The organism is Leisingera sp. ANG-Vp, from assembly GCF_000813725.1.
In the GTDB taxonomy this organism is placed as follows: domain Bacteria; phylum Pseudomonadota; class Alphaproteobacteria; order Rhodobacterales; family Rhodobacteraceae; genus Leisingera.
In genome coordinates this window covers 42,741-96,193 of sequence record NZ_JWLD01000068.1, presented here as the reverse complement: position 1 = coordinate 96,193, position 53,453 = coordinate 42,741, and the positions used below count along the sequence as shown (strand labels likewise).

The 53,453-nt window shown below is 64.1% G+C and carries 59 protein-coding genes and 1 pseudogene (1 of these 60 only partly in view); 34 read left to right on the top strand and 26 right to left on the bottom strand.

The features are described from left to right. From RA20_RS20195 to RA20_RS20185, 3 genes are all read left to right on the top strand, one after another. Nucleotides 1-498 carry the 3' portion of a YHS domain-containing (seleno)protein gene (locus tag RA20_RS20195; protein ID WP_039132858.1) on the top strand. Its footprint begins 21 nt before the window's first position, so 498 of the gene's 519 nt are visible here — the last part of the coding sequence; its start codon lies beyond the left edge, outside the window; it ends in the stop codon at nt 496-498. A gap of 227 nt (nt 499-725) precedes the next feature. Then, on the top strand, nt 726-1,067 hold the full coding sequence (locus tag RA20_RS20190) for a copper resistance CopC family protein (RefSeq protein ID WP_039132856.1): 342 nt from the start codon (nt 726-728) through the stop codon (nt 1,065-1,067). Continuing rightward, the gene (locus RA20_RS20185) at nt 1,064-1,936 is read left to right on the top strand and encodes a copper resistance D family protein (protein WP_039132852.1); all 873 of its coding nucleotides are present in this window, start codon (nt 1,064-1,066) and stop codon (nt 1,934-1,936) included. Before RA20_RS20190 ends, RA20_RS20185 begins: the two co-directional genes overlap by 4 nt. Nucleotides 1,937-2,037: 101 nt before the next feature. On the opposite strand, the gene RA20_RS20180 is transcribed toward RA20_RS20185, so the two are convergent. Further along, nucleotides 2,038-2,634: a GcrA family cell cycle regulator gene (locus RA20_RS20180; protein WP_039132850.1), complete on the bottom strand. Its 597-nt coding sequence runs from the start codon at nt 2,632-2,634 to the stop codon at nt 2,038-2,040. A gap of 169 nt (nt 2,635-2,803) precedes the next feature. Between RA20_RS20180 and RA20_RS20175 the strand changes: the two genes are divergently transcribed. After that, complete coding sequence (locus tag RA20_RS20175; RefSeq protein ID WP_039132924.1) at nt 2,804-3,616, top strand: ABC transporter permease; 813 nt, start codon at nt 2,804-2,806, stop codon at nt 3,614-3,616. 5 nt (nt 3,617-3,621) lie between these two features. Here RA20_RS20175 and RA20_RS20170 read toward each other — a convergent pair whose 3' ends face one another. Together RA20_RS20170 and RA20_RS20165 are read right to left on the bottom strand one after the other, a co-directional pair. Further along, complete coding sequence (locus RA20_RS20170; protein WP_039132847.1) at nt 3,622-4,854, bottom strand: MFS transporter; 1,233 nt, start codon at nt 4,852-4,854, stop codon at nt 3,622-3,624. Nucleotides 4,855-4,970: 116 nt separating this feature from the next. Beyond that, the gene (locus tag RA20_RS20165) at nt 4,971-5,882 is read right to left on the bottom strand and encodes a DMT family transporter (RefSeq protein WP_039132846.1); all 912 of its coding nucleotides are present in this window, start codon (nt 5,880-5,882) and stop codon (nt 4,971-4,973) included. A 423-nt stretch (nt 5,883-6,305) separates the two neighbouring features. On the opposite strand from RA20_RS20165, the gene RA20_RS20160 reads away from it, so the two are divergent. The 5 genes from RA20_RS20160 to RA20_RS20140 all read left to right on the top strand — a co-directional run bounded on the left by RA20_RS20160 (nt 6,306) and on the right by RA20_RS20140 (nt 10,462). Then, nucleotides 6,306-7,481: an aspartate aminotransferase family protein gene (locus RA20_RS20160; RefSeq protein ID WP_039132923.1), complete on the top strand. Its 1,176-nt coding sequence runs from the start codon at nt 6,306-6,308 to the stop codon at nt 7,479-7,481. 77 nt (nt 7,482-7,558) lie between these two features. Beyond that, a complete protein-coding gene (gene argF / locus RA20_RS20155; protein ID WP_039132844.1) occupies nt 7,559-8,485 on the top strand; it encodes an ornithine carbamoyltransferase in 927 nt (308 codons plus the stop codon). Then, the gene (locus RA20_RS20150; RefSeq protein ID WP_052249101.1) at nt 8,482-8,910 is read left to right on the top strand and encodes an ACT domain-containing protein; all 429 of its coding nucleotides are present in this window, start codon (nt 8,482-8,484) and stop codon (nt 8,908-8,910) included. The genes argF and RA20_RS20150 overlap by 4 nt, the downstream gene beginning before the upstream one ends. 157 nt (nt 8,911-9,067) lie before the next feature. Then, nucleotides 9,068-9,643, top strand: coding sequence for an isochorismatase family protein (locus RA20_RS20145; protein ID WP_039132919.1), 576 nt, complete (start codon nt 9,068-9,070; stop codon nt 9,641-9,643). A 96-nt stretch (nt 9,644-9,739) separates the two neighbouring features. Then, nucleotides 9,740-10,462: an SDR family NAD(P)-dependent oxidoreductase gene (locus RA20_RS20140; protein ID WP_039132842.1), complete on the top strand. Its 723-nt coding sequence runs from the start codon at nt 9,740-9,742 to the stop codon at nt 10,460-10,462. Nucleotides 10,463-10,536: 74 nt separating this feature from the next. Here the strand turns inward: RA20_RS20140 and RA20_RS20135 are convergent, their stop codons facing one another. The 3 genes from RA20_RS20135 to hrpB form a co-directional block, all read right to left on the bottom strand. After that, nucleotides 10,537-12,018, bottom strand: coding sequence for an inorganic phosphate transporter (locus RA20_RS20135; RefSeq protein WP_039132840.1), 1,482 nt, complete (start codon nt 12,016-12,018; stop codon nt 10,537-10,539). Between the two features lie 90 nt (nt 12,019-12,108). After that, nucleotides 12,109-12,567, bottom strand: coding sequence for an NUDIX hydrolase (locus tag RA20_RS20130; protein ID WP_039132838.1), 459 nt, complete (start codon nt 12,565-12,567; stop codon nt 12,109-12,111). A 288-nt stretch (nt 12,568-12,855) separates the two neighbouring features. Further along, nucleotides 12,856-15,303 carry an ATP-dependent helicase HrpB gene (gene hrpB / locus RA20_RS20125; protein ID WP_039132836.1) on the bottom strand — a complete coding sequence of 816 codons (2,448 nt, stop codon included), beginning with the start codon at nt 15,301-15,303 and terminating at the stop codon, nt 12,856-12,858. 394 nt (nt 15,304-15,697) lie between these two features. Between hrpB and meaB the strand changes: the two genes are divergently transcribed. The 5 genes from meaB to RA20_RS20100 all read left to right on the top strand — a co-directional run bounded on the left by meaB (nt 15,698) and on the right by RA20_RS20100 (nt 18,974). Then, nucleotides 15,698-16,675, top strand: coding sequence for a methylmalonyl Co-A mutase-associated GTPase MeaB (meaB, locus tag RA20_RS20120; protein ID WP_039132835.1), 978 nt, complete (start codon nt 15,698-15,700; stop codon nt 16,673-16,675). Nucleotides 16,676-16,681: 6 nt separating this feature from the next. Then, nucleotides 16,682-17,503 carry a hypothetical protein gene (locus tag RA20_RS20115; protein WP_039132833.1) on the top strand — a complete coding sequence of 274 codons (822 nt, stop codon included), beginning with the start codon at nt 16,682-16,684 and terminating at the stop codon, nt 17,501-17,503. A gap of 130 nt (nt 17,504-17,633) precedes the next feature. Continuing rightward, on the top strand, nt 17,634-17,924 hold the full coding sequence (gene rpmB / locus RA20_RS20110) for a 50S ribosomal protein L28 (RefSeq protein ID WP_039132830.1): 291 nt from the start codon (nt 17,634-17,636) through the stop codon (nt 17,922-17,924). 152 nt (nt 17,925-18,076) lie between these two features. Continuing rightward, nucleotides 18,077-18,427, top strand: coding sequence for a DUF2946 family protein (locus RA20_RS20105; protein ID WP_039132828.1), 351 nt, complete (start codon nt 18,077-18,079; stop codon nt 18,425-18,427). Between the two features lie 55 nt (nt 18,428-18,482). Continuing rightward, nucleotides 18,483-18,974 (top strand): copper chaperone PCu(A)C, encoded by a 492-nt coding sequence (locus RA20_RS20100; protein ID WP_039132826.1) that lies wholly within the window; start codon nt 18,483-18,485, stop codon nt 18,972-18,974. A gap of 69 nt (nt 18,975-19,043) precedes the next feature. On the opposite strand, the gene RA20_RS20095 is transcribed toward RA20_RS20100, so the two are convergent. Further along, nucleotides 19,044-19,772, bottom strand: coding sequence for an NAD-dependent deacylase (locus RA20_RS20095; RefSeq protein WP_039132824.1), 729 nt, complete (start codon nt 19,770-19,772; stop codon nt 19,044-19,046). Nucleotides 19,773-19,822: 50 nt separating this feature from the next. On the opposite strand from RA20_RS20095, the gene RA20_RS20090 reads away from it, so the two are divergent. Continuing rightward, entirely contained in the window at nt 19,823-20,260 is a 438-nt protein-coding gene (locus tag RA20_RS20090; RefSeq protein WP_039132822.1) for a low molecular weight protein-tyrosine-phosphatase, read from the top strand. On the opposite strand, the gene RA20_RS20085 is transcribed toward RA20_RS20090, so the two are convergent. From RA20_RS20085 to RA20_RS26215, 4 genes are all read right to left on the bottom strand, one after another. Then, nucleotides 20,261-21,226 (bottom strand): LysR family transcriptional regulator, encoded by a 966-nt coding sequence (locus tag RA20_RS20085; protein WP_039132820.1) that lies wholly within the window; start codon nt 21,224-21,226, stop codon nt 20,261-20,263. A 167-nt stretch (nt 21,227-21,393) separates the two neighbouring features. Then, the gene (locus tag RA20_RS20080; protein WP_039132818.1) at nt 21,394-21,705 is read right to left on the bottom strand and encodes a hypothetical protein; all 312 of its coding nucleotides are present in this window, start codon (nt 21,703-21,705) and stop codon (nt 21,394-21,396) included. A gap of 164 nt (nt 21,706-21,869) precedes the next feature. Then, nucleotides 21,870-22,052, bottom strand: coding sequence for a hypothetical protein (locus tag RA20_RS20075; RefSeq protein ID WP_039132816.1), 183 nt, complete (start codon nt 22,050-22,052; stop codon nt 21,870-21,872). A gap of 271 nt (nt 22,053-22,323) precedes the next feature. Further along, nucleotides 22,324-23,856 carry a hypothetical protein gene (locus RA20_RS26215; RefSeq protein ID WP_241482302.1) on the bottom strand — a complete coding sequence of 511 codons (1,533 nt, stop codon included), beginning with the start codon at nt 23,854-23,856 and terminating at the stop codon, nt 22,324-22,326. A 57-nt stretch (nt 23,857-23,913) separates the two neighbouring features. On the opposite strand from RA20_RS26215, the gene lepA reads away from it, so the two are divergent. Next, nucleotides 23,914-25,728: a translation elongation factor 4 gene (gene lepA / locus RA20_RS20065; protein WP_039132814.1), complete on the top strand. Its 1,815-nt coding sequence runs from the start codon at nt 23,914-23,916 to the stop codon at nt 25,726-25,728. Between the two features lie 337 nt (nt 25,729-26,065). On the opposite strand, the gene RA20_RS25545 is transcribed toward lepA, so the two are convergent. Next, complete coding sequence (locus RA20_RS25545) at nt 26,066-26,989, bottom strand: hypothetical protein (RefSeq protein ID WP_193748886.1); 924 nt, start codon at nt 26,987-26,989, stop codon at nt 26,066-26,068. Between the two features lie 95 nt (nt 26,990-27,084). Between RA20_RS25545 and RA20_RS25540 the strand changes: the two genes are divergently transcribed. Together RA20_RS25540 and RA20_RS20055 are read left to right on the top strand one after the other, a co-directional pair. Continuing rightward, a complete protein-coding gene (locus RA20_RS25540) occupies nt 27,085-27,288 on the top strand; it encodes a hypothetical protein (protein ID WP_152618570.1) in 204 nt (67 codons plus the stop codon). 194 nt (nt 27,289-27,482) lie between these two features. Next, complete coding sequence (locus RA20_RS20055; protein ID WP_241482301.1) at nt 27,483-27,740, top strand: hypothetical protein; 258 nt, start codon at nt 27,483-27,485, stop codon at nt 27,738-27,740. Nucleotides 27,741-27,800: 60 nt separating this feature from the next. On the opposite strand, the gene RA20_RS25145 is transcribed toward RA20_RS20055, so the two are convergent. After that, nucleotides 27,801-27,938, bottom strand: coding sequence for an entericidin A/B family lipoprotein (locus RA20_RS25145; protein ID WP_082018075.1), 138 nt, complete (start codon nt 27,936-27,938; stop codon nt 27,801-27,803). A 171-nt stretch (nt 27,939-28,109) separates the two neighbouring features. On the opposite strand from RA20_RS25145, the gene RA20_RS20050 reads away from it, so the two are divergent. From RA20_RS20050 to RA20_RS20030, 5 genes are all read left to right on the top strand, one after another. Then, nucleotides 28,110-28,436: a TraR/DksA family transcriptional regulator gene (locus RA20_RS20050; RefSeq protein WP_039132810.1), complete on the top strand. Its 327-nt coding sequence runs from the start codon at nt 28,110-28,112 to the stop codon at nt 28,434-28,436. Between the two features lie 147 nt (nt 28,437-28,583). Next, complete coding sequence (locus tag RA20_RS20045; RefSeq protein WP_039132808.1) at nt 28,584-28,898, top strand: TraR/DksA family transcriptional regulator; 315 nt, start codon at nt 28,584-28,586, stop codon at nt 28,896-28,898. Between the two features lie 201 nt (nt 28,899-29,099). After that, nucleotides 29,100-29,753 (top strand): protein-L-isoaspartate O-methyltransferase family protein, encoded by a 654-nt coding sequence (locus RA20_RS20040; RefSeq protein ID WP_039132806.1) that lies wholly within the window; start codon nt 29,100-29,102, stop codon nt 29,751-29,753. Between the two features lie 133 nt (nt 29,754-29,886). Then, entirely contained in the window at nt 29,887-31,293 is a 1,407-nt protein-coding gene (locus RA20_RS20035; protein WP_039132803.1) for a TolC family outer membrane protein, read from the top strand. Between the two features lie 75 nt (nt 31,294-31,368). After that, on the top strand, nt 31,369-32,433 hold the full coding sequence (locus RA20_RS20030; RefSeq protein WP_039132801.1) for a hypothetical protein: 1,065 nt from the start codon (nt 31,369-31,371) through the stop codon (nt 32,431-32,433). Between the two features lie 211 nt (nt 32,434-32,644). Here RA20_RS20030 and RA20_RS20025 read toward each other — a convergent pair whose 3' ends face one another. Then, complete coding sequence (locus RA20_RS20025; protein ID WP_039132799.1) at nt 32,645-34,105, bottom strand: cobyric acid synthase; 1,461 nt, start codon at nt 34,103-34,105, stop codon at nt 32,645-32,647. A gap of 209 nt (nt 34,106-34,314) precedes the next feature. Further along, nucleotides 34,315-34,632 (bottom strand): DUF6280 family protein, encoded by a 318-nt coding sequence (locus tag RA20_RS20020; protein WP_008556013.1) that lies wholly within the window; start codon nt 34,630-34,632, stop codon nt 34,315-34,317. Nucleotides 34,633-34,858: 226 nt separating this feature from the next. On the opposite strand from RA20_RS20020, the gene efp reads away from it, so the two are divergent. Next, nucleotides 34,859-35,422, top strand: coding sequence for an elongation factor P (gene efp, locus RA20_RS20015; protein ID WP_039132797.1), 564 nt, complete (start codon nt 34,859-34,861; stop codon nt 35,420-35,422). A 132-nt stretch (nt 35,423-35,554) separates the two neighbouring features. Here efp and RA20_RS20010 read toward each other — a convergent pair whose 3' ends face one another. The 3 genes from RA20_RS20010 to ygfZ all read right to left on the bottom strand — a co-directional run bounded on the left by RA20_RS20010 (nt 35,555) and on the right by ygfZ (nt 37,707). Beyond that, entirely contained in the window at nt 35,555-36,100 is a 546-nt protein-coding gene (locus RA20_RS20010) for a hypothetical protein (protein WP_039132796.1), read from the bottom strand. Between the two features lie 72 nt (nt 36,101-36,172). Then, nucleotides 36,173-36,976, bottom strand: coding sequence for a fructosamine kinase family protein (locus RA20_RS20005; protein WP_039132794.1), 804 nt, complete (start codon nt 36,974-36,976; stop codon nt 36,173-36,175). Next, nucleotides 36,973-37,707, bottom strand: a complete 735-nt coding sequence (ygfZ, locus tag RA20_RS20000) for a CAF17-like 4Fe-4S cluster assembly/insertion protein YgfZ (RefSeq protein WP_039132792.1) — start codon at nt 37,705-37,707, stop codon at nt 36,973-36,975. The genes RA20_RS20005 and ygfZ overlap by 4 nt, the downstream gene beginning before the upstream one ends. A 101-nt stretch (nt 37,708-37,808) precedes the next feature. Between ygfZ and RA20_RS19995 the strand changes: the two genes are divergently transcribed. Further along, a complete protein-coding gene (locus tag RA20_RS19995) occupies nt 37,809-38,489 on the top strand; it encodes a TIGR04283 family arsenosugar biosynthesis glycosyltransferase (RefSeq protein ID WP_039132790.1) in 681 nt (226 codons plus the stop codon). A gap of 98 nt (nt 38,490-38,587) precedes the next feature. Here the strand turns inward: RA20_RS19995 and RA20_RS19990 are convergent, their stop codons facing one another. Beyond that, nucleotides 38,588-40,447 carry an ABC transporter ATP-binding protein gene (locus RA20_RS19990; protein ID WP_039132788.1) on the bottom strand — a complete coding sequence of 620 codons (1,860 nt, stop codon included), beginning with the start codon at nt 40,445-40,447 and terminating at the stop codon, nt 38,588-38,590. A 181-nt stretch (nt 40,448-40,628) separates the two neighbouring features. On the opposite strand from RA20_RS19990, the gene RA20_RS19985 reads away from it, so the two are divergent. Further along, nucleotides 40,629-41,837 (top strand): pyridoxal-phosphate-dependent aminotransferase family protein, encoded by a 1,209-nt coding sequence (locus RA20_RS19985; protein ID WP_039132786.1) that lies wholly within the window; start codon nt 40,629-40,631, stop codon nt 41,835-41,837. Nucleotides 41,838-41,868: 31 nt separating this feature from the next. Here RA20_RS19985 and RA20_RS19980 read toward each other — a convergent pair whose 3' ends face one another. Together RA20_RS19980 and RA20_RS19975 are read right to left on the bottom strand one after the other, a co-directional pair. Beyond that, a complete protein-coding gene (locus RA20_RS19980; protein ID WP_039132784.1) occupies nt 41,869-42,063 on the bottom strand; it encodes a hypothetical protein in 195 nt (64 codons plus the stop codon). Between the two features lie 90 nt (nt 42,064-42,153). Next, nucleotides 42,154-43,275 (bottom strand): pyridoxal phosphate-dependent aminotransferase, encoded by a 1,122-nt coding sequence (locus tag RA20_RS19975; protein WP_039132782.1) that lies wholly within the window; start codon nt 43,273-43,275, stop codon nt 42,154-42,156. 94 nt (nt 43,276-43,369) lie between these two features. Here RA20_RS19975 and RA20_RS19970 point away from each other — a divergent pair, with 94 nt between their 5' ends. The 4 genes from RA20_RS19970 (at nt 43,370) to RA20_RS19955 (ending at nt 46,175) form a co-directional block, all read left to right on the top strand. Continuing rightward, a complete protein-coding gene (locus RA20_RS19970) occupies nt 43,370-44,434 on the top strand; it encodes an SMP-30/gluconolactonase/LRE family protein (protein WP_039132911.1) in 1,065 nt (354 codons plus the stop codon). Nucleotides 44,435-44,524: 90 nt separating this feature from the next. Next, the gene (locus RA20_RS19965) at nt 44,525-45,310 is read left to right on the top strand and encodes a crotonase/enoyl-CoA hydratase family protein (protein WP_039132780.1); all 786 of its coding nucleotides are present in this window, start codon (nt 44,525-44,527) and stop codon (nt 45,308-45,310) included. 404 nt (nt 45,311-45,714) lie between these two features. After that, complete coding sequence (locus RA20_RS19960) at nt 45,715-45,912, top strand: hypothetical protein (RefSeq protein ID WP_039132778.1); 198 nt, start codon at nt 45,715-45,717, stop codon at nt 45,910-45,912. Between the two features lie 47 nt (nt 45,913-45,959). Next, nucleotides 45,960-46,175: a hypothetical protein gene (locus tag RA20_RS19955; protein ID WP_039132776.1), complete on the top strand. Its 216-nt coding sequence runs from the start codon at nt 45,960-45,962 to the stop codon at nt 46,173-46,175. A gap of 62 nt (nt 46,176-46,237) precedes the next feature. Here RA20_RS19955 and RA20_RS19950 read toward each other — a convergent pair whose 3' ends face one another. From RA20_RS19950 to RA20_RS19940, 3 genes are all read right to left on the bottom strand, one after another. Continuing rightward, the gene (locus RA20_RS19950) at nt 46,238-47,140 is read right to left on the bottom strand and encodes a fructose bisphosphate aldolase (RefSeq protein ID WP_039132774.1); all 903 of its coding nucleotides are present in this window, start codon (nt 47,138-47,140) and stop codon (nt 46,238-46,240) included. Between the two features lie 79 nt (nt 47,141-47,219). Then, nucleotides 47,220-47,552, bottom strand: a complete 333-nt coding sequence (locus RA20_RS19945) for a DnaJ family domain-containing protein (protein ID WP_039132773.1) — start codon at nt 47,550-47,552, stop codon at nt 47,220-47,222. Nucleotides 47,553-47,595: 43 nt separating this feature from the next. Next, on the bottom strand, nt 47,596-48,966 hold the full coding sequence (locus tag RA20_RS19940; protein ID WP_039132771.1) for an aminotransferase-like domain-containing protein: 1,371 nt from the start codon (nt 48,964-48,966) through the stop codon (nt 47,596-47,598). Nucleotides 48,967-49,120: 154 nt separating this feature from the next. On the opposite strand from RA20_RS19940, the gene RA20_RS19935 reads away from it, so the two are divergent. After that, nucleotides 49,121-49,501, top strand: coding sequence for a DUF983 domain-containing protein (locus tag RA20_RS19935; protein WP_039132768.1), 381 nt, complete (start codon nt 49,121-49,123; stop codon nt 49,499-49,501). Nucleotides 49,502-49,654: 153 nt separating this feature from the next. On the opposite strand, the gene RA20_RS19930 is transcribed toward RA20_RS19935, so the two are convergent. Together RA20_RS19930 and secG are read right to left on the bottom strand one after the other, a co-directional pair. After that, on the bottom strand, nt 49,655-51,298 hold the full coding sequence (locus RA20_RS19930) for a CTP synthase (protein ID WP_039132766.1): 1,644 nt from the start codon (nt 51,296-51,298) through the stop codon (nt 49,655-49,657). A 173-nt stretch (nt 51,299-51,471) separates the two neighbouring features. Beyond that, complete coding sequence (secG, locus tag RA20_RS19925) at nt 51,472-51,834, bottom strand: preprotein translocase subunit SecG (RefSeq protein WP_039132765.1); 363 nt, start codon at nt 51,832-51,834, stop codon at nt 51,472-51,474. A gap of 203 nt (nt 51,835-52,037) precedes the next feature. Between secG and nthA the strand changes: the two genes are divergently transcribed. The 3 genes and pseudogenes from nthA to RA20_RS26210 form a co-directional block, all read left to right on the top strand. Further along, a complete protein-coding gene (gene nthA, locus RA20_RS19920) occupies nt 52,038-52,652 on the top strand; it encodes a nitrile hydratase subunit alpha (RefSeq protein ID WP_039132909.1) in 615 nt (204 codons plus the stop codon). Then, on the top strand, nt 52,649-53,326 hold the full coding sequence (gene nthB / locus RA20_RS19915) for a nitrile hydratase subunit beta (RefSeq protein ID WP_039132763.1): 678 nt from the start codon (nt 52,649-52,651) through the stop codon (nt 53,324-53,326). Before nthA ends, nthB begins: the two co-directional genes overlap by 4 nt. Next, nucleotides 53,323-53,453: pseudogene (locus RA20_RS26210) on the top strand (nitrile hydratase accessory protein); the annotation flags it as partial. The gene nthB and the pseudogene RA20_RS26210, both read left to right, overlap by 4 nt.

The following is a 53,453-nucleotide window of genomic DNA, read 5'->3' as shown; positions in this document are numbered from 1 at the left end:
GCTGCGGCAGCGCTGTCCTTTGCAATGCCGGCCTTTGCGGGCGAGCAGTATGTCGACGGCACCGGCTATGCCGTGTCGGGCTATGACGTTGTGGCCTACCGCAGCCTGGAGATGAACCCGGTCGGCACGCCGCAGACCGCGCCGGTGCGCGGCAGCACGGATTTCACCGCGGAATACAACGGCGCAACCTGGGCGTTTTCCTCGGCAGAGAACCGCGACAAGTTCGCGGCAAACCCGGCCTATTACGCACCGCAGTATGACGGCCACTGCGCCTATGGCGTCTCCAAGGGCGGCAAGGTTCCGGCAAACCCGAACCTGTGGCGCATCGTCGACGACAAGCTCTATCTGAACATCACCGACGTGGTGGTGGGCTTCTGGGAAGAGGATATCCCGGGCAACATCAACCTGGCTGAGGGCAACTGGCCGGGGATCGAGCCGAAAGCCGCGTCTGACAGCGTGATCCCCAAGTTCACTTCCGAAGGCCCGGTGGCGAACTGATCCGCCCCCTGGCCGCAGGGCGCCTGCAATAACAACAGGCAAGACAGAAAACCCGCGCTGGCGAGCGCGGGTTTTTTGCTGTGACCGGGTGCCGGACATGGGTGCAAATACACTTGGCAACCAGTGCTGCCGCTGGCAATTTGGCGGAACGCAGCCGGTTCTGCGCTGGATGTTCCTACTAGCTGCGAACCCCGGAGCCGCAAAGCAAACAACTGAGGGTTCTCCCAATGAAAAATCTCACCGTAGCTTTCTGGATCGCGGCAATTGCCAGCAGTGCAGCTGCACATTCTCCGCTGGAAAAAACAACGCCTGCAAATGATGCGGTGGTGAGCGAGTTCCCGGCGGAACTCAGCCTTGATTTTGCGGGCAGCATCCGGCTGACACGGGTGGATTTGGTGCATCAGGATCAAGCGCCGGTGCAGCTGGATCTTGGCGGTCAGACAGGTTTTGCTCAGTCGTACACCTTGCCGCTGCAGGGAATGGGGGCAGGGACCTACCGCGTTGAATGGCGCGGATTGGGGGCGGATGGCCACGCCATGAAAGGCCACTTCTCGTTCGAAGTCGAATGAGCCTGCCGGATATCTGGGAGTTCGCCTCAATTCTGGCAAAGCTCGCCATCTATGCCGGTTTTGCAGGTGCGGCGGGCCTGATGATCGCAAAGGCTGCCTTTCCTGCGCTGCTTTCCTCTCTCGAGAACCGGATCAGGCGGCAAGCTCTCATCCTGGCAATCCTTGCTCTGGCCGCCTCTGTCCTGAGCTTTCTGCTGCGCGGAGCGGCGCTGACCGGGGACTACACCGGGATGAGCGATCCGGAAATGCTGGGTTTGCTATGGCAGACACCGGTTGGCAGCGTTCTGCTGTGGCGGCTAGGAGCGGCTGGCTTGCTGGTTGCGGGGCTGGCCTGGCCTGGTTTCGGCGGCTGGATTGCACTGTGCGGCGGCGGGCTGGGGCTGTGGACGCTGACCCTGATTGGCCATGTTCCGGAACTGGACCTGACCGGCGCCCGCCTTTTGCTCATGCTTCACCTTGCGGGCATTGCTTTCTGGATCGGGATTCTCGCGCCGCTTCACACGCTGTCGCGGCAGCCCGGGCAGTTGCACAACGCGGCCCTGCTGGGGCACCGGTTCGGACAGGCTGCCATGGTTGCCGTTCCTTTGCTGATCCTGGCAGGGCTGCTGATGGCCTGGAAACTGGTGGGCGGGCTAAGCGCTTTGGTTTCGACCGGTTACGGCCAAACCCTGCTGGTCAAGCTGGGCCTAGTGGCGGCGCTGCTGGCGCTTGCCGCAGTAAACAAGCTGCGCCTTGTTCCTGCAATGCAGGCAGGAAAGGCCGAAGCCGGACGGCGCCTGGCCCGGTCCATTGAGGTGGAGGGCGTGCTGATGGCGGCCATTCTTGCAGCAACAGCGGTGATCACCAGCGTTGCAACACTTCCGGCATAACCGGCAGAGGCAGCGTTATCACCGCCTGAAGTTTGCGGCGGGCATCTGCAAAACAAAAACCCGCGCCGGGGCGCGGGTTTCGGATGCGGTGCTGCCAAGCCTTAGCGGCGGCGGTCGCGGCGCGAGGACATCGGCTGGAAGGCCACGCCCACATGCGCCTCGCAATAGGGTTTGCCCTGCTGGGCGGGCAGGCCGCAGAACCAGAAGTCCTCGGTTGCCGGGTCGCCCACGGGCCATTTGCAGGTGCGCTCGGTCAGCTCCATCAGAGTGAGCTTCTTGGCCTTCTTCTCGACTTCATTGACCTTGGCCAGCGCCTCGGGGCTGATTTCATTGGCCGAGGGCTGCGGCGGCAGCGGCTGGCCGGCCGGAATGATCTGGCGGCGGGCAGGCGTTGCCGGCTTGGCATCTGCCGCAGGCTGGGCGGCTGCCGGGCGGGCCGGTTCGGTCTTGGGCTGCGGCTTGGGCTTGGGCGCAGCCGCAGGTTTGGGCGCCGCGGCGGCCGGTGCGGCTGCGGGCTTCTCCTTGGGCTCGGCAGCCTTGGAGCCGCCGCTGTTGCGGTTGGACAGGCCGAGGCGGTGCACCTTGCCAATAACGGCGTTGCGGGTCACGCCGCCCAGTTCCTTGGCGATCTGGCTGGCCGACTGGCCCTCGCCCCACATTTTCTTGAGCAGTTCGACGCGCTCGTCTGTCCAGGACATATGTTGCCTTTCCAAGCTAATAGCGGCCCCAGTGGTTCTGCGGGCCGCCATTAAATTCCGTGTGATGTCCTATTTTAATCACTCCGGGCGGAGTTACAAGGCATCTTGCGCCCCAAGGCCCAGAGGTTATGCAGGCAATGCAATGGAAACCGGGGAATCTGGAGGCAGCATGGCGGATCAGGGCTATCAGGTCGAACTTGGCGCGCGCCGGTTCGGGCATGTGAACTGGATGGGGCTGAAGGCGCTGGCCTGGCGCGAGGTGAAACGGTTCCTGGCGGTGTGGACCCAGACTTTGCTGGCACCATTGATGACCGCGGCGCTGTTCCTGATGATCTTCAACATCGCCATCGGCCCCAAGCGGGGCGATGTGATGGGGGTTCCGTTCCTGACCTTTCTGGCGCCGGGCATCATGATGATGACGGTGATCCAGAACGCCTTTGCCAATACATCCTCTTCCATCGTGATTGCCAAGGTGCAGGGCAATATCGTCGACACCTTGATGCCGCCATTGTCGGGGCTGGAGATCCTGCTGGGCTATCTGGCGGGCGCGGTGGCGCGCGGCACTTTGGTGGCCTTGGCCATCGGGCTGGGGCTGATGGCAGTCCTGCAGATCGTGCCCGCGCATCCGCTGGTCGCGCTGGTGTTCATCGTGCTTGGGGCGGCCTTCCTGGGCGGCTTGGGGATTGTCGCCGGCGTCTTCGCCGACAAGTTCGACCAGATGGCGGCGATCACCAATTTCATCGTGACACCCCTGGCGTTCCTGTCCGGCACCTTCTACTCGGTCGAGGCGCTTCCGCCGGTGCTCAAGGCGATCAGCCATGTGAACCCGGTGTTCTACCTGATCGACGGGGTGCGATTCGGGGTGATCGGCACCTCCGACAGCTCCCCCTGGCTGGGGCTGGCGGTGTGCAGCGGCGCCACGCTTGCGGTCTGCACCCTGGCCTGGGTGATGCTGCGCAGCGGCTACCGGCTGAAACCCTGATCCCGCTATTCCGCCGGCACCGGCTCGGCCGCGGGTGCCAGCTTCCGGTTTCCGAGCCGGGGGTGCAGCTTGCCCGCCAGCCAGACGGCCGCTGCGGTGGCAGCAGCGCCTGCGGTGAAGATCCCGGCCACCGGCGCCACCAGCAGAACCAGCCAGGCCGCCCCCGGCGTCAGGATGCCGGAAATGTCGCGGTAGCTGGAATAGACCGCCGACATCTCGGTACGCTCCGAGGGTTTCACAGCCATCAGGAACGGCAGCCCGGCGCAGATATCCAGCAGGATCAGCGCGGCAGACCCCGCCACCAGCAGCGCAATCGACACCATCGGCCAGCCCTGCGCAATGCCCGCAGTGCCAAAGCAGAGGGTCACGCCCAGGAACCCGGTCCGCACTGCCATGCGGATCGAGTGGCGCTGCACCAGCCGCAGCAGCAGCGGCGCGCCGAACAGAGCGGCATTGGTGGCGGACAGGAGGATACCGCCAAGCTCCTCTCCCAGACCCTTTTCAATGGCGAAGATCGGCAGGTAGACCACATAGATCCACCAGCCCGCCGAGCGGATCACCGCAAACAGCCAGCCGGTGACCAGCCGGGGCTGGGCCAGGAAACGGGGCAGGTATGTCAAAGGGCTGGACGCAGGCCCGCGCGCCCGGGCGATCTGTTTGCCGTTGCCCATCCGCATCCACCAGAAGGCCGCCAGCAGGATCACCGCCGCGCCGCCCGAGATCAGGAAGGGGGCGGACGCCCACCACTCCAAGAGCAGCACGCCGGCCATCGGACCGGCGGTCCAGCCAACGGCAGAATAGAACATCCGCGAGGTCTCGCATCTGCCCAGCTCCACCCGGGCGATATAGTCCAGCACATAGGCGTTGAAGCAGATGAAGGTGACCACCGATGCCACGGTGTTGAGCGCCAGCGCGGCCAGCACCGAGGCCGGGCTGCCCTCGATGGCAAAACCGGCGGACAGGACAAACATCGCAGTCCCCAGGGAATAAGCCCAGCGGCGCGGCAGCAGCCGGACCAGCCCGGGCACCATCAGCCCGGCAATCAGCGATAAGACCCCAACGGCAAAATAGGACGCCGAAACCAGCCCTGCGTCTCCCAGCGCCCGGTACATGATCAATGGGAAAACCGAGATCAGTGTACCGCGCACCACCGCTTCCAGCCCTGCGAGGATGCCGAAATCGCGTACCGAAGGCACCGGGGCATGGCGCAGCCAATCAGGTATCCGCCGCTCGTGCATCTGTCCCTCCTGTTCTGCTGGAGATCAGGTTGGCGGCGGAACCTATGCGAAAAATGCCGGTTTTCGACGCGGCAGTCGTTGCGGGACCTGCCCGGCGGAAAAACTCTCCGTGAAAGCTATTTTGCGGCGGGCGCCGGGGCGCGGGCCTGGGGCCTCTGCCGGCCCTCACGCCAGGCGAGAATGGCGGCGCCCGCCAGGATGATCACCGCGCCCAGAACCGAGATGGCATCGGGCACCGCGCCAAACCCCAGGAAGTCGTAAAGCGCGGCAAAGACCAGCGTGGCATAGCTGAACGGCGCCACAAAAGACGCATCGGCCCGCGCCATGCCGTTGATGAAACAGGCCTGGGCGCAGGCCATAAGGAGGCCAAGGGCCGCCAGCGCGCCCCATTGTGCCGCTGTTGGCATTTGCCAGACCGGCAGCACCGCGCAGGTCGCGATGGCCAGGCCCAGCAGGTTGTTGAACCACAAGACCTGCAATGGCGCCTCGCGGCCTGCCAGTTTCTTGATGAAGATCAGTTCCATCCCCATCACCGCAGCCGCGGTCAGCGCCAGCAGCGCTGCGGGCTGGAAGCTGGCAGGGGTGGGGCGCAGCAGGATCATCGCCCCGATCATGGCAATCAGCGCCGCGCCCCAGCGCCAGGGGCCGACACGCTCGCCCAGAAGCGGGATCGCCAGCAGCATCCCGAAGACCGGGTTCAGGAAGGTGATCGCGGTGGCATCCGCCAGCGGGATATAGGCGACGGAGGCAAACATCAGCGTGACACCCGCCCAGCCAAAGGAAGTGCGGCCGATGTGATAGCCCCAATGCGGCCGGATGAATTTCGGCCGCAGGATCAGCACCGCAGTTGAAATCCCCATGAAGGCAAACAGAAACCGCCCGTGGCTGATCTGCATCGGGTGCAGCGGTGTGCCCAGAACGTCTGTCCCCAGCGCTTTGGCCATCAGCGTGGTGGCCGCAATGAAGGTGGTTGCTGCCAGGATCAGGGCGGCGGCAAGGGCTGGGTTCTGCGGTGTGGCGATGCTCATGGCCCAAGCGGTGCGGCAAGCCGCCGCGGGATGCAAGGGGAAAGGCTTCGGCCGCCGGCGTATTTTGCCGTCAGGGCGGGGGCTGCCCCGAAGGTTTGTCTGGAGGAGGGGCGCTGCCCCTCTTGGCCTCCGGCCAATTCACCCCGGGGTATTTGAGACCAGAAAGAAGCAGGGGCCGGGCGGGAATGGCGAAATGGCGGCAAACGGTGCCGGAAGGGGTTTTCTTTTGGAGAAACCTCCGTTATGGAGCCTGCCCATGATCAAAGGCGCAAATATCACCATCTCGCGACGCCGACGCCGCCTGGCGTAACCGGCCCTTTGATCTGTTGTGCCATCTGACGGCACATTCCCTCCCAATTCCGTTGACCTATGGCCTGGCTTGCGTCACAGCTTTGGCTTCACATCACCAAAAGGATGATCCTGATGATCCCGTCCGTTCTGCCGACCTACAACCGTGCACCGCTTGAGTTCGTCAAAGGCGAAGGCGCCTGGCTGACCACGGCGGACGGGCGCCGATTCCTGGATCTGGGCTCGGGCATCGCGGTGAACGCGCTGGGCCATGCGCATCCGGCGCTGGTGGAGGCGCTGACCTCCCAGGCGCAGAACCTGTGGCACGTCTCCAACCTCTACCATATCCCGCAGCAGCAGGCGCTGGCGGACAGGCTGGTGGAGCATACTTTTGCCGACACCGTCTTCTTCACCAACTCCGGCACCGAGGCCTGCGAGCTGGCGGTGAAGATGGCGCGCAAGTATTTCTACGACAAAGGCCAGCCGGAGCGGGTTGAAATCATCACCTTTGACGGCTCTTTCCATGGCCGCTCGTCAGCAGGGATCGCCGCCGCAGGCTCCGAGAAGATGACCAAGGGCTTTGGCCCGCTGCTGCCGGGGTTTGTACATCTGGCCTTCGGCGATCTGGATGGCGTGACCGATGCCATTACAGACAAGACAGCCGCGATCATGATCGAGCCAGTGCAGGGCGAGGGCGGCATCCGCCCGGTTCCCGATGCGGAGCTGAAGGCGCTGCGGGCGATTTGCGATGAACATGGCCTCTTGTTGATCCTCGACGAGGTGCAATGCGGCGTGGGGCGGACCGGCAAGCTGTTCGCCCATGAATGGGCAGGCATTGCCCCCGATATCATGATGGTGGCCAAGGGCATCGGCGGCGGCTTCCCGCTGGGCGCGGTGCTGGCCTCTGAGGAGGCCGCCAGCGGCATGACGGCAGGCACCCATGGCTCCACCTATGGCGGCAACCCGCTGGGCTGCGCTGTCGGCTGCGCGGTGATGGATCATGTGGCGGATGCAGCCTTTCTGGCGGAAGTGAACCGCAAGGCAGGCCTTTTGCGGCAGAAGCTGGAGGGGCTGATCGCGGATCACCCGGAGGTCTTTGAGGAAGTGCGCGGTGCCGGCCTGATGCTGGGCCTCAAGTGCAAAGCGGCAAACATCGATGTGGTGAACGCGGGCTATGAAAACGAACTGATCACCGTTCCGGCTGCGGACAATGTGATCCGCCTGCTGCCGCCGCTGACGCTCACCGATGAGGACATCGCCGAGGCGGTCAGCCGTCTTGAAAAGACCGCCACCCAAATTGAAGCTGCCTAAGCTTCTTTCTGGTTTGAAATACTCCGGGGGTCCGGGGGCAGCGCCCCCGGCCTTCGCTCAAAACAAGCGATACAGATATGAACCACTTTCTCGACATCCACAAAACCGATCCTGCTGATCTGCGCAGCATTATTGATCAGGCCGGCGCCACCAAACAGGCGCGCCTGGGCCGCCCCAAGGCCGCACTGGATGATGAGCTGCCGCTGAAAGACCGGATGGTGGCACTGATTTTTGAAAAGCCCTCGACCCGGACCCGCGTCTCCTTTGACGTCGGCGTGCGCCAGATGGGCGGCCAGACCATGGTGCTGAGCGGCAAGGACATGCAGCTGGGCCATGGCGAGACCATCGCCGACACCGCCCGCGTCCTCAGCCGCTATGTCGACATGATCATGATCCGCACCTTTGATGAGACGGTGCTGACCGAGATGGCGGAATATGCCGATGTGCCGGTGATCAACGGCCTTACCGACCGCACCCACCCCTGCCAGATCATGGCGGATGTGCTGACCTATGAAGAGCACCGCGGCCCGATCAAGGGCAAGAAGGTGGTTTGGGCAGGCGACGGCAACAACGTCTGTGCCTCGTTTATTCATGCGGCTGGCCAGTTTGGTTTTGACCTGACCTTCACGGGTCCGGCGCAGCTGGATCCGGAAGAGGAATTCATGGGGCTTGCCCGCAAGGCCGGCTCCAAGATCGTGATCGAGCGCGACGCGGTCAAAGCGGTTGAGGGCGCCGATCTGGTGGTGGCCGACACCTGGGTGTCGATGCATGACAGCCAATCCTCCAAAGAGCGCCGCCACAACATGCTGCGCCCCTATCAGGTCAATGATGAACTGCTGGCGCATGCGAAGCCCGATGCGCTGTTCATGCATTGCCTGCCGGCCCACCGCGAGGAAGAGGTGACAAGCGCCGTGATGGACGGGCCGCAGTCGGTGATTTTCGACGAGGCGGAAAACCGTCTGCACGCGCAGAAAGCCATCATGCGCTGGTGCCTCGAAGGGTGAACGCTGCCCTCAAGCTGCTGCTGCGCGGGCTGCAGGGCGAATACGCCGTGTCGCGGCTTGCGCCCGGCACCGCTGCGCCTGCCTGGATCAGCGGGCCGGGGTTGGTGAATGTGAGCTATGCCGAGGATGAAATCTCGGTGGTTTGCCTTGCGGAACGGGTGCCGGAGGGCGCTGAGAGTTCGGCGGGCTGGGCGGCATTTCAGGTCTGCGACCTGTATGATTTCGATGCGCCTGGCGTGGTTCTGTCTGCGGTGCGGCCGGTCTCGGAAGCCGGGTTGGGAGCTTTTGTCCTCTCGACTTTTTACCGGGACTACCTGCTTGTCCGGCAGGCCGAGCTGGATTCGGCAGAGGCCGCCTGGCGGGCAGCCGGCCATCAGGTGGAGCGGGAAGCGCTCCCGCCCGCCAAGGGTCATTCCATGGAATGACCCTTGCCAGTTGGGCGTGGCGCCGGGCCTTTGGCCCGGCGCTTTGCCTTTGACGCAGCGGAACCGCCTTGCGGCCCGGCGGTCGCGGAATTTGCACTGGCCTCTGCCGCGCGGCTTCGCAATTCTTGCAGCAGCATTCAAACGCGAGGGCATTTCCATGGATCAGAGCACAGCTTTGCTGATTGTCGACATGCAGCAGGAGATGGCCAATGTGACCGCCTCCGGCCGTCAGCGGGCCAATCCCCAGGCCGAGGAGAGAGTCGCGGAACTGGCCGCCGGTTTCCGCGCCTCAGGCCTTCCGGTTGTGCATGTCATGCATGACGATCCGCGGCCTGAGAGCAAGTTCCGCCGCGATCTGCCCAGCGGCCAGCCGATGGACTGTGCGCTTCCGGCAGAAGGAGAGCCCGTGTTCTGGAAGACCGGCTCCTCCGGCTTTACCGGCACCGGGCTGGAAGCGCATCTGCGTGAGGCCGGCATCGGGAAACTGGTGATTGCGGGCGGGGTTGCGGCTTTCTGCGTCAACTCAACCGCGCGCTCGGCGGCCAATCTGGGATTTGCGATACAGGTGGTTGAGGATGCGCTGATCGCCTTCGACATCCCGGCCCGCAAAGGCGGGATGCTGGATGCCGGGCAGGTGCTGGAGGTGACGCTCTCGGCGCTGCATGCGGGGTTCGGCACGGTCCTGCCCGCCTCCGAAGTGCTTGCTGAGCTGCAGGCAGCTGCGACGGCCTGAACCCTGCCTGTGACGCAGGGGACTGTCCCTGCTGCCCCTTGAACCGGGGTGCCTTTGCCGCCAGCTTTCTGAAGTCGGAACAGCGGAGGCCTTGGCATGGCACAGACATCAGAAAAACCGGTTGCACTGATTGTGGGTGCAGGAGCGGGGCTTTCGGCCTCATTTGCCCGGGCGCTGGCGGGGGCAGGCTATGCGCTGCATCTCACGGCGCGGGGCACGGCCAAGCTGGAAGCGCTGGCCGCCGAAACGGGCGCGGAGCTGCATCAGCTGGACGGCACAGATGCGGAGGGCATCAGCCGGCTTGCCGAGAGTTTGCCGGGGGATTTGCGGGTGGCCTGCTACAACCCCTCGGCCCGGGTGCGCGGGCCGCTGGCTGAGCTGGACCCGGAGGCGGTCCGCAAGGCGGTGGAGGTCACTGCCCATGGCGCGTTCCTGCTGGGGCAGGCGGCGGCAAAGCGGATGCTGGCGCAGCAGCCCGCTGCAGACGGGCGGCAGGGCACCATCCTGTTCACCGGTGCTTCGGCGGGCGTCAAGGGGTTTGCCCAATCGGCGCCCTTTGCCATGGGCAAGTTTGCGCAGCGCGGGCTGGCGCAGGCAATGGCGCGCGAGCTGCATCCCAAGGGCATCCATGTGGCCTGGGTCAACATCGATGGCGGCATCCGCAATGCGTCCCGCCCGGAGCGGGTGGAGGCAGCGGACAACCCCGACAGCATGCTGGACCCGGATGCGATTGCGCAGGAATACATGCATCTGATCAACCAGCACCGCTCCGCCTGGAGCGATGAGCTGGTGCTGCGGCCCTGGGTGGAGCGGTTCTAGAGCTGTGAGCGCCGGGCAAAGAAAAACCCCCGCAGCCTGACGGTGCGGGGGTTTCTACGTTTCTGCAAAGCGGCTCAGCTGACGAAGGTGCTGAGCAGCAGGTAGATCACGGCTGACAGCAGCGCCGCGGCGGGCACGGTGATCACCCAGGCGGCCACGATGGTCATGAAATGGCTGCGGCGCACCAGTTTGCGGCGGCGGCGCTCTTCAGGGGCAATGCGCTTGGCCTCGGGGCGGCCCGCGGCGGTTTTCTTCAGGCGGCGCTCCATGTGCCACTCGCGGAAGAAGCCGACACCGAACACCGCGCCCACCGCGATATGGGTGGAGGAGACCGGCAGGCCCAGCCAGCTGGCCACGATGACGGTGATGGCCGCGGACAGCGACACGCAGTAGGCGCGCATCGGGTTCAGCTTGGTGATCTGGCTGCCGACCATGCGGATCAGCTTGGGGCCGAACAGGAACAGGCCGAAAGAGATGCCGAAGGCGCCGATCACCATCACCCAGGTTGGAATGGCCACCTTGGAGGCGAAGTCGCCGAATTCGGTGGCATGCACGATGGCGGCCAGCGGGCCAACTGCGTTGGCCACGTCATTGGCGCCATGGGCAAAGGACAAGAGGCCCGCAGAGATCACCAGCGGCAGGCCGAACAGCGCTTTCAACGACTTGTTGCGGTTCTCCATGCCCTCGGACTGGCGCTTGATCAGCGGTGCGGTGATGACATAGGCCAGCGCACCGGCGGCTGCACCGATCAAGAGCGCGGTCTGCAGGTCGATCTTGATGATTTTCTTCAGGCCTTTCAGGGCGAGGTAGGCGCCAAAAGCCCCCGCCATGATGCCCACCAGAACCGGCACCCAGCGGCGTGCGGCAGCAATCTTGTCGTCCTGATAGATAATTTTGGCCTTGATGAAGGCCAGGAACAATGCGGCGATCACCCCGCCCAGCACTGGCGAGATCACCCAGCTGGCGGCGATTTTGCCCATGGTGGGCCAGTTCACCGCGGCGGTGCCTGCAGCAGCCACACCGGCGCCCAGCACGCCGCCGACCACCGAATGGGTGGTGGAGACCGGCGCGCCGACCCAGGTCGCCAGGTTCACCCACAGCGCCGAGGAGATCAGCGCCGCCATCATCGCCCAGATGAAGATGCTGCTGCTGGAAACTGCGGCCGGGTCGATAATGCCCTTGGAAATGGTCGAGACCACGTCGCCGCCTGCCAGCAGCGCACCTGCGCTTTCGCAGATGGCGGCAATCACGATGGCGCCGCCCATGGTCAGCGCATTGGCACCCACCGCCGGCCCCATGTTGTTGGCAACGTCATTGGCGCCGATGTTGATTGCCATATAGGCGCCAAAGGCTGCGGCGGCGATCACCACCATGCTCATCGCCGAGCCGCCGAAGAAGACGCCCGCGGCGAGGCCCGCCAGCACGATGAAGGCCAGCGCGATGCCGGGCGCCACCAGCGGGCGGGAGACATAGGCGGTGGCCAGTTCAAGCTGGGAGATCCGGTTCAGATCCTTGTCCAGCGTGTTCCATTGGGTGCGCTGCGGTGCATCGCTCATCGTCGCATTCCTGATTCCGAGGTCTGCGCACGCGCCTAACGCCGCTCCGGATGCGGTTCAAGCGTTTGACATAAAAATGTCACATAACTTTTACAATTGGCGAAGAACGTCCTGCAGCTGCGGTTCATGCACCAGGGTTGCAGCCTGCTCCGGGTCCATCCACTGCCGCGTGCGTTCAGTCGCCTCCGGATAGTCGTCCAAAAGCTGCTCCACCTCGGCGGCGAAAATGAGTGTGGTCACCGGCTCATCAGCGCCATTGTCGTGGCGCTTAACGTAGTTGTACTCGCCGATCGGCCTTTTCGAGATACTTGCCTTTTTGACACCGGCTTCTTCCCAGGCTTCCTGCAGAGCGGTGTCCGGGCCGTCCTTGCCTTCGATCGGCCAGCCCTTGGGGATGATCCAGCGGCCCGTGCCCCGGCTGGTGACCATCAAGACCTCCTTGCCGCTGGCGCCGGTGCGGTAGCACAGGGCGGCAACTTGCAAACGGTTCGGTCTCTTCAGCATTGGCCTGAGGATTTCCTCCCAGGCGCGGGTCAGGGTGCGGGTCATGACTGCTCAGCCTTATGTGTTGGCGTTTATCCGTATTGTGTTTGGATTTGTGGGAACCTAGGTGTTTTTGCCCGGATTTTCAAGCGAGGCTGCGGGGAAAGCACGCCCTGGTTGAGTTTTTGGCCTGTTGACGTTTTTCGGATACATGTTTTGGTCCAAGAATAAGGGCCTGGTTTGAATATCGCGTTAACCCTGGGTTGCGGCGGGCTCCCGCCGCCGGATCGGTGCATCATAGATGCACCGCCCGGCGTTGGGCCGGGCAGCGGGCCTGCGGCCCGCTGCGGGCATTCACTTGCGCCGTTTTGCCCTGAGTGTCGGGTCGGCTTCGGAGGGATCTTCGGGCCAGGGGTGCTTGGGGTATTGCGCGCGCATGTCCTTGCGCACGTCGGCATAGGAGCCGGCCCAGAATCCGGGCAGGTCGCGGGTGATCTGAATCGGGCGCTGGGCCGGCGACAGCAGAGTGATCTTCAGGGGCACGCCGCCCACCGACGGGTGGCGGCTGACGCCAAACAGCTCCTGCAGGCGGACCGAGATCTCCGGCACCTCCAGCGCATAGTCGATCGGGATCCTGCGTCCCAAAGGGGTGACAAAGCTGCCCGGTGCCTCGCGGTCCAATAGCTGTGTCTGCTCCCAGCTGAGTGCGGCCTTGAGTGCGGGCAGCAGGTCAAAGCGTTTCCAGTCTTCGGCTGATTTCACGCCGTCCAGCATCGGCAGCAGCCAATCTTCCAGCTGCTCCGTCAGTCCCGGAATGGAGAAATCCGGCAGCTCATGGCCTTCCGCCCGTACCAGTTCCACCCGCGAAGCCAGCCGGGCCGCAGCGCCGCTCAGGCGCAGGCCCAGGTCGCGAACACCGTCCAGCATGGCCTCTGCCACAGCCTCTCCCGGTACGTCCTTCCAGATCCGGTCATCCAGCACAATGGAGCCCAGGCGTTCCTGCTGGCGCGCCACCACCCGGCGGTCGCGCTTGGACCATTCGCAAAGGTCATTCCAGGCGATCTGCTCTGCAAACAGGTCTCGGATCTCGCCTTGGGAGATCTGCGCGGCCATGCGGATCTTTGCCTCGCGCGGATTGCCATCAGTGTCCAGCGCCACGATGAAGGGCGCGCCTGCCAGCGTGTCGCCGCCTTCCAGCACCGCCCCCTTGCCGCCCGACAGCACAAACCGTGGCGTATCGCCCTTGCGGCGCTGGCCGATGCGGTCGGGGTAGGCAAGCGCTGCTATCGCGGCAGCCGGCAGGCCCGCGTCGCTGCGGCCCGCCTGTTTCTCCAGCCGCCGGGCTTCGCTTTTGATCCGCTCCACCACCGGGCGGTTCAGCTGATAGGTGCGGGAGTGTTCAAACCCTTTAGGGTCCTTCAGGGCCTGCAGCCGCAAGGACAGATCCGCAGGCGCGCCGCGCAGCGGATCACGCTCTCCCAAGAGCGCAGCCAGAGGCGCCGCAGACGGGCCGGCCGTCAGCAGCATATGGCCAAGCCGCGGGTGCAAGGGCAGGGCGGACAGCGCCTTGCCGTGCCCGGTGATCCGCCCCTGTGCATCAAGCCCGCCCAGCATGGTGAGCAGTGCCTGCGCTTCAGCCATGGCGCCCGCAGGCGGTTGGGTCAGGAAAGACAGATCTTCCGGCGCAGCTCCCCACAGCGCCAGTTCCAGCGCCAGGCTGGTCAGGTCGGCGCTTTCGATCTCGGCCGGCGGGAAGGCCATCAGCGCGCCTTCCTCGCCCTTGGTCCAGAGCCGGTAGCAGATGCCCTCGGAGACCCGGCCCGCACGGCCCTGGCGCTGGGTGGCCTCGGCGCGGGTGACTTTTTCGGTGACCAGCCGCGACATGCCGGAGCCGGGATCAAACCGCGCCCGCCGGGCCTGGCCCATATCGACCACCACCCGGATGTCCTGAATGGTCAGCGAGGTCTCGGCGATTGAGGTCGCCAGCACTACCTTGCGGCCCTGCGGTTCGGGCTGGATGGCGGCGCGTTGCTCGGCAAAGGGCAGGGCGCCGAACAGCGGCCGGATATGGCAGTGGCCGGGTAGGCGTTTCTCCAGCGCGCCGGCGGTGCGGCGGATTTCGCCCTCGCCCGGGAGAAACACCAGGATGCCGCCGCCGGTTCCTTTGGTGTCGCGCTCGGCCTGCACCACCAGGTCCGCCAGCACATCCAGCCGCCGGGCCTGGGCGGGCAGGGGTTTTTCTAGCCAGCGTGTTTCGACCGGATAGCTGCGGCCTTCGGAGGTGACCATCGGCGCCTCCATCAGCGCCGCTACCGGCCCGGCATCCAGGGTTGCGGACATCGCCAACAGGATCAGGTCGTCGCGCAGGGCGCCGGCGACTTCCAGGCACAGCGCCAGGCCAAGATCGGCGTTCAGCGAGCGTTCGTGGAATTCGTCGAAGATCACTGCGCCGACGCCGGGCAGGTCCGGATCCGATTGCAGCATCCGGGTCAGAATGCCTTCAGTCACCACCTCGATCCGCGTGCCCTTGGAGATTTTGGCATCGCCGCGCACCCGGTAGCCGACGGTCTGCCCGGCCTTCTCGCCCAGGGTTTCCGCCATCCGTTCTGCAGCGGCGCGGGCGGCAAGGCGGCGGGGCTCCAGCATCACGATGCGGCCCTGGGTCAGACCGGCCTCCAGCATCGCCAAGGGCACCCGCGTGGTCTTGCCTGCGCCCGGCGGCGCCTGCAGCACGGCACGGCTGCGGGTGCGCAGCGCATCCAGCAATTCGGGGAGGGTGTCTTCGATCGGCAATCTGGTCATGACCCGCCTTATCGCTAAAGGCGGCGGCAAGGTCTAGCGGCGCTATCGCGTGGAAACCCGTCAAGCAGCGCTCAGGGCTGTAGAGACCCGCGGGGTGGCGCTATTGCGCCGCCCCGTTTTGCCGGAGGCAAACCTTTGGTTTGACGGGGCGGGTCGGCGCAGCCCGGCCTTCAGCCGGGCAAAGTTGTGATGGACATGGCAGGCTTCCGAGGCTGCCTATACGCTGCAATAGCCTGGGGCATTGCGCAAACCATCGGCCCCGTGGCGCTTTTGCCGCCTTTTCCAGAGCCCCGCCTCCTGTAGAGTGCGCGGCGCAAGGCGGACCGCGCAGCTGGCTCTGGACATTTCCGGCAGGCTTGCGCCAAGGTCCGCCCATCACGACAGGAAGACGCGCATGGATACCGAACAGCTGAGCGAAAAGATCTTGACCGGAGACCGCAGGGCCCTGGCCCGTGCCATCACCCTGGTGGAAAGCGGCCGTGAGGATCACCGCGCCAAGGCGGGCGAGCTGCTGTCAAAGCTGGCCAAACACAAGCGCCAGTCGCTGCGCATTGGCCTGTCGGGCACGCCAGGTGTGGGCAAATCCACCTTCATCGAAAGCTTCGGCATGCTGCTGACCAGCCTCGGCCTGCGGGTGGCAGTGCTGGCGGTGGACCCGAGTTCAGCCCGCTCCGGCGGCTCGATCCTGGGCGACAAGACCCGGATGGAGCGCCTTAGCCGCGAGAAGAACGCCTTTATCCGCCCCTCGCCAAGCCAAAGCCATCTGGGCGGCGTCGCCCGCCGCTCGCGCGAGGCGGTTGCCCTGTGCGAAGCGGCCGGCTTTGACGTGGTGCTGATCGAAACCGTCGGTGTCGGCCAGTCGGAAACCGTGGTGGCCGAGATGTCGGACCTGTTCCTGCTGCTGCTGGCGCCTGCGGGCGGGGATGAGCTGCAGGGGGTGAAGCGCGGCATCATGGAGATGGCTGACCTCATCCTGGTGAACAAGGCGGACGGCGCCCTGAAACCCGTCGCCACCCGCACCTGCGCCGATTACGCCGGCGCTTTGCGCCTGCTGCGCAAACGGCCGCAGGACCCGGAGGATTTCCCCAAGGCGCTGATGGTCTCAGCCGTCGAAGAGCACGGGCTGGAGCAGGCCTGGGAGGAAATGCAGGCGCTGACCGCCTGGCGCAAGGAAAACGGACACTGGGAGCGCCGCCGCGCCGATCAGTCCTGTTACTGGTTCGACCAGGAGGTGCGGCAGGCGCTGCTGGCCCGGCTGCACACGGCAGGCGCCCAGGCCGCAATGGCGGAACTGTCCGGCCAGGTGGCTGCGGGTGCTCTTACTCCGGCTGCGGCGGCGGAGCAGATGCTGCAGGATCATTTGAAAGGCTGAAGCGGCATGCAGCAAACCCGGGTCTTCGACGGCGAAAAGCTGCGCGCCTCGCTGTTCAATCCGGGCGCGGACCGCCTGTTCGTGACTTTCCGCCAGCGGGTTGCCGTCGCAGGGGAGTTCGAAGACCGCGGCCCGGTGAAAAACATGACCCGGCACGGCTATGCGCATCTGCATATTCAGCCCCGCCACAACGACTGGTACATCAACAGCGAGACCAGGGCGCTGTCGCGCAGCCTGAAGGATCTGACCAAAGGCTATGAGGACGTTTCTGCCATGGGGTTTTCCATGGGCGGCTACGGCGCGCTGCGGTTTTCGGCGGCTTTGCATCTGAAACGGCTGATTGCGGTCTCGCCCCAGTACACCATCGCACAGGGCGTGGTGCCGCATGACCGGCGCCGCAAGGAAGCGGAGGGGTTCGACGAAGCGCTGGGCGACCTGATCCGCTACGGCCGCCACGGCGTGCAGGGCGTGGTGCTGTTCGACCCGTTCCGCAAGATGGACCTGAGCCATGCTTTGTTCATCCAGGCCGTGTTCTCGGACCTGCAGCTGTGCCGCTTGTCCTGCGGCGGCCATCCGGCCAGCCAGGTGATCCGAGAGGGCGGCAGTTTCTGGGACCTGCAGTCAATGCTGCGGGACGGGCCGCTGACCGCGGCGCGGGTTCTGCAAATGCACCGGTCCCGGCGGCGCCAGTCGCAGACCTATTGGCAAAAGCTTGCCCGGGTCGCCCGGCAGCGCGGCAAACCGCAGCTGGGGGCGGCGGCGGATGCCGGTCTGGAGAGGCTTGCGGCGGCACAGAAAAAGGCGCATGAAGCGCCGCAAGAAAGCTGAGTTGAATCACTTGACGCTGTTGCCGGTTGAGCGTATGAGCAGCGGACCAGTTTTCGGGCGCAGCCAATGGCGGCGCCCCTTGTGATTTGGCCCGGATCTGCCCAGGCCACCAGAAACGAAGGATGATGATATGTCGCGCCGTTGCGAACTGACCGGAAAAGGCCCGATGACTGGCAACAATGTCAGCCACGCCAACAACAAAACCAAGCGCCGCTTTCTGCCCAACCTGAACGACGTGACTCTGCAGTCCGAAGTTCTGGGCCGCGGCATCAAGCTGCGCATCTCCGCAGCCGCTCTGCGTTCCGTCGACCACCGTGGCGGCCTGGACGCGTTCCTGGCCAAAGCCAAGGACGAAGAGCTGTCGGCCGCCGCGCTGAAAGTGAAGAAAGAGATCGCCAAGGCACAAGCCGCTCAGGCTTGATCTTCAGGGCCTGATAGCCCTGGGATGATCCTTTCACAGGATTGATTAGCGGACACCGCGCAGAGCCAGCTCTGCGCGGTGTTTGCGTTTGCGCAATCTGCCGCGGCGAAGCCTCTTGCAGCGGCGGCGGGGGGCGGGCATATCTGGCACCGATGAAACCCGCTTTCCGCAGATACCTTGGCCTGATCCTGGCTCTGGCTGTTGCCCTGACCGCGCATAACGCCGCGGCCTTGCAGGGCAGCCGCGATGCCGCCGGGCAGATGGTGATCTGCACCGGCACCGGCCCGGTGGTTGTCTATATGGACAGCGAAGGCCAGCCGGTGCCGCCGCCGCACAGCTGCCCGGACTGCGTGATGCACCTGCTGGATGCGATCGCGCCGTCACCGGCCATGGCAGCTCCTGTGGCTTCGGGCCACCGGGAGGCATCCGTTGCCAAGACGGTGCCGGGCCGGGCGCAGCAGATTTTGCGGGCCACCGCCCGGGCGCCGCCGGCGGCCGGCTGACTTCCAGCACTGAACCCCTTCAAAATCTGACATTCTCAATCAAGGGAGACATGTGATGTCCCTGAAATCCGTTGTCCTGGCAGCCGCTGCTGCCGCTGCCTTTGCCGCCTCTGCCTTTGCCGGCGATGCCCATAAGATCATGGTCCATGACCAATACGCGCGGGTCTCTTCGCCCACCGCCAAGGCGGGTGCAGCCTTTATGGAAATCATGAACCATACCGGTGAAGACGACCGTCTGATCGACGTGCGCTCGGACGTGGCGGCACGGGTGCAGCTGCACACCCACCAGGAAGACGCAAACGGCGTTATGAAGATGATGCATGTGGAAGAGGGCTTTGCCGTGGCTGCAGGCGAAACCCATATGCTGAAGCGCGGCGGCGACCATGTGATGTTCATGGGGCTGAGCCAATCGCTGAACCACGGCGACGTGGTGAAGGTTACGCTGGTCTTTGAAAAGGCCGGTGAGATCGAGGTCGAAGTGCCGGTGGATCTGGAGCGCAAGGCGGAAGGCCATGGGCACGGCGATCACTCGGGCCACTCCAACTGATACGAAACGGGCAGGGCGGGCGCGGCGTCAGGCCGCTCTGCGGCCCTCCTTCGCGCCCAAAGCCCGCCGTCATGGCGGGCTTTTTGCCGCTTGCGGCGAGCGGAGCAATTCCGCAACCCAGGCTGGCACGGTCTCGCTGGCCGGACCAAAGCGGCGCTCGGAAAAGCGGGAGGCGGTGGCGGAGGGCTCCAGGTTCAGCTCTACCGTATGGGCGCCGGCAAGATGCGCCTCGTCGACAAAGGCCGCGGCCGGATACACCTCGCCCGAGGTGCCGATGGCGGCAAAGAGATCCGCTGCGGCCAGATGCGCGTAGATCTCCTCCATGAAATACGGCATCTCGCCGAACCAGACCACGTCGGGGCGCCCTTGAGGCGCCGCACAGGCGGGGCAGGGCTGGCCAGGGTGCATCTCCATAGGCGCCACCCATCGGTGGCCGCAAGCGGCGCAGAGCGCGCCTGCCAGCGTCCCGTGCATATGCAGCACCCGGGACGCGCCGCCGGCCTCATGCAGCCCGTCGACGTTCTGGGTCACGATCACCACTTCGCCCGGATGTTCTGCCTGCAGCCGTGCCAGCGCCTGATGCGCCGCATTGGGCTGCGCTCCGGCCGCCTGCGCCCGCCGAGCGTTGTAGAACCCGTGCACCAGGCCGGGATCGCGGGCAAACCCCTCGGGCGTCGCCACATCCTCAATCCGGTGCTGCGCCCAAAGCCCGCCTTCGTCGCGGAAGGTGCCGAGCCCGCTTTCGGCGGAAATCCCGGCGCCGGTCAGGATGACAATTTTCTGCGCACTCTTCCCCATCACCCTGGAACCTCCTATCACTGCCCCTGTCCAGCAGGAGCCATGACCCAATGCCTACCCGTATTCTGTTTGTCTGCCTAGGAAACATCTGCCGCTCGCCGGCCGCCGAAGGCGTGTTCCGCGCGCTCTGCCCCGAAGCGGAGACCGACAGCGCAGGCACTGCCTCCTATCACGTGGGAGAGCCGCCCTACGGCCCGATGCAGGCCGCCGCACGGGCGCGCGGGCTGGACATCTCGGATCTGCGCGCCCGGCAGTTCCGCCGCGGTGATTTTGACGCATTCGACCTGATCATCGCGATGGACGCCGGCAATCTGGAGAATATCGAGGCGCTGCGTCCCGCAGGCAGCGAAACCCCGGTGCGCCTGTTCACCGATTACGCGCCGGAAACAGGCGCGGACCATGTGCCGGACCCCTATTACACCCGCGATTTCGACGGTTGTCTGGACCTTATCGAAACCGCAGCCAAGGGGCTTCAGGCCGCGCTCTGATCACTCCGCGATCACCCGGAAGCCGCCCGCCAGAAACGGCATCTGCTGCACTGCCGGATCGATCATCTGGGTCTGCACCAGGCGGCGCACCGTCTCTGCCACATCGCGCGGCACCCGGTCGGCCCAGTCGGAGGCGGTGAACAGCGAGATTGTCCGCGACATCTCGCCAAACGGCAGCGGAAAGGCGTCGATCTGATCGTGGAAGCGCGCCGCGCGCATATAGCCAAGCGGCGTGGTGATGGCCCAGCCGATCCGCCGCGCCACCATCGCCATCAGCGCCAGATGCGAGCCGACCTCGAACCGGTCTTCGAACTCCAGTTTCTGGCGCGCCAGGAGCCCCTCGATCTGCTGCGAGATCAGCTGCTCGCGCGCGTACCGCAGGAAAGGCAGGTCCCGCAGCTGCTCGGCTGCCTGCGCCGCGTCGCTCAGGGCGCCTTTAGGAGCCACCAGGATAAAGGGATCGCGCACCAGCGGGTATTCCACCAGCCCTTCATGCAGGCCGCCGGTGGTGGCGGCCACCGCAATATGCAGCTCGCGCGCTTCCATCGCCCGCACGATGTCATGGCTGGAGGCGGTGATCATCTTGAACCGGCACTGCGTGAGGCTGTCCGCCAGGATGGTGGCCAGCCGCGGCGTCAGGTCATTGTCGAAATCGTCGATCATCCCGATCGACAGCGCCTGCAGGTGGGTCAGGTCCATCACCGTCAGCTCGCTCTGGGCCAGCCGCAGCTCGCCCAGCACTGCCTCGGTGCGGGCCAGGAAGCTGCGCCCGGCCGGCGTCAGCACCATCGGGCGGCGGCCGTGGTCGATCAGCTCGCTGTCCAGCGCCTTCTCCAGGTTGCGCATCTGCTGGCTGACCGCCGGCTGGCTCAGCCCCGTCATCTCCGCCGCCTGGGCCACCGATCCGGTTTTGGCCAGAGCCTCGAATACTTCCAGCCCGCGCAGGGTAACGCCCTTGATCAACATCTGAACTGCTCCAATAGCTTAGGCCGTATGTTCCGTGTTGCGCCACCCCGGTCAAGAGGGGCGGGGCTCCGGTTTTCCCGCCTTGCGAAAATGCCGCAGCGCAGATGCATCAAAACAGGAAAAGGCGCCCATCAGGACGCCTTTTGCAGAGCTGTTTGAGCGTGGGCTCAGCCGCAGGTGCGGGCGGCGCGGTCGCCGAACAGCTTGTAGCGCTCCCACAGCGCCTCGTCGCTGCGGTTGGAGGACTGGCGCACCACCTGCGCCTGATGCGGGTCGCCGAACCATTTCGAGACGGTCTTGCGCTCGGACCGCGTCAGGCTGCGGTTGGCGACTTTCTGGATGCAGTTGCACAAGGAAGGGGTGGCGGCATTGCGGTCCGACTGGCGGCAGGCGCGCTCAATCGCGCCGGCCTCTGCCTGAACCGGCGCCATCAGGCCCAGGGTTCCGGCGCAGAGCGCCGCGGTGAGGAGGAGTTTCATCTGGCTCGAGCCCCGTATCTTGAAGAAGCGGGTCTGATGCCCGCGGAACTGCCTGCACTATGGCGCAAGCGGGGCTGCGTTTCAATCTTGGTAAACGGGGTGTTCACGCCGGCTGGAGCGCCGCAGCCGCGGCCCTCCAGCCTTGCTGTTGCCAGGCCCGTTGTTCAGGCCTGGTTCGGCCCGCGCATTGCGCGCACGGCCTGGCGCACGGCTTTCCAGTCCGCCGCTTCGTCGTCCTTGCCGGCCTCTTCGCAGGCCCTCATCTTTTGAGCGGCCTCCGCTTCGGCCTTGTCGCCATGCGCGGCATAAAGCGCGCGGGCATATTCACTGGCTTTGATGGCATCCATGCGGGTTGTCCTCCTTTGCTCGTGACTCCCACCAGAGGTCTGCGCGTTTCGCGGAATAGGGCGAGTATAGCGCATTTCGGCGTGCCGCGCAGGAAGAGGGGAAAATTTGCGGCGTTTGAGGGATAAGGTAAGGGCCGTGCACGTCTGCAGCGAAGCATCATAGGTGTTGGAAAATCGCAGAGGGCAGCGCTTGACCTTGGGGAGGCGCATCGCGCCTTCCCGTGGGGAAGGTCAGGCGCGGCCCGGCGGTGCCGCCGGGCGGAAGATAAATTTAGAGCACGCCAAGCACCCTTAGCCCGATTTGCACAAGCTCAATCAGCTTTGGGCCGACGGTAACCGCAGCTGTAACAGCGCCGCCGCCGACCAAGCCTGCAAGCTGCACTGTCTTTCTCGTATCACTGTCGAACCATTCAGCGCCCTTGCGTGTCAGCTTGCCGTACTGTTCTTGCAGCAGAGCCATCTTGGACACTCGGCTGAAAACCCGTGTTGCCGCATCCGCCCCCGGCAAAGGTGGCGCGCCATCTGGCAGCGGCAGCAGTGCATCATTGATCAGCTCTGGAATATCCTGCTCGAAATCCTCCGCCAGTTCCGGTTCGCTGATGGCGGCCAGCACAGGCAAGGCTTCCTCCAGAACCTTCTTGTCTTCCGGCGAAAGCGCCTTCAGCGCCTGCTGGGCAAGCTGTTCCCGGTTCGCGGCCACCTCCGGGTGGTTGGCGCGGATGCCGCGCACGCCTTCCTCCACAGCGTTCAGAAGGGCGAGGTTGTCCTCATTGTCCGGCAGCTCGCGGCTCTCATGCAGCTGCGCCCGCAGGCTGCTTGCCACCCGGGTCAGGGTCAGCTCGGCGTTTTGCGGGTCGTCCCGGTATTTGGTCAGCACCCGGCCCAGCTTCTTCACATCGCCCGCGCGCTCCGACAGGCCATTGTGGCCGCCCAGGCAGTCCTCCAAAGCGTCCTCGATCTGAGACAGCAGCGCGGACATATAGGGCGCGTTCTCCACCGGGATCGGCACCGCGCGGAACTGGCCGGTCTCCGGGTTCAGCTCGATGGTCTCCGCCATCGGCAGTTTTTCAGAGAGCATCTCTGCCTTGATGCGCTCGATCTCGGCGGCGACGGCTTCGGGGCCTGATTGCCAAACTGCATCGTCGATCAAGGCTATGCGGCGTTGAAGCTCCCAGTCGACAGGTTTGCCGGCTAGGAAACCGTTGTACCATTCACGCCAGAAGGACCAAACACCAACGAAACGTACTTTTCTCGGGAGAAGGTCCCTATCAAAAGGAGCAAATGTGAGTTCGAGAGGAGCATCGAACTGCACTTTGTCAGGTTTGCTTAGGTCAGTTTCGATGGAATTCAGGAGCGCATTTTGTGCTTCCGTCCCGAATTTGACGCAGGCTTCTTCAAGAGCTTCAGCAAAGTTTAGGATGCTTTCGTCTGAGGTAAGGGGGCTTGCGTCTAGTGAAGTGAGTTGGATGCTGCGTACCACGCACAGATATGTGCTGGATTGTTCGGCTAAAAAAACCTTAGGTCTCATCATCCACGAAGCCTTTGCACCTGCGATGGCACCTGCAGCAAATCGTTGGTCTGGGTTGAGCGTGGCGTTTAGTTGATTGATAGAGCCTCTAAGTAGGTGAAGAAAATCTCTGCATGATGGTGAGGTGACGTTCTCAGGAAGGCCAACAGCGACCAAGGGAAGAAGGCGTAAAGTGAGCTTAGCTAAAGCAGCCTGGTATTGAGCGGGAGTAGAAGTGCGGGAATGGTCGAGTTTTGCTAACACATTGTAGAGGCGTAAAGGCAGGTTTTGATCCATGTGTCGCAAGTCTAATCCTTCTTGACCAATACGTGATTCCAAATCATATGCCTCACCATGACTGAGCTCTCAAAGATCCGCAATTTCTCCATCGTCGCCCATATCGACCATGGCAAATCCACCCTCGCCGACCGGCTCATCCAGGAGACCGGAACGGTGAAGGACCGCGATATGAAGGAGCAGCTGCTCGACTCGATGGATATCGAGCGCGAGCGCGGGATCACCATCAAGGCCAACACCGTGCGCATCGACTATGTGGCCAACGACGGCGAGACCTATGTGCTCAATCTGATCGACACCCCCGGCCACGTCGACTTTGCCTATGAGGTCTCCCGCTCCATGCGCGCGGTTGAAGGCTCGCTGCTGGTGGTCGACAGCACCCAGGGCGTCGAGGCGCAGACGCTGGCCAATGTCTATCAGGCGATCGAGGCGGATCATGAGATCGTCCCCGTCCTGAACAAGATCGACCTGCCGGCCTCCGACTGCGACCGGGTGGCGGAGCAGATCGAGGATGTGATCGGCATTGATGCAACCGGCGCCATTCAGGTCTCGGCCAAAACCGGGCAGGGCATCCGCGAGACGCTGGAGAGCATCGTCACCGAACTGCCCGCACCCGAAGGCACCCTGGACGCGCCGCTGAAAGCCATGCTGGTCGACAGCTGGTACGACGCCTACCTCGGCGTGATCGTCCTGGTCCGCATCATGGACGGCACGCTCAAAAAAGGCATGCGCGTCAAATTCATGTCCAATGGCACCCTGCACCACGTGGACCGCGTCGGCGTGTTCCGCCCGGAGATGCAGATGGTCGACAGCCTGGGGCCGGGCGAGATCGGCTTCCTGACGGCCTCGATCAAACAGGTCCGCGACACCCGCGTCGGCGACACCATCACCAACGACCGCAATGGCTGCGAGGTTGCGCTGGACGGCTTCAAACCCGCCCAGCCGGTGGTGTTCTGCGGCCTGTTCCCGGTCGATTCAGCCGAATTCGAAGACTTGCGCGACGCCATCGACAAGCTGGCGCTGAACGACGCGTCCTTCAGCTTCGAAATGGAAACCTCCGCCGCCCTCGGCTTCGGCTTCCGCTGCGGCTTCCTGGGCCTCTTGCACCTCGAAGTCATCCGCGACCGGATCGAGCGCGAGCATGGCATCGAGCTGATCACCACCGCGCCAAGCGTGATCTACCACATCTACATGAAGGGCAAGGACAACGAGCCCGGCGAGATGATCGAGCTGCACAACCCTGCCGACATGCCCGACCCCTCCAAGGTCGACCACATCCAGGAGCCGCGCATCAAGGCCACCATCATGGTGCCCGACGAATACCTGGGCGACGTGCTGAAACTCTGCCAGGACCGCCGCGGCATCCAGGAAGACCTCACCTACGCCGGCTCCCGCGCCATGGCGGTCTATGACCTGCCGCTGAACGAGGTGGTCTTTGACTTCTACGACCGCCTGAAATCGGTGACCAAGGGCTATGCCTCCTTCGACTACCAGATGACCGGCTACCGCCAGGACAATCTGGTCAAGATGTCGGTCCTGGTGAATGACGAGCCGGTTGACGCGCTCTCCACCATGGTCCACCGCGACCGGGCCGAGATGCGCGGCCGCGCCATGTGCGAAAAGCTCAAGGACCTGATCCCGCGCCACATGTTCAAGATCCCGATCCAGGCGGCCATCGGCGGCAAGGTGATCGCCCGCGAGACGCTTTCCGCCCTGCGCAAGGACGTAACCGCCAAATGCTACGGCGGCGACGCCACCCGGAAGCGGAAACTGCTGGACAAGCAGAAAGCGGGCAAGAAGAAGATGCGCCAGTTCGGCAAGGTGGACATCCCGCAAGAGGCGTTTATTTCCGCCCTCAAAATGGACAGCTAAGGCTGTCCCTTTTCGAGGGCGCGCGGGCGAAAGCGGTTGGCACAGCCAACTGCGTGCCCGCCCGGTCCTGTTCTGCGGTGACAACGCTACATTACTAACCAGAACAACACGGGGCCACGGCCCCGTTTTTCATATCTGCACTTGCCAAGTTCCGCCCGGCCGAGAGGCCGGGCCGCGCCCGATCCGCCCCCACGGGCGGGCGCTACGCACCCACCCTCGGACCGGGCGCTGCCCTTGGAGTTTCATGTCTTACTTCGAAAAAGCTGATGAGTTGGGCCATCAATTCCCGTAGGGCAGAGGAAGAGAAATATCGATGGGCGTGTTTGGAGGTTTTATATTATATTATCGTTCTGAGCCTTATAGTTTCCAGGGAGAATTCTTGGCAGCTGACTTCCAAGCATTTTCGGTTCTTGTTTAGTTTCATTGTAAAGTACATTGAGGTGTTTTGATCAGTTGCCCATCTGTTGATCGTTTCGATATTCGCATCTGAGAAGAAACTTAAGAAGTCGTGTCTTCTTTGCTTGACGCGGTCCAATTTCGTTTCCGAGAGCTTGATGACCTTTTCGATGGCCCTCTGTTCTTTCTTGCTCATCACTTGAAGGCGAACGGAAATTTCATGACTATTCGATCCATGCGAAATAGCTTCGAGATGTTCGATGCTTGACTTGATTTCTCGGACGTTTGGGAAATCTCGCCTTACTGCAGCATAGCCTTGAGCCTTGCCTATTCTTGTCTCATAGTAGTTTGATGTGCCGTTCGAGCTGGATAGAGTTTTGTTTCGGGACCGGCGAGACACTCTCAAGTCTTCACCCATGTTGTCTCGAAGATGTTGGACAATGGCAGGGCAGCGGTCCTTCAGGTCCCTCCAAACTGAATGCTGACGTTTGGCTGTTGCTAATTCAGTTTCAAATTCAGAAATAAGTTGGGGAACAGTGTGAAGCTTTTGAAGTATGTACTGTCTCCGTGCCTCATCCTCCTCTCGAATCTTGAAGGCTCGAACTTCTCTGTGCCAGTTCTTGTCTAGGGTTCTTCCACACTCCTTGCCTATTGCTCGTATACAATTTTCTTTGGGAAACCAAACAAGGAAGCCAGACAAGTATTTCGGGGACACGGGTGAGCAAATTGGACAAGGTGCTTCATCCCAGTTCGGCCGTTTCTTTCGATCCAGCGTGAACTTCCAGAGAATTTTTGCTTCCTCCAGGTTTTCTGCCTTGCTGGTTGTTATTGTTGTAAATGTTTCAGGCTGACCCGTTTCTTTCACGTGTTGTTTGAATTCTTCGATTTGAGTGGGTGAAGGTTCGGATTTTAGTCTAATAAGTCTTCCTGAGGTGAGTGAAGCCGTAGGCGAACTTATCAATGATCGTTCCTTTCCGGGTGTTTCTTGATTGCGTGTTTGCAGTTTGTTCTAATGATCCTATAGGCATTCACTCGGGCAAGCAGGGAGTCAATCAAGATACAGAGGGTGTTTTTGTTTTTGGTGGTATTTTGCGATTTTTTCACGATGCGCTTTGTGATCATTTCCCACCCCGCCGGGCCGGGCGCTGCCCGCCGAAGTTCTGACTGAACCCGTAGAGTGGGCAATCCTTCCCACCGCCAACGGCGCCTCCAGCCGCTCCGGCCAAAACCCGCCGAAGCCGATGCGCCAACCTCCGCCGGTTCCACACTCTCACCACCCATCCGGCTGAAACCCAGCCGCAAAACTGCTATCCTCCGCCCAGTCTGACTTTTCCGGCAAACTTTCGGAGGATGGCCTCATGACACCCCAAACAGTGAAACTCACCACCCTGGCCGCAGCACTGTGCCTGCTGGCCGCACCGGCGCTCTCCGGCCAGTGTCCGGCGGATATTGCCGCCATCGACGCGGCCATTGCTGCCGGAACCGACCTCAGCGAGGCGGATCTGGCCACGGTTCAGGAGCTGCGCGACGAGGGGCAAAGCCTGCATGACGGCGGCGATCATGCCTCCTCGGTCGCTATTCTGGCCGAGGCCAAAGCGATGCTGGGGATCAAATAACCCCGCAAAAGAAAACGCCCGGCGGAATGGCCGGGCGTCTCCCTCGAAAACCGTAAAACCTTACAGCGCGTCCTGCACGTCCTGCGCCGCGCCGCTGATTGCCTGGCCGGCCTTGGAAATATCGCGCCCCGCACCCTTGGCGGTTTCGCAGGCGGCCAGCCCCAGCAGCATCAGCCCGCAGGCAACAATCCGGATCATCCCCAATACTCCTCTCATCTGCTCTGTTGCCGGATTTTCTAGCAAGCCGCCCCGCCGCAGGCCAGCCCCCTTTGGCGTGCAGCCAGAGGCGGGCAGGGGCTTGACGCAGGTCAAGGCTCATGGCGCTGCACCGGCCTAACCTGCTGGCGCAGCAAACAGGAGGGCAGCCCCATGGATCTTTCTACCCGCAAGCAGGCGCTTGAGGCGCGCCGGGCCGAACTCACCGGGCACCTGAGCGCCGTCGAGCAGGCGCTGGACGCACCGATGCCCAAAGATTGGGAGGACCGGTCCTCGGAACGCCAGGGCGACGAGGTGCTGGAAAGCCTGGGATTGGCCGAGCAGGACGAACTGCGCCGCATCGACGCGGCTCTGGCCCGGGTGCGCGAGGGCAGCTACGGCATCTGCGCCGGCTGCGGCGCGCTGATTTCCGATGCCCGGCTCGACCTGCTTCCGGCCACCCCGTTCTGCAGGACCTGCGCCCGCGGCACGCAGAGGTGACCGGCTGCCGCCTGCCGGTATTTACCAAAAATTCGCAACTTATAGGGTAGTGAATCCCCCGGAAATCGCGAGTATATTGATCTGGATCAATGCCGTAGCCTTGACCTCGCGCCAGGGTGCGCGCGAATTGAGCTGGAGGGTGTGTGAATGGACTTTTCCAATAGAAAACAAACTCTTGAAGTCCGCCGGCTGGAGCTGGCGGGATTGCTGGCAAATGCCGGCCTTGGGGCAGGCCGGGCGTATGCCGGGGCCGGGCTGCGGCAGATGCCGCGGGTCCCTGGTGCGGGCGGTATCGAAATGCCGGCCAATGCCAGCCTGGAAGAGCTGCGCCGCATCGATGCGGCGCTGGCGCGGCTGCGCGAAGGCTCCTACGGCTATTGCCAGATCTGCGGCGACAATATCGGCGACGACTGGCTCGACCAGCGCCCGGCGTCGCCCTTCTGCAAGAGCTGTGCGCTGTAGCAGCAGCGTCCCCGGTGTTTCATTGGCCAGCGGCTCTTCGGAGCGCTGGCTTTTTGCTGTCCGGGGGCATTCAAACGGGCGGCGGCAGTTGTCCCGCTGCAGCGCTGCACTACTTTAGGCATTCGCGTCACAGGCCCCGTTGCCGAGGTGGCCGGGATATGTCACAACCTGCCTAACCGACTGAACACATGAGTTTAGCAGATGCCCGATTTCACTGAGCGCCGCCGCATGATGGTGGACACCCAGATCCGTCCGTCGGATGTGACCAAGTACCCGATCATCGAAGCCATGCTGGCGGTTCCGCGCGAGCAGTTCGTGCCGGACGCGCAAGCCGAGGCGGCCTATGCGGACCAGAATGTTGCGCTTGACAGCAGCCGTGTGCTGCTGGAGCCGCGCACTCTGGCCAAGATGCTGGATGCGGTGGACCTTCAGAACGACGAGCTGGTTCTGGATGTGGCCTGCGGGCTTGGCTATTCCACCGCGGTGGCGGCGCGGGTGGCGCAGATGGTGATCGGCGTCGAGGAAGACGAAGACATGGCCGCGGATGCGCAGGCGCTGCTGTCAGAAACCGGGGCGGACAATGCAATTGTCCACACCGGCCCGCTGGCAGAGGGCGCAGCAGAGCATGGGCCGTATGACGTGATCCTGGTGCAGGGCGGCGCGGAGCAGCTGCCTGCGGCGCTGCTGGAGCAGCTCAAGGATGGCGGCCGGATTGCGGCTTTGATGGTGAGCGGCGAATTGGGTGAGGTGAAGATCGGCTACAAGAGCGGCGGCCAGGTGTCCTGGCGGTTTGCCTTCAATGCTGGTGCGCCGGTTCTGCCGGGTTTTGCCGCGGCTCGTGAATTTGCGCTCTGACCCTTTGGGGCAGGAGCTGAGGCTGGGGGTGCAGCCGAATTTAAAGGGGAGAGGCCGGGCGCAGGTTTAGCGTGCGCCCGGGATGCAGATGAACTCACCGCGGCTGGCGGCGCGGCAAAAGATAAGGCAACCGATGCGAATGAAATTTCCGGCGAGTGTGTTTAAGGCTTTTGTATTTGCAGGCGGCGTGGCCGCCACGGCGCTGATGCCGCTGAAAGCCGCGGCTGACAACCTGTCCGACGCGATGATCGGCGCCTACAAGACCAGCGGGCTGCTGGAACAGAACCGGGCGCTGCTGCGGGCGGAGGATGAGGATGTGGCGATTGTCGTCTCTCGGCTGCGCCCGCTGATCGAATGGACCGTATCCGCGGCAAACGCCTACAGCGAGTTCAGCCAGGAACCGACGCAGAACACGCTGTCCACTCAATTGGAGCTGACTCAGCTGCTTTATGACGGCGGCGCAACGCGGATGAACAAGCTATCGGCGCAGGAGACGGTTCTGGCCACCCGACAGGCGCTGCTGAGTGTGGAGCAGGATGTGCTGTTCAGTGCGGTGCAGGCCTATGTGGGCGTTCTGCAGGGCCAGGAGAATGTCGCGCTCCGCCGCAACAACCTGCGCTTGCTGCAAGAGGAACTGAAAGCCGCGCAGGACCGGTTCGAAGTGGGGGAAGTGACCCGCACAGATGTCGCGCTGGCGGAAAGCCGCGTTGCGGCGGCCCGTGCAAATCTGACAGACGCCGAAGGCACGCTTCTGACGGCCAATGCGACCTATCAGCAGGTTGTCGGACGGGCGCCGGGCGCCATTGCAGGGCAACCGGCTTTGCCGCGGCAGACGGTCTCGCTCAATCAGGCGCAGGCAGTGGCGATCAAGAACCAGCCGGACCTGCTGTCCCGGCAGCATTTTGTTAAGGCCAGCGAGTATGACGTTGCCGCTGCAACGGCGGGGCTGGGACCAACGGTGAACCTGCAAGCAAGCGTGGGCCTGAGTGAAGACGTCCATGAAGGGTTTGACACAAACGAGACCTCCAGCATCGGCATCACGCTAACCCAGGAGCTCTACGCCGGCGGCCGCAATGCAGCGACCCGCCGCCGGGCAATTGCCACATCCGATGCGCAGCGCGGGCTGCTGATCAACACCCAGCGGGTGGTGCGCCAGAACGTCAGCTCCGCTTTCTTTAACGTCGAAACGGCGCGCGTCAGCCTGATTTCCTCCAACGAGCGGGTGCGCGCTGCCAAAGTGGCTTTTGACGGTATCCGCGAAGAGGCCACCCTGGGTGCCCGCACCACGCTCGACGTGCTGCAGGCTGAGCAGGAATATCTCGACGCCCAGACCGAGCAGGTCAACTCCCGTGCCAACCAGGCGATTGCGGCCTATCAGCTGCTGCAGGCGCAGGGCCTGCTGACGGCTGAACACCTGGGGCTGGCTGTCGAGATCTATGACCCGACACTCTATTACAACCTGGTCAAGGACGCGCCCGCGCAGCACAGCAAGCGGGGCAAGGATCTGGACCGGGTGCTCAAGGCCTTGGGGCGGAACTGACAATTGTTGCTACCGGTTGTGCGGTGGCAGGAAGGCCGCTACACTCTCTGATAAGAGGCAAGAGTGGTTCAAAAAATGTCCGACCCAGTTACCCATGCCGAGATTGAAGATGTCCTGTCGTCAATCCGCCGCTTGGTAAGTGATGACAACCGCAGCCAGCCGGCAGCTCCGGAACCGGCAGCGCGGCTGGTTCTAACGCCTGCGCTGCGGGTGCAGGAGGCCGAAGCCGGCGACAGCGCGGCTCCGGCTGCCGTGCCTGAGGCTGCGGATGCTGGGGATGTGCCGCAGGCCGCGGAAACGCCGGAAGCGGCAGAAGATTCTCCTGAGGCAAAAAACCAGGATGATGCGGATCTGGCCGGAATCCCGGACACCCTTGCAGAAGACCCGCCCATAGCGTTCCGGCACCGCTCTTCCCACGACATGGCGGCACCGGCTGAGCAGGCGGAACCGGCAGAGGAAAGCCTGCCGGAAGAAGGTCTGCAGGAGGCCCCGGCGGAAGCTGAGGCAGCAGATGCGCCCTGGGCTGATCCGAAGGCAACGCTTTATGCCGCGGCTGCAGACGCAGCCCGGGCGGATGATACCCTGGAAGGTTCCGGGACAGACGCGGCAGACGGGGCCGGGCCGGAGGCCGTCACAGCCGGTGCCCGGGCGGCATCAGTGGTGCGCAAGATTGCCGAGCTCGAAGCCCGCGGCACCCGCGCCGAGGATACGGGCCAGCAGCATTGGGAGCCGGACAGCCAGACCGAAGCGCCTTTTGCCAGCGCCGGGCCTGACACCATTGAATGGCGCGACGCGCCCCTGCCGCCCCGCCGCTCGATGCAGGATGGCGATGCGCAGCCGGCTGCCGGAACCCAGGATGAAGCCGGTTCTGCGGCAGCCATCGCCGGCAGCGAAATCCAGGCCGAGGCTGAGGACAAGGCCGCGGAAACCGTTGTTGAAGCGGCTTTCACGGGCGCGGCCTTGGAAACACTGGGCGAGGCAGGCGACACCTATCTCGATGAGGAGGCTCTGCGCGATCTGGTTGCCGGTATTGTGCGCGAAGAGCTGCAAGGCCCGCTGGGCGAGCGCATCACCCGCAATGTGCGCAAGCTGGTCCGCCGGGAGATACACCGCGCGCTCGCAGCGCATGACCTTCTCTGACCGCAGCCCCATTGTCTCAGCAATCAGCCAGGCGCGCCGCAAGGGGCGCCTTTTTCTTGCGTACCGGAGTGCCTGCGGGCGCAGTGAGCCTCTGCTGAAAGGGCAAACAGGCCAAGAGGGGCTCCCGCCCGGCGCCGGTCCCAAGGCCGCGGTCGGTTCTGGCCTTGGCCAGGGCAGGCTGGCAGGCACGGGAGCCCTGCCGGCCGGCATGTCAGTATTGAACGGGACCTGCCAGGTTCAGCAGCTGGTCCAGATCCATGTGGCGTTCCAGATGCTCAGCCAGGGCATCCAGCACCGCGTCGACACCGTCTTCATAGCCTGCCAGGCTTTCGTGGCCGAGACCGCGCAGAAAACCGGCCCGGAAAGCATCCGCGGAAAACAGGCCGTGCAGGTAGGAGCCTTTCACCCGGCCATCGGGGGAAGCCGCGCCCTCGGCCCGGCTGCCGATGCTGAGCCAGGCGCGGGCACAGTCGGCGCCTGTCGTGCGGCCCATGTGGATTTCGTAACCGTTGACGGGCAGATTGCCGTCGCGGGTGACCGCCTCTGTCAGCGTCACCCGTTTCTCGCCAGCCATCACCGTATGCACATCCAGCAGGCCCAGCCCCTCGACCTTGCCAGGGCGCCCGTCGACGCCATCCGGGTCGTCGATGGTCTTGCCCAGCATCTGATAGCCGCCGCACAGCCCCAGCACATGGCCGCCGCGGCGGTGATGCGCGAGGATATCAATGTCCCAGCCCTGCGCACGCAGATAGGCCAGGTCGCCGATGGTCGATTTGCTGCCGGGCAGGATAATCAGATCCGCATCGCCGGGCAGGGCACGGCCTGGCGGCACGATCTCCACCGTTACTTCCGGCTCCGCCGCCAGCGGGTCCAGGTCGTCGAAATTCGCCATCCGCTCCAGCTGAGGCACCGCCACCTTGCAGGCCCCGCCCTGGCGCGAGGCGATGTCCATCATGTCTTCGGCCGGCAGCTTCCAGGCATCCCAGAACCAGGGCACCACGCCCAGCGAGGGCCAGCCGGTGCGCGCGGCAATATCGTCGCGGCCCGCATCAAACAGGCTGAGGTCGCCGCGGAAGCGGTTCACCATGAAGCCCACGACCCTCTCCAGGTCCTGTGGCTCCAGCACGGCTTTGGTGCCGACGATTTGCGCGATCACTCCGCCGCGGTGGATGTCGCCGGCAATCACCACCGGCACCCGGGCGGCACAGGCGAAGCCCATATTGGCGATGTCGTTCTTGCGCAGGTTGGTCTCGGCCGGTGAGCCGGCCCCCTCGATCAGCACCAGATCGGCATCCTCTGCCAGCCGCCGGTAGCTCTCCAGAGCTGCTTCCAGCAGACCGGATTTGTCGCGCAAAAACGAACCGGCGCCTTGGGTGCCGCGGCGCTTGCCCTGCACGATCACCTGGGCGCCGGTGTCGGTCTCGGGCTTCAGCAGCACCGGGTTCATGTCGGTATGGGGCGGGCGCATTGCCGCACGTGCCTGCAGCGCCTGGGCGCGGCCGATCTCACCGCCCTCGGGCGTGACGGCGGCGTTGTTGGACATGTTCTGCGGCTTGAACGGCGCCACACGCAGGCCCCGGCGGGTATAGGCCCGCGCAAGACCTGCCACGATAAGCGACTTGCCGACATTGCTGCCGGTGCCCTGGATCATGATTGAACGCGCCCGTGTCATCCTGCTGCCAGCTCCCTGCCTGCGCCCCGTCCGTTACGGGCCTGCATAGCAGGTTAGGCCGCGCCGTCCATGGGCGCTGTGCCGGAAACGCCAGCGCGCGGCCTGCGCGCGACGGGCCGGCAGCTGGCTGACCTTGCGGCAAGCAGTTGCGGGCAAAAGAAAAACGCGCCCCCAGGGGACGCGCTTTTCAGCAAGGCAGGCAGAAGTCCTTAGGCGGCTTCAGCCTGCGCAGCGTTGCGGCGTTCGCTTTCTTCACGCGACAGCGCAACCGAGGTCCGCACACCGCGGCCCACGAAGTCCATCAGGCCTTCGACAACCCGTTCGTTCGGGTCGATACCGGCGCAGGACAGCACTTCGCGGCCATCGCGCGAGCGGGCCCAGCGGGCGATCTGTTCCGGGCCATTGCCGTATTTCTTGTCATCGGCGATGGCGTCATCCAGTGCGGCCAGCACAACCGCAGCAAACAGTTTGCGGGCGCGGTTGCCCTGTTCGTTATTGTAAGCGGTGCCGTCTACGAAATCTCGCATCTCGTATCCCTTGTTGTTCTTGCTATTGCAATTTGCAATTTTCGGCGTAGCGCTGCTTATGGCGGAATTGTGACGATTCGGGTAGCCCGCAGATGCATAGCTTTCATGCAAATTGCGCATACCTTATTCACAGATCCTCCATACCATATCCTTGTCTTGCCAGCGATCAGCCTGCCAGATATAGGGGCTTGCAAGTTTTCAACAACCATCCGAAAGGCATTTTCCCATGCCCAAGATCAACGGCAACGAAATCCGTCCCGGCAACGTGCTTGAGCATAACGATGGCCTGTGGGCAGCGGTGAAGGTCGATCACGTCAAACCCGGCAAGGGCGGCGCCTTTGCCCAGGTCGAACTGCGCAACCTGCGCAACGGGTCCAAGCTGAACGAACGCTTCCGCTCGGCGGACAAGGTGGAGCGCGTGCGCCTCGAGCAGAAGGACCAGCAGTTCCTCTATGAGAGCGATGGCATGCTGGTGTTCATGGATGCCGAAACCTACGAGCAGATCGAACTGCCCGCGGACCTCTTGGGCGACCGCCGCCCGTTCCTGCAGGACGGCATGACCATCGTGGTTGAGTTCTACGAGTCCGAGGCGCTGAACGCCACCGTCCCGCAGAAGGTGACCTGCAAGATCGTCGAGACCGAGCCGGTTGTGAAAGGCCAGACCGCGGCCAACTCCTTCAAGCCCGCAATCCTGGACAATGGCGTCAAAGTCATGGTGCCGCCGTTTGTCGGCCAGGACGAGATGATCGTGGTCAACACCGAGACCATGGAATACTCCGAGCGCGCCTGATCCAGTCCGCGTCCCGGAAAATGGAAAAGCCGCCCTCCCTCGGGGCGGCTTTTTCTGTTTCTGCGCGGGGCTCAAGACTTTTGGAAAAAGTCTTGGCAAAAGTTTTCGAAAACTTTTGCGCCGCCTGGCGGATCACCCGGCCGGCAGCGCCAGGCTGAAACCGCATTCATCCATCATCTTGCCATAGGCCGCGGTGAAGCCGCTGAGCGATGCCTCGTAGAACATGTCGTTCCCGGCCCAGATTTCCACCCAGCTGCCCTGTTTCATTGCCTGCAGCATCGCCAGGTGGTCCTGAAACCGCAGCGCGCTTTCTGCCTCGGCCAGGCCTTCCTCATTGATCCAGGCATTGATCCCGGCAGAGAGGGAAAAGGACCGGTCGAAGTCAAAGATGAAATCCACTGTGCCGCCCTGCTGCATCAGTGTCGGGTAATGCCGGGGCGCATATTCCCGCACCCTGGCCATCGGATAGAAGGCGGGCGGGCCGGCGTCGCCGGAAAACACCTGCAGCGCCAGGACCGGGTCGCCGTCGCCGCCGGTCCAGGCGCTGCAGGTCAGATAGCTGTCCTGCTCTGTCTCATGCGCCTCGGTGGCGACATGCCAGTCCTTGTAGTTCCAGTATCCCGCCCAGGCAGGGGAGGCCGCCGCCGCAGCCAGGCACACACCATAAATCAGTCGCATCAAATACCCTTTCCTCAATAATCCGCAGGTCTTGGCGGCGACCCTAACGCAAAAGGGGTGAACAGAGGCTTGTCAGACCCCCAGCGCCTCCAGCCGGGTCTCGACCATGCTGCGGTATGACGACCCGAACAGCCGCAGATGCACCAGCGCGGGCCACAGCTGATAAACAAGGCGGCGGATCTCAAACCCCGGTTCCAGCCTGCCATAGCTGTCATAGAATTCCGCAGGCGGGCTGCCGAACAGATGCAGCATCGCCAGGTCAACCTCGCTGTGCCCGTAATAACAGGCTGGGTCGATCAGATAGGCGGTATCGAAGCTGAATAGCACGTTGCCGGTCCAGAGATCTCCATGCAGCAGCGCGCAAGGCGGTTCCGCAGGCAGCAGCTCCGGCAATCGCGAGCAGAGCCTTTCGATCCGCAGCCGCAGATCGCGGGGCAGGGCGGCCGGGTCTGCCAGCAGGCGGCGCGCAGCCCAGAAGCCGGGCCAGTTCTGCAGCGGTGCATTGGGGATTTCCACATGGGCAAAAGCGTAAGTGCAATCCCAGCCGTACTGCGTGCCGGTTGCGGAGTGCAGCTGCCGCAGGGCGGTGCCCAGGGCCTGCCAGCCTGCCGGTGCGGCGGAGGTCTCTTCCAGCGCTTCCATCAGCAGCAGACCGTCCGCCGTGCCCAGAACCTTTGGAGCCGGCGCTCCGGCTGCCCGGACCGCTTGCAGCATGGCTGCTTCACGCTCAGCCAGCGGGCCGGATTTCGCGACCGCCTGGCGGCCGCCGCTCAGCTGCAGCAGCTGCACCTCAGAGAGGTCGCCGCCCTGCAGCGGGCGCGCGCTTTTGATCTCTGCGCCCAGAAGGGATAGAACCGTCTCCGCGAGGGAGGTCACGGCTGCCAGGACACGCGGGCCCCGCCTGCCAGCATCTCTCCCTTGGCGCGGTCAAACCGCAGATAGGCGATGCCTTTGCCGCCGGATTGCGTGAACAGCGTGCCCACGGGCTTGCCGTCTGCGGTGATTTCGGTGCCTGCAGGCGCCGTGCCTTCGACATCGACCACCCGCAGGCCCTTGCGCAGCTCGGTCTTGTGCTTCATCCGCGCTGTCACTTCCTGGCCGACATAGCAGCCCTTCCGGAAGTCGACCCCGCCCAAAGCCTCGAAACCTGCTTCCAGGATATAGCTGTCCGGCCCCAGCTCGATGCCGGTCTCGGGGATGCAATGCGCCACCCGGATGGCGTCCCAGTCGGATCCGTCATCGCCGCCCTCGGCCCCGTAGAGCCGCCAGCCCATGTCTGCATGGCGCGGGTCGGCAAGCGCGCCTTCCGGCATCTCCCCGGTGCCGCGCCTCACCTGCAGCTCCGTCATCTCCACCTGCACATCGGCGCGCAGGCGGTACATGTTCAGCCGCTTCAGCAGGCCATCCGCCAGCGAGGCCTCTGCATCGAGCAGAACCGCATCGCCGTCTGCCGCCAGAAAGAAATCCGCCAGATACTTGCCCTGCGGCGTCAGCAGCGCGGCATAGACCAGGCCGTCTTCCAGCCTGTCGGTATTGCTGGTGACCAGCCCCTGCAGGAAGCTGCGGGTGTCGGCACCGGAAAGGCGCAGGATGCGGCGCTCGCTCATTCGTGTCTCCTGTCGGCCCGCATGGGGCATTGGACTGTTTCGCCCAGTGATATAGGAAGCGGAGCGGAAGAAAACAGCAAATCCGCCCAAGGATCTCACTCATGCCCGCGCCGGTCAGCATTGTCATTCCTACTCTGAATGCGGCTGAAGAGCTGCCCGCCGCGCTGGAGCACCTGATGGAGGGGTTGGCGGCAGGTCTGATCCGCGAGCTGGTGATCAGCGACGGCGGCTCCAGCGATGATACCCGCGCTATCGCAGAGGCGGCCGGTGCGGAATGGATCAGCGGCGCCCCGTCGCGCGGCGGCCAGCTGCGCCGCGGCTGTGCGGCGGCCAAGGGCGATTGGCTGCTGGTGCTGCATGCGGACACCCATTTGCAGCCGGGCTGGGCGGCGGCGGTGGCGCAGCACCTGACAGACGGGCAGGGCGAGCCTGCCTATTTCCGTCTCCGCTTCCGGGCCCGCGGTCTGGGGCCCGGCTGGGTGGCCGGCTGGGCCAACCTGCGCTCCCGCCTGTTCGGGCTGCCTTATGGCGATCAGGGGCTGCTGATCCGGCGCGGCACCTATCAGGACGCAGGCGGCTATCCCGACCAGCCGCTGATGGAGGATGTGGCGCTGGTGCGCCGCCTCGAGGGGCTGACCGCCTTGCCCTGCGCGGCGCTGACCAGCGCAATGCGCTATCAAAAGGCTGGGTGGATGACGCGCGGGGCGCGGAATCTGTGGACGCTGACGCGGTACTTTCTGGGGACAAGCCCTGAGAAGCTGGCACATTCCTACCGCAAGTAGCGGTGAGGGCAGTGCCCGCCGTTTTGCCGGAAGCAAACCTGCGGTTTGACGGGGGCGGGCGCTGCCCGGCCTTTAGCCGGGCAAGGGCCTTGTTCTGATTACCCGAACACCTTCTTGGCAAAGCGGCGGAACCAGCGTTCCTTGCCGTTATCTTCGCCGCCCGGTACCTGTTCCGCCTGGGCGGCGATGCCGGCAGTGTCCACCACCGTCTTGCCGTCCTGGAACTGCAGCCGGTAGAGGTCGGCATAGATGCCGCCGCGCGACAGCAGCTCGTCGTGGCTACCCTGATCCACCACCTGGCCGCGGTCCATCACCACAATCTTGTCGGCATTGCGGATGGTCGACAGCCGGTGCGCAATCACCAGAGTCGTGCGCCCGCCCGCCAGCTTGTCCAGCGCCGCCTGCACCACTTTCTCGGATTGCGCATCCAGCGCCGAGGTGGCCTCGTCCAGCAGCAGCACCGGCGTGTTGCGCAGCAGGGCCCGGGCAATCACCACCCGCTGCCGCTGGCCGCCCGAAAGGGCGGAACCGCGCGGGCCCACCCGTGTCTCCAGCCCGTGTTCCAGCTTGGGAAGGAAATCAGCCACATGCGAGGCCTCCAGCGCCGCCTGCAGCTCCTCATCGCTCACATCGGTGCGGCCCAGCACGATGTTTTCCCGCAAGGTTTCGTCAAACAGCAGGGCTTCCTGAGTCACCACCGAGAACAGCCCGCGCAGATCGCTGGTATTCAGGTCCGGCACCGCAACCCCGCCCACCGTGACTGCACCCTGCTGCGGATCGACCATCCGGGTCAGCAGGTTGAAAATCGTTGACTTCCCGGCTCCCGAGGCGCCGACCAGCGCAGTGGTCTTGCCAGCTTCGGCAACCAGCTCGAGCCCGTGCAGGATCTGCGCATCGCCATAGCTCAGGTCCACGCCGCTCAGCCGGATGTCCGGCAGCCCTTCTGGCGCAGGCTTTGGATTTTCCGGCTCGGTCAGCAGAATCGGCGCATCCAGCAGCTCCTTGATCCGCTCCAGCGCCGCCGCCGCGGCCTGCCACACGCCTGAGATATTTGCCAGCCGCCGCATCGGTTCAAACGACAAGCCGATCGAGGTGAAAAAGCTCATGAACTGGCCAACGGTCTTTTCACCGGAAATGATTTCCGAGCCGCCGTAAAGCAGCACCGCCATGAAGCCGACCCCGGCCATGATATCGGTCATGCCGGAGATCGAGGAGGTGCCAAAAGCCGCCTTCACTTCGGATTTGACAAATTCATCGGTGCGGTTGGAGAACCGTCCGACCTGATAATCTTCCAGCCGGTTCAGCTTAACCGGCACAATGCCGTGGAAAATCTCGTCCAGCCTGGTGGCCAGATCTGCACCCAGATCCCGCGCCCGCGACGCTTTTTTTCGCACATAGCGCTGGGCCGACGCGATCGGCAGCAGCAGGACCGGCACCCCGATCAGCAGAATAAGGGTCCAGCGCCAATCGATGCTGAAGGCAACACTCAGCACCGCCACCATCGCCACCAGGTCGCGGCCCGCGCCGGTGATCACCGCCTGCCAGACGGAGTTGATGGCGCCCACGTCGCTTTGAATGCGCTGCAGCAGCAGCCCCGGCGGGTGCTGCTGGTGAAACGCCGGGTCCTGGCGGATCAGCCGGGCCAGCATGTCCTTGCGCAGATGCGCAGCTGAGGTCTGCGAGACCTTGCTCAGCAGCACCTTCTGGGTGACGCTGGAAATCCCCCGCAGCGAAAAGATCGCCAGGAAGGCCAGGCTGACCCAGAACAGCGCGTTTGTGTTTCCGGCCACAAAGACCAAATCGAACATCGGCTGCATCATATAGCCGAGCGCGCCCATGGTGGCGCCTTCGATCACCATGAAGATCACGGCAATGCCCAAAAGGCCGATGTATTTGCGCAGGTAGCCGCGCCACAGCCAGCCGAACAGCTCGCGGGAGGATTTATGTGGCTGGCTCATGCGGGGAGGGTCCGGCAGGGAATTCGGGTCATTTCAGGCCTTTTTGACATGCCCGAGCCATTTAAGCAGCTAAAAATCGGGGTGCAAGCAATTCACCGTGACGCTGCGGCGCCGGGAATTGACGCTGCTGGCGCGCCGGGTAGTGTGTCCGCAAGCAGAGCTATGGGCAGGAGTATCAGCCATGAGCGGATCAGTGAACGTGTCGGCCGGCCGGTCCTACCTGGCAATCCCCGGGCCATCGGTGGTGCCGGACCAGGTGCTGCAGGCGATGCACCGGGCCTCGCCCAACATCTACGCGGGCGAGCTGATCGAGATGACTGCGACCCTGATCCCGGACCTGCGCCGGGTGGCGCGCACCCGGCATCACGCCGCAATCTACATCTCCAATGGCCACGGCGCCTGGGAGGCCGCGCTGCAGAACACTCTGCAGCCGGGCGATCTGGTGCTGGTGCCCGCGTCTGGCCGCTTTGCCATCGGCTGGTCGGAAATGGCGGACGGCCTGGGGATTGAAACCGAGGTGCTGGACTTCGGCAATCATGCGCCCTGGAATCTGGATCAGATCGCCGAGCGGCTGGCAGCCGACAAGGAACACCGCATCAAGGCGGTGCTGGGTGTGCATGTGGACACCTCCAGTTCGATCCGCAACGACATCGCAGGCTTGCGCCGCCTGCTGGATGCGGCCGGGCATCCGGCGCTTCTGATGGCGGATTGCATTGCGTCGCTGGGCTGCGACCGGTTCGAGATGGATGACTGGGGCGTCGACGTCATGGTCACCGCGTGCCAGAAGGGGCTGATGGTGCCGGCAGGCATCAGCTTTGTGTTCTTCAACGGCAAGGCCGATGCTGCCCGCGCAGCCCTGCCGCGGGTCAGCCGCTACTGGGACTGGAGACCGCGCGCCAACCCGGAGGAGTTTTACCAGTACTTCGGCGGCACTGCGCCCACCCATCACCTTTACGGCTTGCGCGCAGCGCTCGACATGATCCATGCCGAGGGGGTTGAAAACACCTGGGCCCGCCATGCGCATCTGGCCCGCGCCATCTGGGCGGCGTGCGAGGCCTGGGGCGCGGAGGGCGCGCTGAAAATGAATGTGCCGGACCGGTCCTTGCGCTCCAATGCAGTGACGGCTCTGCATATGCCGCCTCCGGATGGCACCCGCCTGCGGCAGTGGCTAGAAGAAAACCTCGGCCTCACCCTGGGCATCGGCCTCGGCATGGCGCCGTCCGGCAGCCCGGAATGGCACGGCTTCTTCCGGCTGGGCCACATGGGCCATGTGAACGGGCATATGGTGATGGGCCTTCTGGGCGGTATTGAAACCGGCCTCAAAGCCTTGGGCATTCCGCATGGGCGCGGGGCGCTGGAAGCTGCTGCAGGGGCTCTGGCGGGCCGTTAGCGGCCCGGTCCCGGCCGGCTGCAGGCTGTCATCACGCCTTTTGCGAATTCAGCCGGATTTCCAGCCTGGTGATGAAGTGATTTACCAGCACGGCCAGCACCACCACGGGCACCATTCCGTACATCACCCAGATCACAAAAAAGATCCACATCAGGTTGATTCCGGCAAATATGATTGCGGCTGTGAAAAAGTCCGGCATGCCGGCCGGCAGTTCAGGTTCACGCATGACAATACTCCGGGTTCTACGCTTGAATGGTAGCCCGAAAGGAGTGAATGTCCGGTAAAACCGCCGCGATCCAGCACCGCCGGGCAGAATTCAGCCGCCCGTGTCTGCGGCCCGCGCCGCCGAAAGGGCCTTGGGCAGAGCCGCGGCAAAGGCCGCCATCTCCGCCTCCGGCCCGCAGCTGATCCGGATGCAGCGGTTTTGCGGTGCCGCAAAGGGCATCCGCACGAAAATCCCCTGATCCACCAGCGAGTCCAATACGGCCTTGGCAAAGGTGCCGTCCCTGCCGCAGTCGATGGCCACGAAATTGGTGGCCGAGGGCAGGGCGCTGAGCCCGTTTTCCGCTGCGATCCCGGCAATCCGCGCCCGCGCCGCCGCGATCTCAGCCGCCACATGCTCCAGCCAGCCCTGGTCCTGCAGCGCCGCCAGCGCGCCTGCCTGTGCCGCCCGGTTCATGCCGAAGTGGTTGCGCACCTTGTTGAAGGCGGCAATCAGCTCCGGATGGCCGATTGCATAGCCCGCCCGGGCGCCGGCCATGCCGTAAGCCTTGGAAAACGTCCGCATCCGCACCACCCGCGCGTCATCTGCGCTGACGGGCGCCGCGGTTCCCTCCGGCGCGCACTCCACATAGGCCTCGTCCAGCAAGAGCAGGCAGCCTGCAGGCAAGCGGTTCAGCGCCGCGGCAATCTCCGCCCCCGGATGCCAGCTGCCCATCGGATTGTCCGGGTTGGCCAGGTAAACCAGCTTGGCCCCAACCTCGCCGGCTTTGGCAAACAGCGCCTCATAATCCTCGTGATCGCCCTTGTACGGCACCGTGTGCAGCACTCCGCCGAACCCGGCGACGTGATAGTTGAACGTCGGATAGGCCCCCAGCGAAGTCACCACCGCGTCGCCTGCGCCAATCAGCAGCCGCACCAGGTAGCCAAGCAGACCATCAATGCCTTCGCCCACCATGATGTGTTCCGGCTGCACCCCATGATGCGCCGCCAGCGCCTGCCGCAGGTCAAAATTCTCCGGATCGCCGTACATCCAGATTTCACCCGCCGCCTGTGCCATCGCCTCGACTGCCTTGGGGGAGGGGCCGAATATGTTCTCGTTCGCCCCCAGCCGCGCGGCAAAGGCACGGCCGCGGGTGCGCTCCTGCGTTTCGGGGCCGACAAAGGGCACGGTGGCGGGCAGGGATTGCGCAAGCGGGGTGTAGCGGGGACCAGTCATGGCGGCAGATAACCCTATGCTGCAAAACGGGGCAAGGCTTGCGTCTCCGCGCCATCCGGCGGAAGAAGGCAAGGATACTGCAGGAGATTTTCAGATGCGCCTTTTCCTTGCCCTCGTCGCCGCTGCGCTGGCCTATCTGCTGCTCTGGCCGGTGCCGGTTGATCCGGTGGCCTATCACCCGCCCGCGCCGCCCGGCTTTACCGGCGATTACGCCGAGAACAACGCTCTTGATGCGGCTGAGCTGATCACGCTGCCCGATGGCGGGATCGGTCCCGAAGATCTGGCGGAACTGCCGGACGGCCGCATCTACACGACTTCTCTCTCGGGCAATCTCTACCGCATAGATGGTCCGGAACCGGTGCTGGAAGACCGCCTTGGCGGCCGCCCGCTGGGGCTGAAGGCCGGTCCGGACGGAGCGCTTTACATCGCCGACAGCTTCCGCGGCATCCTGCGCTGGCGCGGCCCTGGCACGCTGGAAACACTGACCGCAGACATCGGCGGTGCTCCGGTCATCTATGCCAACCAGCTCGACATCGCGCGCGACGGAACGGTTTATTTCTCCAACTCCTCTGACCGCTTTGACCCGGAAACCCAGGGCGGCACCAAGCCGACCTCGATCCTCACCATCTGGGAGCAATCGGACAGCGGCTATGTCGCTCGCATTTCCCCGGACGGCACCGCAGAGAAACTCGCCAGTGGCTTCGTTTACACCAATGGCATTGCCCTCTCGCCAGAGGAAGACTTCCTGCTGATCAACGAGACCGGCCGCGCCAGGGTCCACCGGCTTTGGCTGAAAGGCCCCCGCGCCGGCGAACAGGAGGTTTTTCTCGATAACCTTCCGGGCTATCCCGACAATCTCGAGGCGCAGGGCGACGGCACCTATTGGCTGGCCTTTGCCAGCCCGCGTGTTCCTTCCGAAAAACTGATGCCTTATCCGTTCCTGCGCAAAATTGTCTGGCGGCTGGGCCCGCTGGTGCGCCCGGCGCCGATCCACCGCGGCATGCTGGTTCAATTCGACGGGGAGGGCAGGATACTTCGCAGCCTGCAGGATCCGGACGGCCGTCTTGGTGTCACCACAGGCGGCAAGATCGCAGATGGGCAGCTTTATGTAATGACGCTCGATTCACCCTGGTTTGCCCGGATGCCGCTTGACCCCTAGGCCTGCACCCTGAGCCTGCCCCCACGTTGCTCTGGCCTGGGAGCGGAAACCGGGGCAAGCTGGACGTCTATCAGCAGCGGGGAGCAGACCATGGCCAAAGTCACCACCGGCTACAAGGACCACATCGCCTATGTCACGCTTGCCCGCCCGGACAAGCATAACGCGCTGAACGAGGACATGATCGCAGCCATCATCGCCGCAGGGCAGGAGGTGGCCGCTTCGGATGCGCGCGCCGTGGTGCTGTCCGGCGCCGGCAAAAGCTTCTGCGCGGGGCTGGATCTGGCCGCAATGGCAGGCCTGGCGCAGCGCGATGTGCAAAGCTGGCTGATGGAGCGCACCCAGGAAGACGCCAATGACTTCCAGGAGGTGGCGATGATCTGGCGCCGGGTGCCGGTGCCGGTGATCGCCGCCATCCATGGCGCCTGTTTCGGCGGCGGTCTGCAAATCGCCTTGGGTGCCGACATCCGCGTCGCCCACCCCGAGGCGCAGCTTTCGGTGATGGAGATGAAATGGGGGCTGGTGCCGGACATGGGCGGCATGGCTTTGCTGCCGCGGCTGCTGCGTTCGGACATCCTGCGCCGCCTGACCTACACGGCTGAGACGGTCGAAGCCCCGCAGGCGCTGGACTGGGGGCTGGTCAGCGAGCTGGCGCCCAACCCGCTGTTCCGGGCCAACGAGCTGGCCACCGCAATCGCTGCGCAAAGCCCCAGCGCCATCCGGGCCGCTAAACGGCTGATCGCATATGCCGAAAGCGGCGCCTCGCAGTCTGATGTGCTGCTGGCCGAAAGCGCCGAACAGGCCGAACTGATCGGCAAACCAGACCAGATGCAGGCCGTTGCTGCCCAGCTGCAGAAGCCCAAACCGGACGCCGGCTGACTGCAAAGAATTCCGGGTCTTCCAACTGATTGCGCGCTGCCGCAGGCAGCCCCGGCACAAGCGTATCTCCCCCGCGCAGTGCAGCCTGGATTCTGCAACAGCGGTTTTTCGCCAAATTCTCCGAAAATCCGCCGACGCAGGCGGGAAACCGCCGTCAAACGGCAGAATGATGCCGCGCAAAATCTACAGAAACTTGCATTAACCTTTTGGCAATATCTGGGCGCGAAACCTGCCTTCAGGAGGGCGCAATTCAGGCCAAACCAGCTACTGCCAGCCAGCATTTGACTGTCTGCACCGGGACGGCTTTCACGGCCTCCGGACGGCCGCTTGCACCCGCATGAAACGCAATAGAACCGGCGGCGGCAAACACCGCGTCAGCCGGGCTTCAGAAAGGAGTGAGGCTGATGCATCTGGTGCGCAAGAAATGGTTTATCCTGTTTGAAAGCGGCGGCCTGCTGTCCCGGACCGGGGACCGGGTCACCTATTTTTACGACGAGGCGCTGAGCTTCGGAAACTTTGAGGAGGCGCAGCGCTACCTGGCCTCGAATGAGAACCGGGTCAGCTGCACCGGCATCCGCCCCTCGCTCACCGAAGCGGCGTGAGCGGATGGCTGGAAGCCCGAGGCAGGCGGCAGGCGGCTGAGGCGCAGATGCCTGGTTCCGCCCGCTGGCTGCTTGCCCTGACCGGGGTGCTGATCTCGGCCTCTGCCCTGATCTTCTGGGCCTGGCTTGGCGGCGCGGGCCAGGCGCCTGAGGACCAGCCCGGCTGGTTCACCCTGACTGCGCTGCGGTTTTTCTGGCTGCCGTTTCTCAGCGGCGCCGGACTGGTGCTGGCGGTCTGCTTTGCCGGCCGCTCCGGCCCCTGAGGCGTAAATGGAAAAGGCCGCGCTAGCTGCGCGGCCCTTCCCAGAAACTTATCCCGTCAGCCTTACAGCGACGCTTCGTAGATCTTGCCGATGTTGGCGCCCAGAGCCGCGTCGTATTCGGCGTCAGACATTGCCACGTTCAGGCCCTCGGTCAGCGCACGGCTGAAGGAGGCGATCATCTTGGTGTTCTTGGCCAGGCGCGCGCAGGCATCGTCGGTGGTATAGCCGCCGGACAGAGCCACAACCCGGACCACATTGGCGTGGTCGGCCAGATCGTCATAGAGGCCCGCCTTGGACGGGATGGTCAGCTTCAGCGCCACCTTGCTGTCTGCGGGCAGGGCGTCCAGCTGGGCCTGGATCTCGGCCTTCAGGATGTCTTCGGCCTCTTCCTTGGTGGCAGAGTTGATGTCGACTTCCGGCTCGATGATCGGCACCAGGCCGGCCGCAACGATCTGCTGGCCCACTTCAAACTGCTGGGCAACAACCGCCTTGATGCCTTCGGCGTTGGCTTCTTTCACCACCGAGCGCATCTTGGTGCCGAAGATGCCCTTGCCGTTGGCGCGCGCCAGCAGCGCGTCCAGCTCCGGCATCGGCTTCATCATCTGAACGCCGTTGGCTTCATCGGCCAGGCCCTTGTCCACCTTCAGGAAGGGCACCACGCCGCAGCTGTTCCACAGGAATTCAGCGGTGGGCGTGCCCTCGATCTCGCCGTCCATGGTCTTTTCAAACAGGATCGCGCCCAGGATGCGGTCCTTGCCGAAGCTGTCCGAAGTGATGATGCGGGTGCGCATCTTGTGGATCTCGGCGAACATCTCGTCTTCACCGTTGTAGGCGTCTTCGTTCACGCCATAAAGCTTCAGCGCTTTCGGGGTGGAGCCGCCCGACTGATCCAGCGCAGCAATGAAGCCCTTGCCGGTGGCGATACGGTCGAGTTGTGCCTGCTGGGTGGAAGCGTCTTTTGCCATAATGCGTCACTCTTGTTGGAATGGTCTGTCTTGGCGCTGTCTATACCGCGAATCCTGCAGGAAACAACGGGGTGTTGCGCTAACGGAAGAAGGATTTCCGCGCATCCCGCGCCATGTTGTAGCGCATTTCCAGATCCGAGATGCGCCCCATGGCGGACTTCCGCTGCTCCGGGTCCGTCAGCGCGGCATATTCCTTGCGCGCCTGGGCCAGCTGCTCCTTCAGCCCGAACTCTTCGGGGACAACACCGGCCTGCGCCATGATCCGCATGCCCGCCGCCAGGCCTGCGTCCACATGCGCCTCGCTGCTGCGGTTGGGCAGCGGCTTTCCTTCGCCCTCCAGGCCCTGCAGCTGCCCCTCGGCCTGGGCCTTGGCCAGCTGGCGTTCAATCAGGTTGCGGAAGGCACGGATCATGCGGGGCTCCGGTTTGCTGCAGCGGCAGTTTACCAGCCGGGCCTCAGCCCAGCCAGTCCTTGCGGGTGACCGCATCATTCAGCGCCATCAGATCCTCGCGCAGCTCTTCCAGCCCGATCGGACCTCCCAGGCACACCCGGACCGCTTCTTCGGGCAGGCCGGTGACCGTGAAAGCATCGCTGGGCATGATGCCGATCTGGCGCCCGGCCATGCGCCCCATCACCTCGGCCCGGCTGGTGCCGCGGGGCAGGGTGAGCCATAGGTTGAAGGCCAACGGGTCGCTGTCGATGAAACATTCCTGCAGCACCTCCGCCGCCAGCGCCTGCCGCTCGGCAGCGGCCTTGCGGACGGACCTCTGGATCTCCGCTGCTGTGCCATCCTCGATCCAGCGCCCCAGCAGCGCCAGGTTCAGCGGCGACACCATCACATGCATCGACCTGAGCGCCTGGCTGAACTGCCCCAGCAGCGCCCGTTTCGGCACCGTGGTATAGGCCAGCCGCAGCCCGGCGCCGAAACATTTCGAAAGACCGGCAATATGCCAGCCCAGATGCGGAACAAGGCTGCTGATTGCCGCAGGCGCGCCATTGTCGACAAAGCAATAGGCATCATCCTCGATCAGCGTCAGCTCGTGCTCCTGCAGCACCGCCGCAATCTCCCGCCGCCGTTTGGCTGGGATGGTTCTTGTGGTTGGATTCTGCAGGGTTGGATTGAGGTACAGCGCTGCGGGCCAATGGTCGGTGACCGCCTTCTCCAGCGCCTCCGGCAGAATGCCGTCCTTGTCGCTTGCCAGCCCGATCAGCCGGATCCCCTGCCGCGCCGTAATGGAGCGCAGCCCGGGATAGGTCACGTCCTCGCACAGGACCGTTGAGCCCGGTTCGCACAGCACCGTCAGGACCGCATAGAGGCTGGAGTGCGCCCCCGGTGTAATCACCAGCCGGTCGGGGGCGCAATGCAGCCCGTTGGCCTGCATCCACGCGGCGGCAGCGGCCCGGTCCTGCGGGCTGCCGGTCACCGACTGGTAGCGCAGCAAAGGCTGCAGATTGGCGGAGACATGCTCCAGCCCTTTTTGCATCCGGGCGAGCAGCGCCGGGTCGTCCGGCTCCGGCGGCATGTTCATCATCGGGTCTTCTTCCAGCGCCCGGCGCGGATCGGGGCGCTCCGGCAGCGCGTCCAGCGCTTTCACAAAGGTGCCGCGGCCGACAAAGCTCTCGATATAGCCGCGCCGCACCGCCTCGGCATAGCCCCGCGACACAGTGGAAAAATCCACACCCAGATCCTGCGCCACCCGCCGCTGCGGCGGCAGCCGGTCGCCCGGAGACAGCACGCCCTCGTCAATGTCCGCCTTGATTGCCTCGGCAATCTCCAGATAGCGCGGCTTTTCGCCTTCCAGCCGGGTCGGAGACCATTGTTTCATCTGCTGCTTCTCCCGCCGGCGGCCCGGCGCATTGTGTCGTGATTGATTGGTTCAATGTCAGAGTGTCGCAATAAATGCAACATCAATGTATGCATATTGATTGCAATCAATATGAGAATCACTGTATCAGGCGCCAAACCCAAGGAGATGCGCGATGACCGGAACTGATCTGGTGCAAGAGGAGCAGCGGGAGATGAAGCCCGCATTGTGGAAAGGCCTGCGCCTGCGCTGCCCGAACTGCGGCGAGGGCAAGCTGCTGCACAGCTATCTGAAGGTGAACGACAGCTGCTCGGAATGCGGCCAGGAGCTGCACCACCAGCGCGCCGACGACGGGCCGGCCTATCTGACCATCCTGGTGGTCGGCCACATCCTCGGCTTTGCGCTGCATATCGTCTACATGCAGCTGCGCCCGGATCCATGGACGCTGGCGATCATCATGTCGGTGATCACGGTGGGGGCATCGCTCTACATGCTGCCGCGGATGAAAGGGCTGGTGGTGGCCTACCAATGGGCCAAGCGGATGCACGGCTTCTGAGCCGCCCGGTTTAAATCAATCAAAATGCAAAAGGCGGGCCTGCGGCCCGCCTTTTTCTGTTTTCTCCCAGCGCCGCGCAGCGGCGCCGGGCCCAACGGGAGCCGCGCATGTGTCATGCGCAGGCGACGGGCGGGAGAGCCCCGCCTGCGGGAATTACACCAGCCGGGAGGTGTCCTTGGCAGCACGCACGAAATCGTCGAACAGCGGATGCGGCGCGAAGGGTTTGGACTTCAGCTCCGGATGGAACTGCACGCCGATGAACCAGGGGTGGTCCTTCCACTCCACGATTTCCGGCAGGCGGCCGTCCGGCGACATGCCGGTGAAGTTCAGCCCGCAGGCCTCCAGCTTCTCGCGGTACTTGATGTCCACTTCGTAGCGGTGGCGGTGGCGCTCTTCGATGTGGCTGCTGCCGTAGACCTTCGAGACCAGCGAGTCTTCCGCCAGGGTGGCGTCATAGGCGCCGAGCCGCATGGTTCCGCCCTTGTCGTCATCGGCCTTGCGGCTCACCTTGTGGTTGCCCTGCACCCATTCCTTCAGGTGGTAGACCACCGGTTCAAAGCGTTTCTTGCCCGCCTCGTGGTCGAACTCTTCCGAGCCCGCCTCGGCAATGCCTGCTACGTTGCGGGCCGCTTCGATCACTGCCATCTGCATGCCAAGGCAGATGCCCAGGTAGGGAACGTTGTTCTCGCGGGCGTATTGCGCCGCCTTGATCTTGCCTTCGGTGCCGCGCTCGCCAAAGCCGCCGGGCACCAGGATGGCGTGGAAGCCCTGCAGATGCGGTGCCGCGTCTTCGGTGTCAAAGAGTTCTGCGTCGACCCATTCGACTTTGACCTTCACCCGGTTCGACATGCCGCCGTGGGTCAGCGCCTCGGCAATTGATTTATAGGCGTCTTCCAGCTGGGTGTATTTGCCAACAATGGCCACCTTCACCTCGCCTTCCGGGTTGTAGATGCGGTCGGCCACATCTTCCCAGCGGTCGAGGTTCGGCTTCGGCGCCGGGGCGATCCCGAATGCATCTAGAACTGCCTGGTCCAGGCCCTCGCGGTGGTAGGCCAGCGGCGCCTCGTAGATCGATTTCAGGTCCTGCGCGGCGATCACCGAGTCGGGGCGCACGTTGCAGAACAGCGCCAGCTTCTCGCGCTCTTTCTTCGGGATCGGGCCTTCGGAGCGGCAGACCAGAATGTCGGGCGCCAGGCCGATGGAGCGCAGCTCCTTGACCGAGTGCTGGGTCGGCTTGGTTTTCAGCTCGCCGGAGGCCTTGATATAGGGCAGCAGCGTGAGGTGCATGAAAATGCACTCGCCGCGCGGCTTGTCCTGGGCGAACTGGCGGATCGCTTCAAAGAAGGGCAGGCCCTCGATGTCGCCGACGGTGCCGCCGATCTCGCACAGCATAAAGTCGACCTCATCCTCGCCGATAGAGATGAAGTCTTTGATTTCATTGGTGACGTGCGGGATCACCTGAATGGTCTTGCCCAGGTAGTCGCCGCGCCGCTCCTTCTCGAGCACATTGGTATAGATCCGGCCCGAGGAGATCGAGTCGGTCTTGCGGGCCGGCACGCCGGTGAAGCGTTCGTAGTGGCCTAGGTCCAGGTCGGTCTCGGCGCCGTCGTCGGTGACAAAGACTTCGCCGTGCTCGAACGGGCTCATGGTGCCGGGGTCGACGTTCAGGTAGGGGTCCAGCTTGCGCAGGCGGACCGAGTAGCCGCGGGCCTGCAAGAGCGCGCCCAAAGCGGCGGAGGCCAGGCCCTTGCCCAGGGATGAAACCACACCGCCAGTGATAAAGATGAAACGCGCCATGTCTGTTCGGCTGCCCCCGTGAGAAGTCAGAATCAAGCTGCCCGGCGGAGGATGGAATAGGCTCCAAAAACCGCTGCATCACGGGACTTCATATATAAAGGATTCGCGCACGCAGCGCAAGGGAACCGCAAGATGCTGTTGCGGTTCCTAAGAACCCGTCAAGGTGTAGTGGATCAGTCCAGGGTCGGCACCAGCGGTGCGTTATCGCCCTCGCTGGGCGGCAGAAGATCGCTGCCAAGCGCCGGTGCGGCCGGAGCCTCGCCGGTTTCGGATTGCGGCACCGCCAGGCGGTCAGTGACCGAAGAGCCTGCGGATTTCTGTGCTGCCATGATCGTCAGGGTGATCGAGGTGCAGATGAAGGCAATGGCCAGGAGCCAGGTCACCTTGCCAAGCGCGGTCGCTGCCGCGCGGCCGGAGACTGCGCCGCCGCCGCCGCCGCCCATGCCCAATCCGCCGCCTTCGGAGCGCTGCAGCAGCACCACGGCAATGAGGCCGAGAGCCAGAAGAAGATGGATGATGAGAACAACGTTTTCCATGGGTCCCTGCGGCGGTTGGCTGAGTACCGGGCGTAAATAGGCAAGATCGGCGGAAGGGGCAAGGGCGGAGTTTGCCGGTGGCCGAGAGTTTCCTGCGGGGCTTTGGAATGCGCTGCAGCGCAGCCGGAAGGTCACGCAACGTGATTGCCTGCATCAAGAAACGTGACTGGACAGAGCCCGCTGCGGGTGCGCAGCATGAAAACATGCCTCATGACGACCCGAACCACCCGCATGCCCTTTTGCCGCCGGATCCTGCTTTGCGGGTGAAGGCGCTGGAGACGATTCTTGTGCAGAAGGGACTGATCGACCCCGCTGCGCTGGATGAGATCATCGACACTTACCAGAACAGAATCGGTCCGCAGAACGGCGCCCGGGTTGTGGCCCGCGCCTGGAGCGATCCCGAGTTCAAGGCGGCGCTTTTGGCGGACGCGGATCCGGTGCTGGCGGACTTGGGTTTTTACGGCCGTCAGGGCGAGCATATGGTGGTGGTGGAGAACACCCCCGCGCAGCACAATATGGTCGTCTGCACCCTGTGCAGCTGCTACCCGTGGCCGCTGCTGGGTATTCCGCCCGGGTGGTACAAATCCGACGCCTACCGCGCCCGCGCGGTGCGCGAGCCGCGCAAGGTGCTGGCCGATTTCGGGGTGAGCCTTCCGCAGGACACATCGGTCCGCGTCTGGGATTCGACGGCAGAGGTCCGCTATCTGGTGCTGCCGAAGCGGCCGGATGGCACCGACGGCATGAGCGAAGAGGAGCTGGCTGCGCTGGTTACCCGAGACAGCATGATCGGGACGGATATTCCGAAGGTACCGTCATGACCCGGGTGCATGACATGGGCGGGCGATTCGGCGACGGGCCGGTGGTGCCTGAGGCTGAAGACGCGCCGGTTTTCGATCAGGACTGGCACGCAAGGGCGCTGGCGGTGACGCTGGCTTGCGGTGCGCTGGGGCAGTGGAACATTGATGTCTCGCGCCACGCGCGCGAGCGGCTCTCGCCCAAAGACTACACCCGCTTTTCCTATTACGAGAAATGGATTGCGGCGCTGGCGGACCTGCTGGTGGAGAAAGGGGTGCTCTCGGAGGACGATCTGCAGGGACAAGGCGCGGAAGAGCTGCATGCGCTGGCTGAGCGCGCCTTGAAGGCTGGTGCGGTGGCGGGGGTTCTGGCCAAAGGCGGCCCGGCGGACCGCGACGGCGGGCCTGCGCCGAGCTTTTCCACAGGGCAGGCGGTGCGGGCGCGAATCCCTGCCGACAATGCACTGGTTTCCGGCGGCCATACGCGGCTGCCGCAATATGCGGCCGGCGCGCGCGGCTATATCCTACGGCTGCACGGCACCCATGTTCTGCCTGACAGCAACGCCCATGGCCTTGGCGAGGCGCCGGAGCCGCTTTATGCGGTGCGGTTTTTTGCCCGCGAGCTGTGGGCGCACCCCGAGCACCCCGATGACGAGGTGGTGCTGGACCTGTGGCAAAGCTATCTGGAGCCGCTATGAGTTCCTGTGCCGAAGTTTCCGCTCCCGAACCGGTCTTTGCCGAGCCCTGGCATGCGCAGGTCTTTGCGCTGACCGTGCATCTGAATGAGGCGGGGCGGGTCAGCTGGGGGGGATGGGGGGGGCGGGG

Bases quoted from the DNA above. Each gene is read 5' to 3' on its own strand.
- nthB (WP_039132763.1), top strand. From the start codon at position 52,649: ATGACCCGGGTGCATGACATGGGCGGGCGATTCGGCGACGGGCCGGTG.
- RA20_RS19930 (WP_039132766.1), bottom strand. From the start codon at position 51,298: ATGGCGCGTTTCATCTTTATCACTGGCGGTGTGGTTTCATCCCTGGGC.
- RA20_RS20090 (WP_039132822.1), top strand. From the start codon at position 19,823: ATGCCTACCCGTATTCTGTTTGTCTGCCTAGGAAACATCTGCCGCTCG.
- RA20_RS20180 (WP_039132850.1), bottom strand. From the start codon at position 2,634: ATGTCCTGGACAGACGAGCGCGTCGAACTGCTCAAGAAAATGTGGGGC.
- hrpB (WP_039132836.1), bottom strand. From the start codon at position 15,303: ATGACCAGATTGCCGATCGAAGACACCCTCCCCGAATTGCTGGATGCG.
- argF (WP_039132844.1), top strand. From the start codon at position 7,559: ATGAACCACTTTCTCGACATCCACAAAACCGATCCTGCTGATCTGCGC.
- RA20_RS20145 (WP_039132919.1), top strand. From the start codon at position 9,068: ATGGATCAGAGCACAGCTTTGCTGATTGTCGACATGCAGCAGGAGATG.
- RA20_RS20085 (WP_039132820.1), bottom strand. From the start codon at position 21,226: ATGTTGATCAAGGGCGTTACCCTGCGCGGGCTGGAAGTATTCGAGGCT.
- RA20_RS20165 (WP_039132846.1), bottom strand. From the start codon at position 5,882: ATGAGCATCGCCACACCGCAGAACCCAGCCCTTGCCGCCGCCCTGATC.
- secG (WP_039132765.1), bottom strand. From the start codon at position 51,834: ATGGAAAACGTTGTTCTCATCATCCATCTTCTTCTGGCTCTCGGCCTC.
- RA20_RS19960 (WP_039132778.1), top strand. From the start codon at position 45,715: ATGCATCTGGTGCGCAAGAAATGGTTTATCCTGTTTGAAAGCGGCGGC.
- RA20_RS20075 (WP_039132816.1), bottom strand. From the start codon at position 22,052: ATGGATGCCATCAAAGCCAGTGAATATGCCCGCGCGCTTTATGCCGCG.
- RA20_RS20190 (WP_039132856.1), top strand. From the start codon at position 726: ATGAAAAATCTCACCGTAGCTTTCTGGATCGCGGCAATTGCCAGCAGT.
- RA20_RS20035 (WP_039132803.1), top strand. From the start codon at position 29,887: ATGCGAATGAAATTTCCGGCGAGTGTGTTTAAGGCTTTTGTATTTGCA.
- RA20_RS20030 (WP_039132801.1), top strand. From the start codon at position 31,369: ATGTCCGACCCAGTTACCCATGCCGAGATTGAAGATGTCCTGTCGTCA.
- RA20_RS19995 (WP_039132790.1), top strand. From the start codon at position 37,809: ATGCCCGCGCCGGTCAGCATTGTCATTCCTACTCTGAATGCGGCTGAA.
- RA20_RS19955 (WP_039132776.1), top strand. From the start codon at position 45,960: ATGCCTGGTTCCGCCCGCTGGCTGCTTGCCCTGACCGGGGTGCTGATC.
- RA20_RS20055 (WP_241482301.1), top strand. From the start codon at position 27,483: ATGACACCCCAAACAGTGAAACTCACCACCCTGGCCGCAGCACTGTGC.
- RA20_RS20170 (WP_039132847.1), bottom strand. From the start codon at position 4,854: ATGCACGAGCGGCGGATACCTGATTGGCTGCGCCATGCCCCGGTGCCT.
- RA20_RS20040 (WP_039132806.1), top strand. From the start codon at position 29,100: ATGCCCGATTTCACTGAGCGCCGCCGCATGATGGTGGACACCCAGATC.
- lepA (WP_039132814.1), top strand. From the start codon at position 23,914: ATGACTGAGCTCTCAAAGATCCGCAATTTCTCCATCGTCGCCCATATC.
- RA20_RS20025 (WP_039132799.1), bottom strand. From the start codon at position 34,105: ATGACACGGGCGCGTTCAATCATGATCCAGGGCACCGGCAGCAATGTC.
- RA20_RS19985 (WP_039132786.1), top strand. From the start codon at position 40,629: ATGAGCGGATCAGTGAACGTGTCGGCCGGCCGGTCCTACCTGGCAATC.
- ygfZ (WP_039132792.1), bottom strand. From the start codon at position 37,707: ATGAGCGAGCGCCGCATCCTGCGCCTTTCCGGTGCCGACACCCGCAGC.
- RA20_RS20140 (WP_039132842.1), top strand. From the start codon at position 9,740: ATGGCACAGACATCAGAAAAACCGGTTGCACTGATTGTGGGTGCAGGA.
- RA20_RS20020 (WP_008556013.1), bottom strand. From the start codon at position 34,632: ATGCGAGATTTCGTAGACGGCACCGCTTACAATAACGAACAGGGCAAC.
- RA20_RS19950 (WP_039132774.1), bottom strand. From the start codon at position 47,140: ATGGCAAAAGACGCTTCCACCCAGCAGGCACAACTCGACCGTATCGCC.
- nthA (WP_039132909.1), top strand. From the start codon at position 52,038: ATGCCTCATGACGACCCGAACCACCCGCATGCCCTTTTGCCGCCGGAT.
- RA20_RS19970 (WP_039132911.1), top strand. From the start codon at position 43,370: ATGCGCCTTTTCCTTGCCCTCGTCGCCGCTGCGCTGGCCTATCTGCTG.
- meaB (WP_039132835.1), top strand. From the start codon at position 15,698: ATGGATACCGAACAGCTGAGCGAAAAGATCTTGACCGGAGACCGCAGG.
- RA20_RS20050 (WP_039132810.1), top strand. From the start codon at position 28,110: ATGGATCTTTCTACCCGCAAGCAGGCGCTTGAGGCGCGCCGGGCCGAA.
- RA20_RS25145 (WP_082018075.1), bottom strand. From the start codon at position 27,938: ATGATCCGGATTGTTGCCTGCGGGCTGATGCTGCTGGGGCTGGCCGCC.
- RA20_RS20095 (WP_039132824.1), bottom strand. From the start codon at position 19,772: ATGGGGAAGAGTGCGCAGAAAATTGTCATCCTGACCGGCGCCGGGATT.
- RA20_RS19980 (WP_039132784.1), bottom strand. From the start codon at position 42,063: ATGCGTGAACCTGAACTGCCGGCCGGCATGCCGGACTTTTTCACAGCC.
- RA20_RS19990 (WP_039132788.1), bottom strand. From the start codon at position 40,447: ATGAGCCAGCCACATAAATCCTCCCGCGAGCTGTTCGGCTGGCTGTGG.
- RA20_RS26215 (WP_241482302.1), bottom strand. From the start codon at position 23,856: ATGGATCAAAACCTGCCTTTACGCCTCTACAATGTGTTAGCAAAACTC.
- RA20_RS19945 (WP_039132773.1), bottom strand. From the start codon at position 47,552: ATGATCCGTGCCTTCCGCAACCTGATTGAACGCCAGCTGGCCAAGGCC.
- RA20_RS25540 (WP_152618570.1), top strand. From the start codon at position 27,085: ATGATCGTTCCTTTCCGGGTGTTTCTTGATTGCGTGTTTGCAGTTTGT.
- RA20_RS20175 (WP_039132924.1), top strand. From the start codon at position 2,804: ATGGCGGATCAGGGCTATCAGGTCGAACTTGGCGCGCGCCGGTTCGGG.
- RA20_RS20160 (WP_039132923.1), top strand. From the start codon at position 6,306: ATGATCCCGTCCGTTCTGCCGACCTACAACCGTGCACCGCTTGAGTTC.
- RA20_RS19965 (WP_039132780.1), top strand. From the start codon at position 44,525: ATGGCCAAAGTCACCACCGGCTACAAGGACCACATCGCCTATGTCACG.
- rpmB (WP_039132830.1), top strand. From the start codon at position 17,634: ATGTCGCGCCGTTGCGAACTGACCGGAAAAGGCCCGATGACTGGCAAC.
- RA20_RS19940 (WP_039132771.1), bottom strand. From the start codon at position 48,966: ATGAAACAATGGTCTCCGACCCGGCTGGAAGGCGAAAAGCCGCGCTAT.
- RA20_RS20010 (WP_039132796.1), bottom strand. From the start codon at position 36,100: ATGCGACTGATTTATGGTGTGTGCCTGGCTGCGGCGGCGGCCTCCCCT.
- RA20_RS20045 (WP_039132808.1), top strand. From the start codon at position 28,584: ATGGACTTTTCCAATAGAAAACAAACTCTTGAAGTCCGCCGGCTGGAG.
- RA20_RS19975 (WP_039132782.1), bottom strand. From the start codon at position 43,275: ATGACTGGTCCCCGCTACACCCCGCTTGCGCAATCCCTGCCCGCCACC.
- RA20_RS20105 (WP_039132828.1), top strand. From the start codon at position 18,077: ATGAAACCCGCTTTCCGCAGATACCTTGGCCTGATCCTGGCTCTGGCT.
- RA20_RS20115 (WP_039132833.1), top strand. From the start codon at position 16,682: ATGCAGCAAACCCGGGTCTTCGACGGCGAAAAGCTGCGCGCCTCGCTG.
- RA20_RS19935 (WP_039132768.1), top strand. From the start codon at position 49,121: ATGACCGGAACTGATCTGGTGCAAGAGGAGCAGCGGGAGATGAAGCCC.
- RA20_RS20100 (WP_039132826.1), top strand. From the start codon at position 18,483: ATGTCCCTGAAATCCGTTGTCCTGGCAGCCGCTGCTGCCGCTGCCTTT.
- RA20_RS20135 (WP_039132840.1), bottom strand. From the start codon at position 12,018: ATGAGCGATGCACCGCAGCGCACCCAATGGAACACGCTGGACAAGGAT.
- RA20_RS20185 (WP_039132852.1), top strand. From the start codon at position 1,064: ATGAGCCTGCCGGATATCTGGGAGTTCGCCTCAATTCTGGCAAAGCTC.
- efp (WP_039132797.1), top strand. From the start codon at position 34,859: ATGCCCAAGATCAACGGCAACGAAATCCGTCCCGGCAACGTGCTTGAG.
- RA20_RS20130 (WP_039132838.1), bottom strand. From the start codon at position 12,567: ATGACCCGCACCCTGACCCGCGCCTGGGAGGAAATCCTCAGGCCAATG.
- RA20_RS20080 (WP_039132818.1), bottom strand. From the start codon at position 21,705: ATGAAACTCCTCCTCACCGCGGCGCTCTGCGCCGGAACCCTGGGCCTG.